This window comes from Streptomyces sp. SD15 (assembly GCF_054462255.1).
In genome coordinates this window covers 56,108-111,962 of record NZ_JBTLMO010000024.1, presented here as the reverse complement: position 1 = coordinate 111,962, position 55,855 = coordinate 56,108, and the positions used below count along the sequence as shown (strand labels likewise).

At 70.7% G+C, this 55,855-nt stretch carries 51 protein-coding genes and 2 pseudogenes (1 of these 53 only partly in view); 17 read left to right on the top strand and 36 right to left on the bottom strand.

What is annotated here, in order from left to right; genetic code table 11:
• From hpnE to ACX28W_RS23945, 11 genes are all read right to left on the bottom strand, one after another.
• A protein-coding gene (gene hpnE, locus ACX28W_RS23995; RefSeq protein ID WP_459001334.1) for a hydroxysqualene dehydroxylase HpnE crosses the window boundary here: on the bottom strand, nt 1-788 show its 5' portion. The gene continues 625 nt to the left of window position 1, outside the view; 788 of the gene's 1,413 nt are visible here — the first part of the coding sequence; its start codon is at nt 786-788; the stop codon falls past the left edge of the window.
• Nucleotides 785-916 (bottom strand): DUF6380 family protein, encoded by a 132-nt coding sequence (locus tag ACX28W_RS23990; protein WP_459001361.1) that lies wholly within the window; start codon nt 914-916, stop codon nt 785-787. Before ACX28W_RS23990 ends, hpnE begins: the two co-directional genes overlap by 4 nt.
• Before the next feature lie 8 nt (nt 917-924).
• On the bottom strand, nt 925-1,875 hold the full coding sequence (gene hpnD / locus ACX28W_RS23985) for a presqualene diphosphate synthase HpnD (RefSeq protein WP_362065962.1): 951 nt from the start codon (nt 1,873-1,875) through the stop codon (nt 925-927).
• Nucleotides 1,872-2,774, bottom strand: coding sequence for a squalene synthase HpnC (gene hpnC, locus ACX28W_RS23980; protein WP_459001333.1), 903 nt, complete (start codon nt 2,772-2,774; stop codon nt 1,872-1,874). Before hpnC ends, hpnD begins: the two co-directional genes overlap by 4 nt.
• 357 nt (nt 2,775-3,131) lie before the next feature.
• Nucleotides 3,132-3,923, bottom strand: a complete 792-nt coding sequence (locus ACX28W_RS23975) for an ABC transporter ATP-binding protein (protein WP_459001360.1) — start codon at nt 3,921-3,923, stop codon at nt 3,132-3,134.
• Nucleotides 3,898-4,827 (bottom strand): ABC transporter permease, encoded by a 930-nt coding sequence (locus ACX28W_RS23970; RefSeq protein ID WP_459001331.1) that lies wholly within the window; start codon nt 4,825-4,827, stop codon nt 3,898-3,900. Before ACX28W_RS23970 ends, ACX28W_RS23975 begins: the two co-directional genes overlap by 26 nt.
• Before the next feature lie 99 nt (nt 4,828-4,926).
• Nucleotides 4,927-5,811, bottom strand: a complete 885-nt coding sequence (locus ACX28W_RS23965) for a glycosyltransferase family 2 protein (RefSeq protein WP_459001329.1) — start codon at nt 5,809-5,811, stop codon at nt 4,927-4,929.
• Nucleotides 5,808-6,590, bottom strand: coding sequence for a CDP-alcohol phosphatidyltransferase family protein (locus ACX28W_RS23960; protein WP_362065952.1), 783 nt, complete (start codon nt 6,588-6,590; stop codon nt 5,808-5,810). The genes ACX28W_RS23965 and ACX28W_RS23960 overlap by 4 nt, the downstream gene beginning before the upstream one ends.
• Nucleotides 6,568-7,629 carry an iron-containing alcohol dehydrogenase family protein gene (locus tag ACX28W_RS23955; protein ID WP_459001328.1) on the bottom strand — a complete coding sequence of 354 codons (1,062 nt, stop codon included), beginning with the start codon at nt 7,627-7,629 and terminating at the stop codon, nt 6,568-6,570. Before ACX28W_RS23955 ends, ACX28W_RS23960 begins: the two co-directional genes overlap by 23 nt.
• A complete protein-coding gene (locus ACX28W_RS23950; RefSeq protein ID WP_459001326.1) occupies nt 7,617-8,369 on the bottom strand; it encodes a phosphocholine cytidylyltransferase family protein in 753 nt (250 codons plus the stop codon). The genes ACX28W_RS23955 and ACX28W_RS23950 overlap by 13 nt, the downstream gene beginning before the upstream one ends.
• On the bottom strand, nt 8,366-10,162 hold the full coding sequence (locus tag ACX28W_RS23945; RefSeq protein ID WP_459001358.1) for a DUF5941 domain-containing protein: 1,797 nt from the start codon (nt 10,160-10,162) through the stop codon (nt 8,366-8,368). The genes ACX28W_RS23950 and ACX28W_RS23945 overlap by 4 nt, the downstream gene beginning before the upstream one ends.
• A gap of 319 nt (nt 10,163-10,481) precedes the next feature.
• On the opposite strand from ACX28W_RS23945, the gene galE reads away from it, so the two are divergent.
• From galE to idi, 4 genes and pseudogenes are all read left to right on the top strand, one after another.
• Nucleotides 10,482-11,462 carry a UDP-glucose 4-epimerase GalE gene (gene galE / locus ACX28W_RS23940; protein WP_459001325.1) on the top strand — a complete coding sequence of 327 codons (981 nt, stop codon included), beginning with the start codon at nt 10,482-10,484 and terminating at the stop codon, nt 11,460-11,462.
• Nucleotides 11,463-11,604: 142 nt separating this feature from the next.
• Complete coding sequence (locus ACX28W_RS23935; RefSeq protein ID WP_459001324.1) at nt 11,605-12,543, top strand: cation diffusion facilitator family transporter; 939 nt, start codon at nt 11,605-11,607, stop codon at nt 12,541-12,543.
• 201 nt (nt 12,544-12,744) lie between these two features.
• A pseudogene (locus tag ACX28W_RS23930) lies at nt 12,745-13,774 on the top strand (class I SAM-dependent methyltransferase).
• A gap of 124 nt (nt 13,775-13,898) precedes the next feature.
• Nucleotides 13,899-14,492 (top strand): isopentenyl-diphosphate Delta-isomerase, encoded by a 594-nt coding sequence (gene idi, locus ACX28W_RS23925; protein ID WP_459001322.1) that lies wholly within the window; start codon nt 13,899-13,901, stop codon nt 14,490-14,492.
• 9 nt (nt 14,493-14,501) lie between these two features.
• On the opposite strand, the gene ACX28W_RS23920 is transcribed toward idi, so the two are convergent.
• Both ACX28W_RS23920 and ACX28W_RS23915 read right to left on the bottom strand, forming a co-directional pair.
• Entirely contained in the window at nt 14,502-15,008 is a 507-nt protein-coding gene (locus ACX28W_RS23920; RefSeq protein ID WP_459001356.1) for an ATP-binding protein, read from the bottom strand.
• Nucleotides 15,009-15,182: 174 nt separating this feature from the next.
• Nucleotides 15,183-15,719 carry an HdeD family acid-resistance protein gene (locus ACX28W_RS23915; RefSeq protein ID WP_459001320.1) on the bottom strand — a complete coding sequence of 179 codons (537 nt, stop codon included), beginning with the start codon at nt 15,717-15,719 and terminating at the stop codon, nt 15,183-15,185.
• 146 nt (nt 15,720-15,865) lie between these two features.
• On the opposite strand from ACX28W_RS23915, the gene ACX28W_RS23910 reads away from it, so the two are divergent.
• Nucleotides 15,866-16,609 (top strand): enoyl-CoA hydratase/isomerase family protein, encoded by a 744-nt coding sequence (locus ACX28W_RS23910; protein ID WP_459001319.1) that lies wholly within the window; start codon nt 15,866-15,868, stop codon nt 16,607-16,609.
• Between the two features lie 24 nt (nt 16,610-16,633).
• On the opposite strand, the pseudogene ACX28W_RS23905 reads toward ACX28W_RS23910, so the two are convergent.
• Nucleotides 16,634-16,780: pseudogene (locus ACX28W_RS23905) on the bottom strand (DJ-1/PfpI family protein); the annotation flags it as partial.
• Between the two features lie 62 nt (nt 16,781-16,842).
• Between ACX28W_RS23905 and ACX28W_RS23900 the strand changes: the two are divergent.
• From ACX28W_RS23900 to ACX28W_RS23890, 3 genes are all read left to right on the top strand, one after another.
• Nucleotides 16,843-17,709, top strand: a complete 867-nt coding sequence (locus ACX28W_RS23900; protein ID WP_459001317.1) for an SCO6745 family protein — start codon at nt 16,843-16,845, stop codon at nt 17,707-17,709.
• A gap of 88 nt (nt 17,710-17,797) precedes the next feature.
• Complete coding sequence (locus ACX28W_RS23895; protein ID WP_459001315.1) at nt 17,798-20,200, top strand: Tex family protein; 2,403 nt, start codon at nt 17,798-17,800, stop codon at nt 20,198-20,200.
• A gap of 90 nt (nt 20,201-20,290) precedes the next feature.
• Entirely contained in the window at nt 20,291-20,860 is a 570-nt protein-coding gene (locus ACX28W_RS23890; protein WP_459001313.1) for a putative glycolipid-binding domain-containing protein, read from the top strand.
• 1 nt (nt 20,861) lies between these two features.
• Here the strand turns inward: ACX28W_RS23890 and ACX28W_RS23885 are convergent, their stop codons facing one another.
• The 4 genes from ACX28W_RS23885 to ACX28W_RS23870 form a co-directional block, all read right to left on the bottom strand.
• A complete protein-coding gene (locus ACX28W_RS23885) occupies nt 20,862-22,502 on the bottom strand; it encodes an ABC-F family ATP-binding cassette domain-containing protein (protein ID WP_459001311.1) in 1,641 nt (546 codons plus the stop codon).
• Between the two features lie 41 nt (nt 22,503-22,543).
• The gene (locus ACX28W_RS23880; RefSeq protein WP_459001309.1) at nt 22,544-23,563 is read right to left on the bottom strand and encodes an oxidoreductase; all 1,020 of its coding nucleotides are present in this window, start codon (nt 23,561-23,563) and stop codon (nt 22,544-22,546) included.
• A 151-nt stretch (nt 23,564-23,714) separates the two neighbouring features.
• Nucleotides 23,715-24,989, bottom strand: coding sequence for a M14 family metallopeptidase (locus ACX28W_RS23875; RefSeq protein ID WP_459001308.1), 1,275 nt, complete (start codon nt 24,987-24,989; stop codon nt 23,715-23,717).
• Complete coding sequence (locus ACX28W_RS23870) at nt 24,989-26,950, bottom strand: Xaa-Pro dipeptidyl-peptidase (RefSeq protein WP_459001307.1); 1,962 nt, start codon at nt 26,948-26,950, stop codon at nt 24,989-24,991. The genes ACX28W_RS23875 and ACX28W_RS23870 overlap by 1 nt, the downstream gene beginning before the upstream one ends.
• Before the next feature lie 217 nt (nt 26,951-27,167).
• Between ACX28W_RS23870 and ACX28W_RS23865 the strand changes: the two genes are divergently transcribed.
• Entirely contained in the window at nt 27,168-28,670 is a 1,503-nt protein-coding gene (locus ACX28W_RS23865; protein ID WP_459001306.1) for a M1 family metallopeptidase, read from the top strand.
• A gap of 89 nt (nt 28,671-28,759) precedes the next feature.
• Here ACX28W_RS23865 and ACX28W_RS23860 read toward each other — a convergent pair whose 3' ends face one another.
• From ACX28W_RS23860 to ACX28W_RS23850, 3 genes are all read right to left on the bottom strand, one after another.
• Nucleotides 28,760-29,242: a F0F1 ATP synthase subunit B family protein gene (locus ACX28W_RS23860; RefSeq protein WP_459001304.1), complete on the bottom strand. Its 483-nt coding sequence runs from the start codon at nt 29,240-29,242 to the stop codon at nt 28,760-28,762.
• Nucleotides 29,243-29,457: 215 nt separating this feature from the next.
• The gene (locus ACX28W_RS23855) at nt 29,458-29,937 is read right to left on the bottom strand and encodes a macro domain-containing protein (RefSeq protein ID WP_459001303.1); all 480 of its coding nucleotides are present in this window, start codon (nt 29,935-29,937) and stop codon (nt 29,458-29,460) included.
• 145 nt (nt 29,938-30,082) lie between these two features.
• Nucleotides 30,083-31,603 (bottom strand): AMP-binding protein, encoded by a 1,521-nt coding sequence (locus ACX28W_RS23850; protein ID WP_459001301.1) that lies wholly within the window; start codon nt 31,601-31,603, stop codon nt 30,083-30,085.
• 226 nt (nt 31,604-31,829) lie between these two features.
• On the opposite strand from ACX28W_RS23850, the gene ACX28W_RS23845 reads away from it, so the two are divergent.
• Nucleotides 31,830-32,552, top strand: a complete 723-nt coding sequence (locus ACX28W_RS23845) for a MerR family transcriptional regulator (protein ID WP_459001300.1) — start codon at nt 31,830-31,832, stop codon at nt 32,550-32,552.
• A gap of 3 nt (nt 32,553-32,555) precedes the next feature.
• On the opposite strand, the gene ACX28W_RS23840 is transcribed toward ACX28W_RS23845, so the two are convergent.
• Complete coding sequence (locus ACX28W_RS23840; protein WP_459001297.1) at nt 32,556-33,281, bottom strand: SDR family NAD(P)-dependent oxidoreductase; 726 nt, start codon at nt 33,279-33,281, stop codon at nt 32,556-32,558.
• Between the two features lie 137 nt (nt 33,282-33,418).
• Here ACX28W_RS23840 and ACX28W_RS23835 point away from each other — a divergent pair, with 137 nt between their 5' ends.
• The 3 genes from ACX28W_RS23835 to ACX28W_RS23825 are packed head-to-tail and all read left to right on the top strand — an operon-like array spanning nt 33,419 to nt 37,088.
• A complete protein-coding gene (locus tag ACX28W_RS23835) occupies nt 33,419-34,447 on the top strand; it encodes an ABC transporter permease (protein ID WP_459001295.1) in 1,029 nt (342 codons plus the stop codon).
• A 48-nt stretch (nt 34,448-34,495) separates the two neighbouring features.
• A complete protein-coding gene (locus ACX28W_RS23830) occupies nt 34,496-35,563 on the top strand; it encodes a sugar ABC transporter substrate-binding protein (RefSeq protein ID WP_459001294.1) in 1,068 nt (355 codons plus the stop codon).
• Nucleotide 35,564: 1 nt separating this feature from the next.
• Nucleotides 35,565-37,088 (top strand): sugar ABC transporter ATP-binding protein, encoded by a 1,524-nt coding sequence (locus ACX28W_RS23825; protein ID WP_459001293.1) that lies wholly within the window; start codon nt 35,565-35,567, stop codon nt 37,086-37,088.
• Here ACX28W_RS23825 and ACX28W_RS23820 read toward each other — a convergent pair.
• The 7 genes from ACX28W_RS23820 to ACX28W_RS23790 form a co-directional block, all read right to left on the bottom strand.
• Entirely contained in the window at nt 37,080-37,820 is a 741-nt protein-coding gene (locus ACX28W_RS23820) for an IclR family transcriptional regulator (RefSeq protein WP_362065900.1), read from the bottom strand. The genes ACX28W_RS23825 and ACX28W_RS23820 overlap by 9 nt on opposite strands.
• A 65-nt stretch (nt 37,821-37,885) precedes the next feature.
• Nucleotides 37,886-39,511, bottom strand: coding sequence for a thiamine pyrophosphate-binding protein (locus tag ACX28W_RS23815; RefSeq protein WP_459001291.1), 1,626 nt, complete (start codon nt 39,509-39,511; stop codon nt 37,886-37,888).
• A 117-nt stretch (nt 39,512-39,628) separates the two neighbouring features.
• A complete protein-coding gene (locus ACX28W_RS23810) occupies nt 39,629-41,821 on the bottom strand; it encodes a 3-hydroxyacyl-CoA dehydrogenase NAD-binding domain-containing protein (protein WP_459001290.1) in 2,193 nt (730 codons plus the stop codon).
• Nucleotides 41,822-41,868: 47 nt separating this feature from the next.
• Nucleotides 41,869-43,083: an acetyl-CoA C-acetyltransferase gene (locus ACX28W_RS23805; protein ID WP_459001289.1), complete on the bottom strand. Its 1,215-nt coding sequence runs from the start codon at nt 43,081-43,083 to the stop codon at nt 41,869-41,871.
• 32 nt (nt 43,084-43,115) lie between these two features.
• The gene (locus tag ACX28W_RS23800) at nt 43,116-44,258 is read right to left on the bottom strand and encodes an acyl-CoA dehydrogenase family protein (RefSeq protein WP_459001287.1); all 1,143 of its coding nucleotides are present in this window, start codon (nt 44,256-44,258) and stop codon (nt 43,116-43,118) included.
• On the bottom strand, nt 44,255-45,406 hold the full coding sequence (locus ACX28W_RS23795) for a CaiB/BaiF CoA transferase family protein (protein ID WP_459001286.1): 1,152 nt from the start codon (nt 45,404-45,406) through the stop codon (nt 44,255-44,257). The genes ACX28W_RS23800 and ACX28W_RS23795 overlap by 4 nt, the downstream gene beginning before the upstream one ends.
• A gap of 120 nt (nt 45,407-45,526) precedes the next feature.
• Entirely contained in the window at nt 45,527-45,907 is a 381-nt protein-coding gene (locus ACX28W_RS23790) for an MmcQ/YjbR family DNA-binding protein (protein WP_459001284.1), read from the bottom strand.
• A 103-nt stretch (nt 45,908-46,010) separates the two neighbouring features.
• Here ACX28W_RS23790 and ACX28W_RS23785 point away from each other — a divergent pair, with 103 nt between their 5' ends.
• Entirely contained in the window at nt 46,011-47,207 is a 1,197-nt protein-coding gene (locus ACX28W_RS23785) for a saccharopine dehydrogenase family protein (protein WP_459001282.1), read from the top strand.
• On the opposite strand, the gene ACX28W_RS23780 is transcribed toward ACX28W_RS23785, so the two are convergent.
• The 5 genes from ACX28W_RS23780 to ACX28W_RS23760 form a co-directional block, all read right to left on the bottom strand.
• Nucleotides 47,179-47,958: a helix-turn-helix transcriptional regulator gene (locus ACX28W_RS23780; protein WP_459001281.1), complete on the bottom strand. Its 780-nt coding sequence runs from the start codon at nt 47,956-47,958 to the stop codon at nt 47,179-47,181. The two genes, ACX28W_RS23785 and ACX28W_RS23780, sit on opposite strands and share 29 nt — an antisense overlap.
• A 118-nt stretch (nt 47,959-48,076) precedes the next feature.
• The gene (mmpA, locus tag ACX28W_RS23775) at nt 48,077-48,223 is read right to left on the bottom strand and encodes a morphogenic membrane protein MmpA (RefSeq protein ID WP_459001280.1); all 147 of its coding nucleotides are present in this window, start codon (nt 48,221-48,223) and stop codon (nt 48,077-48,079) included.
• A 62-nt stretch (nt 48,224-48,285) separates the two neighbouring features.
• Nucleotides 48,286-49,044, bottom strand: coding sequence for an endonuclease V (locus ACX28W_RS23770; RefSeq protein WP_459001279.1), 759 nt, complete (start codon nt 49,042-49,044; stop codon nt 48,286-48,288).
• 23 nt (nt 49,045-49,067) lie between these two features.
• On the bottom strand, nt 49,068-49,394 hold the full coding sequence (locus ACX28W_RS23765; RefSeq protein WP_459001278.1) for a plasmid stabilization protein: 327 nt from the start codon (nt 49,392-49,394) through the stop codon (nt 49,068-49,070).
• A gap of 62 nt (nt 49,395-49,456) precedes the next feature.
• Entirely contained in the window at nt 49,457-50,545 is a 1,089-nt protein-coding gene (locus ACX28W_RS23760) for a WD40/YVTN/BNR-like repeat-containing protein (RefSeq protein ID WP_459001276.1), read from the bottom strand.
• Between the two features lie 248 nt (nt 50,546-50,793).
• On the opposite strand from ACX28W_RS23760, the gene ssgD reads away from it, so the two are divergent.
• A complete protein-coding gene (gene ssgD, locus ACX28W_RS23755; RefSeq protein WP_459001275.1) occupies nt 50,794-51,210 on the top strand; it encodes a spore wall synthesis regulator SsgD in 417 nt (138 codons plus the stop codon).
• Between the two features lie 7 nt (nt 51,211-51,217).
• Here ssgD and ACX28W_RS23750 read toward each other — a convergent pair whose 3' ends face one another.
• Both ACX28W_RS23750 and ACX28W_RS23745 read right to left on the bottom strand, forming a co-directional pair.
• Nucleotides 51,218-52,051 carry an isocitrate lyase/PEP mutase family protein gene (locus ACX28W_RS23750; protein ID WP_459001273.1) on the bottom strand — a complete coding sequence of 278 codons (834 nt, stop codon included), beginning with the start codon at nt 52,049-52,051 and terminating at the stop codon, nt 51,218-51,220.
• Nucleotides 52,052-52,148: 97 nt separating this feature from the next.
• A complete protein-coding gene (locus ACX28W_RS23745) occupies nt 52,149-52,826 on the bottom strand; it encodes a GOLPH3/VPS74 family protein (protein WP_459001272.1) in 678 nt (225 codons plus the stop codon).
• A 302-nt stretch (nt 52,827-53,128) separates the two neighbouring features.
• Between ACX28W_RS23745 and ACX28W_RS23740 the strand changes: the two genes are divergently transcribed.
• Together ACX28W_RS23740 and ddaH are read left to right on the top strand one after the other, a co-directional pair.
• On the top strand, nt 53,129-54,817 hold the full coding sequence (locus ACX28W_RS23740) for an ABC-F family ATP-binding cassette domain-containing protein (protein ID WP_459001270.1): 1,689 nt from the start codon (nt 53,129-53,131) through the stop codon (nt 54,815-54,817).
• Nucleotides 54,818-54,994: 177 nt separating this feature from the next.
• On the top strand, nt 54,995-55,771 hold the full coding sequence (gene ddaH, locus ACX28W_RS23735; RefSeq protein WP_459001268.1) for a dimethylargininase: 777 nt from the start codon (nt 54,995-54,997) through the stop codon (nt 55,769-55,771).
• Nucleotides 55,772-55,855: the final 84 nt, after the last annotated feature.

The window sequence follows — 55,855 nt, the reverse complement described above, 5'->3', positions numbered from 1 at the left end:
CGCCCGTTCTCGTTGAGGGAGATGGAGGTGACGCGTGTACGGACTTCGGTACGGACGCCCGCGGAGTCGAGCGCCTTGCGGGCCAGGGTGTCGTGCAGTTCGCCCAGCGGGACGCGTGCCCAGCCGATGTCGGCCGCGCCCGGGTCGGACAGCAGACCGGTCTTGAACACCATCGCGGCGAGCGCCAGCGACGAGTCGCCGGCCACCGCGTTGAGGGTGGCGACCCCCACCAGGTCCCACAGTGCCTCGACGGCGCGCTTCGACTGACCGTGCTCGGCGAGCCAATCGCCGAAGTTCTGTGCGTCGAGCGCCGGATCGGCGAGGTCCAGGCCTTTGAGCGCCAGTGCGGCACGCCCGACTTTGGCGCGCTCGGCGAGCGACAGATGCTGATACGTCGCGAGGCTGCGCGCCAGATGCAGCGGTACCGGCAGCGTGCCACGACCGATTCTGCCGAGCCGTCGTCCCGGCTTGCCCTCGGCGTCGAGAACGGGCACGTCGAGACGATCCTGCAGGGGCGCGAGCGAGGCCGCGTCGATACGGTCGAGGAACCACCGGTAGGCGGTGCAGCAGCGCAGATACACATGCTGGCCGTTGTCCACGGTCAGTTCGCCGCGCTGGAAGGAGAAGGCGAGCCCGCCGAGGCGCGGCCTGCCTTCGAGCAGCGTCACACGCACCCCGGCATCGGCCAGCGCGAGCGCGGCGGTGATCCCGGCGAGCCCGCCGCCGATCACCACCGCAGCCGCCCCACCAGGGCGGCCGGTGTGCGTGGACCGCATGGCGTCGCTCATCGTGCACCCTCCCCCGAGGCCCTGCCGCAGTGATCGAACGGCGCACGGCACGCCATCGCAGTCAGGGACGCCACCCGGCTCCGGAAGGTTGCCTGCCGTTTTTCGCCGATGGAATCACTTTGGCCCATATTGTCCATCAGGTGCGCCTCCTGACAGTACGGCGAGACACATGCCGGGCATCCAGGCCGGACAGCCCGCGCACGGCGACGTACGCCTTCTCGCGGCCCGGCAGCGAGACGCGACCGCGCAGCACGGCTTCCGGCTCGCGCTCGATGCGGTCGAGGAGCCGCCGGTAGATGCCGGCCATGGCCGCGACACAGGCGCCACTGCGCCGGTCCAGCATGGGCAGCAGTCGGTAGCCCTCCGCGAAAAGAGTGCGGGCCCGTCGCACTTCGAAGTGCACGAGACCCGCGAAGTCGGAGCCCTCCGGTGGCTTCGGCCCGTTGAACCCGGCCGAGCAGCCGAATTTCGCGAGGTCGTCGGCGGGCAGATAGGTGCGCCCGCCCACGGCGTCCTCACGGACGTCCCGCAGGATGTTGGTGAGTTGCAGCGCGAGCCCGAGCGTGTCGGCATACTCCGGCGCGCGCTCGGCGCCGCGAGCCCCCGGCTCCGTGCCGAACACACCGAGCGAGAGCCGCCCGATCGCCCCGGCCACACACCGGCAGTAGACCTTCAGGTCGTCCCAGGTCTCGTACGTCTCACCGCGTACGTCCATCAGCACGCCGTCGATGAGTTCGTCGAGACCTCCCAGCGGCACCGGGAAGTACTCGGCGGTATGGCTGAGGGCGACCGCGACCGGGTCGGTGTCGTCCTCGTCGACGGCGCCCGCGCGCACCCGGGCGAGCAGCGCCCGGGTGTCCTCGAGACGGGCCGCCTTCACGTCCGGTGCCAGCGCGCCGTCGCCGATGTCGTCGACACGCCGCGAGAACGCGTAGAGCGCCGACATCGCGCGACGCTTGGGCGTCGGCAGAAGTCTGATGCCGTACGCGAAATTTCGGGCCTGCTGACCGGTCACTGCCTCGCAGTAGCTGTAAGCGGCGAGTACCGGTGCGGACACGTGTTGTTCCGACTCCACGGTCCGGATCACCCCTCTCCTCGCAGAGTCACTCCCACCTCGCGCAGCAACTGGAGCTTGCCGGGCTTGGGCGGGCCGGGAAGTACGTCATATTCGGCGGCGGCAATCGCACGGATTGCCGCCCTTCCCCCCGCAACGAACCCCGCGAGCAGCAGCTTCAGCCTGCCGTGGACGCTACCCACGAGGGGGGTGCCTTCATTCAGGAGGTGCACAGCGCGTTCTGCTTCGTATGCAACCAGTGCGCGCACCGATGCGCCTGCCGTGGCCGTGGCGAGATCCGCCTCTTGGACATGAAAGCGCTTCATGTCCACGGCGGGCAGGTAGACGCGGTCGCGGCCGAGGTCCTCGGCGACGTCCTGGAGGTGCTCGACGATCTGCAGCGCGGTGCACACCGCGTCGGAGCGGCGCACCCGCTCGGGCGTCGAGGTTCCGGTGACGGAGAGCACGAGGCGGCCGACGGGGTTGGCCGACAGCTCGCAGTACGCCAGGAGGTCGTCGTAGGTCTCGTACCGCTTCACGAGCTGGTCCTGGCGGTTGGCCGCGATCAGGCCCAGGAAGGGTTCGGGGGTGAGGTCCGCGCGGCGAACCGTGGGCTGCAGTCGGCGCAGCAGCGGGTGGCGCGGCGTCGAGTCGAACACGCGGTGCAGGTCGGCCTCGAAGGCATCGAGCAGAACGAGGCGGTCCTCGGCCTCCTCGGGCGACAGGCCGAGCAGGCGGGCGTCCGCGCCACTCGGGGCGAGGTCCCCGTCACCGATGTCGTCGACGAGGCGGGCGAAGCCGTACACGGCCATCAGGTCGTCGCGCCAGGCCTTGGGCAGGAAGAACGGCGCCACGGGGAAGTTCTCGTCCGCAGCCTTGTCGAGGGTGTCGCGCTCAGGATCTCCGGTGCGCGCCGTCCCGGCATCGGTCACCGCTCGCCGCCCCGCGCGAGGACGGCACACGCATCGCGGAGCTGGAGAGATTCCGTAGCCATTGCCGTCACATCTCCCGTTCTACACTGCTGATCCAATACTGCCCATTTCGGACACGCCGCCCGGAGGTCCACGCAGCGCGCGGTGCCGGGTGTCGCGCATTATCGCCCTACTTGCCGCGAATCAGCACCGGTACAGCTTACGTTGTACAACCCGTCCCGCTCCGTCGGGGTGTCCTGCAGATCACAACAACACACCGATTGGTGTCAAGATTCCTAAGAGCGGCCGGAGTTGACGTTTCCTTTGCAGACGCAGGGCCCCGCCGAACCGTTCCGGCGGGGCCCTGGGCAATATGGGCTACTTGCCCGTGAACTTCTCGTACTCCTTGAGGACCTCTTCGGTCGGACCGTCCATGCGCAGCTCACCGCGCTCCAGCCAGAGCACGCGGTCGCAGGTGTCGCGGATCGACTTGTTGTTGTGGCTGACCAGAAACACCGTGCCCGCGTGCTTGCGCAGCTCACGGATGCGGGCCTCGGACCGCTTCTGGAAGGAGCGGTCGCCGGTCGCCAGGGCCTCGTCGATCAGCAGCACGTCATGGTCCTTGGCGGCGGCGATGGAGAACCGGAGCCGGGCCGCCATACCGGAGGAGTACGTGCGCATCGGGAGGGTGATGAAGTCGCCCTTCTCGTTGATGCCGGAGAAGTCGACGATCTCCTGGTAGCGCTCCTTGATCTGCTCGCGGGACATGCCCATCGCGAGCCCGCCCAATATGACGTTCCGCTCGCCCGTCAGGTCGTTCATCAGGGCCGCGTTCACGCCGAGGAGCGAGGGCTGGCCGTCGGTGTAGACCTTGCCCTTCTCCGCGGGCAGCAGTCCGGCGATGGCACGCAGCAGGGTGGACTTGCCGGAGCCGTTCGAACCGATCAGCCCGACGGCCTCGCCGCGGTAGGCGACGAAGGAGACGCCCTTGACCGCGTGCACCTTGCGGACGCCGCGCTCCTCGCCGCGCTTGACGATGCGGCTGAGGGCGGCGGTGGCACTGCCCTTGCCGGTCTTGGCGCCGTTGACGCGGTAGACGATGTGCAGCTCGTCCGCGATGACGGTGGGGACGTGAGACGCCTGCTCAGCCACGGCCGTACCTCTCTTCAGCCTTCCAGAAGTACACGAAACCACCGATGGCGACGGCCACGGCCCAGAAGAGAGCGATGGCCCACACATGGGGCGGCAGGTTCGAGGAGTCGTAGCCGTCGATGAGGGCGAAGCGCATCAGGTCCATGTAGACCGCGGCCGGGTTCAGCTGCAGGACGTTGGCGATCCACTCCGGGCGGTCGGCGAGCATGGTCTTGATGGAGAACATGACGCCGGACGCGTACATCCAGGTCCGCAGGAGGAACGGCATCAGCTGGGCCAGGTCCGGCGTCTTGGCGCCCATCCGGGCCACGATCAGCGCGAGGCCCATGTTGAAGAGGAACTGCAGCGCGAGCGTCGGGAGGATCAGCAGCCAGGACAGGCCCGGGTAGCTGCCGAAGGCCATCACCACGGCGAACATCACGATCATCGAGAACAACAGCTGCTGGAGCTGCTGGAGCGCGAACGAGATGGGCAGCGAGGCCCGCGGGAAGTGCAGCGCGCGCACCAGCCCCAGGTTTCCGGAGATCGCGCGGACGCCGGCCATCATCGAGCTCTGCGTGAAGGTGAAGACGAAGACGCCGGTCACCAGGAAGGGAATGTAGACCTCCTGCGACATGCCCCGGCTGGCCTTGAGGATCAGGCCGAAGATCAGGTAGTACACGGCCGCGTTCAGCAGCGGCGTCACCACCTGCCACAGCTGGCCCAGCTTGGCCTGGCTGTACTGGGCGGTGAGTCTCGCCTGCGAGAAGGCGAGGATGAAGTGCCGCCGCCCCCACAGCTGCCGAAGGTACTCGCCGAGTCCGGGCCGGGCACCGCTCACCGCGAGCCCGTACTTCGCGGCCAGCTCGGCCGCGGAGAGCCCTTCGTCGGACGACGGACGGTCGCTCACCGCGACTCCTCCGTCATGCGTTGTCTCACTCACAGATGGAAACTTTCGTCTTCGAAAAGCGCACGGCCTGGTCGGGCAGGGGCAGGAGACACGGACCGCGGGACGGCCCACGTGCTCACAGGAACGAGCTTGTCAGATGACGGGAGGTCGGCCCAGTCGGGTCAGCCGCCACACCGTACGCCACCTCATGGGGCGCCGGCGCCCGCACGAACTGGTCCAGCCCTCCTTGAAACCGCCGAACCAGGCTTTCAGAGCCGGCCGCGACGGGCGGCGGAGCAGCGTCAGGAGCATCCAGACGCCGAGGTAGACCGGGACCAGGGGCGCGGGCAGGTTTCGGCGCGCGAGCCAGACACGGTTGCGGGCCACCATGCGGTGGTAGACCGCGTGCCGCGAGGGCGCGGTGGTGGGGTGGTACAGCACCATGTCGGACCGGTAGTCGATCATCCAGCCCGCGTCGAGGGCCCGCCACGCCAGGTCGGTCTCCTCGTGGGCGTAGAAGAATTCGTCCGGGAGTCCGCCGACCTCGGCCAGGACCTTCGTACGCACCGCGTTGGCGCCGCCGAGGAAGGTGGTGACACGTGAGGAGCGCATCGGGTCGGCGGCGCGCAGCCGCGGTACGTGACGGCGCTGGGTCTCACCGGTCTCGGGGTCGGCTATGCGGAAGCTGATGATGCCGAGCTCGGGGGCGGCCTCGAAGGCCTTGCGGCACAGCTCGGCCGTGTCGAGAGTGGCCAGGAGGCCGTCGTCGTCCAGGAAGAGAAGGATGTCGACGTCGGTGCCGCCGGGGCCGAAGGCCTCGATGCCGACGTTGCGGCCGCCGGGTATGCCGAGGTTCTCGGGCAGCTCGACCGTGCGCACGCCCGCGGGGACGTCCGGAACGGGCGAGCCGTTGCCGACCACGACCACCTCGACCCGGTCGCCGTCCTGCTTGGCTATGGAGTCCAGCAGGGCCCGGAGTTCCGCGGGGCGGTTGCCCATCGTGATGATGACCGCGCCGACCTTCATCGGGGCGCTCACCGCAGCCTGCTCGAGGCGAGGATGGACACGAGGTGCAGCAGGGTCTGCAGGATGGCGATGCCGGCCAGGACCGCGATGCCGAGGCGGGTCCAGAAGAGGTCGCCGCCGATCATGTCGAGGATCGCCACGAAGAGGATGAAGAGGCTGGCCTCGACGCCGCCGACCAAACGGTGGAACTTCAGGGCCGCCGCCGCCTTGCGGGCCAGGGCGAGCCCGGAGGTGCGCGGCGTGGCCGCCTCGTCCTTGGCCGCGGGCAGGCCGCTGCGGGCCCGCGCCACATCGACCAGGTCCGTCTCGGCCTTGATCAGGATCGCGCCGAGCGCGGCCAGGGTGCCGAGGAAGGCCCACAGCCACTCCGGGCTCTCGGAGCCGTCGAACAGGTCGGCGCCGCGCAGACCGAAGCCCACGAGAAGGGCCGCCTCGGACAGGTAGTGGCCGATGCGGTCCAGATAGACGCCGGTGATCGAGGTCTGTCCGCGCCAGCGCGCGAGCTCGCCGTCGACGCAGTCGAGCAGCAGATAGAGCTGGATGAGTACGGCGCCCAGGAGCGCCCCGGCGAGCCCGGGCACGAGGAGTGCCGCGCCCGCCAGGATGCCCGCGACGACCATCAGGTACGTGAGCTGGTTGGGCGTGATCCTGGTGTTCACCAGGTAGCGGTCGCAGCGCAGCGAGATCTCTCGCATGTACAGGCGTCCCGCCCAGTGCTCACCGCTGCGCCGGTCCTTCACCCCTGCAGGGTGAACGACGGGGCGAAGTTCAGCTACTGATGGCCTTGGCATAGTCGGAGTAGATGTCCTTGATCTGGTGGGTTTTCAGGTCGAGGTGTTCGAGGATCGTGTAGCGGCCGGGCCGGGTCTGCGGAGCGAACTCCACCACCTGGATGAACTCGTCCACCGTGAAGCCGATCTCCTCCGGCAGCACCGGCAGTCCGTGGCGGTGCAGCACCTCGGCCATGTACGCCGACTCCTCGTGCGCCCCCCGCAGATACATCGCGAAGGCCGCGCCCAGCCCGCACTGCTCGCCGTGGCTCGCCGCGCGCTTGGGGAAGAGGAGGTCGAAGGCGTGGTTGATCTCGTGGCAGGCGCCCGACGAAGGCCGCGAGTCGCCCGACACCGACATGGCGATACCGCTGAGGACCAGTGCCTCGGCGAGCACCTGGAGGAAGTCGTTGTCCCCGATGCCGCCCGGGTGCCGCAGCACGGCCTCACCGGCCTGGCGTGCCATCGCGGCGGCGAGGCCGTCGATCTTCTCGCCGTTGACGCGGTTGGCCAGTTCCCAGTCCGCGATCGCGGAGATGTTCGACACGGCGTCACCGATACCGGCGCGCACGAACCGCACCGGAGCCTCACGGATCACATCGAGGTCGATGACGACCGCGATGGGATTCGGCACACCGTACGAGCCGCGGCCCGCGTCGTTGTCCAGGGTCGCGACGGGCGAGCACAGGCCGTCGTGGGCGAGGTTCGTGGGCACGGCGACCAGCGGAAGGCCGACGCGCGCCGCGGCGAACTTCGCACAGTCGATGATCTTGCCGCCGCCCAGACCCACGACCGCGTCGTAGTGCCCGGCCTTCATGGCACCGGCCAGCTCGATCGCGTCGTCGAGGGTGCCGCCGCCGACCTCGTACCAGGTGGCGCCCGGCAGGGCCGGGGCAATCCGCTCGCGCAGCCTGGCGCCGGAGCCGTTGCTCACCGCGACGGCCAGCTTCCCCGAGTGTGAGATCCGCTGGTCGGACAGCACACTCGCCAGATCGTCCAGAGCCCCCGGACGGATGTCGACGACCACCGGCGAGGGGATGAGCCTCGTCAGTACTGGCACGCGATCTCCCGTCCCTTGGCGAGATCGTCGTGGTTGTCGATCTCGACCCACTTGAGGTCGCCGATCGGCGCCACGTCGATCCGGAAGCCGCGGTTGACGAGCTCCTGGTAGCCGTGCTCGTAGAACTGCTGCGGGTCGGTCTCCCACACCGTCTTCAGGGCGTCGGCCAGGTCGGCGGCGGCGTCGCCCTCGATGAGGGTGACGCCGATGTACTCACCGGTGGCTTCGGACGGCTCCATGAGCTTGGTGATCTTCTGGACGCCCTTGTCGGGGTCCACGACGACCTTCATCTCCTCGTCGGCGAGCTTCTTCACCGTGTCGAGGGCAAGGATGATCTTCTTGCCGTCACCGCGGGCGGCCAGCAGCGTCTTCTCGACGGAGACCGGGTGCACGGTGTCGCCGTTGGCGAGGATCACACCGTCCTTGAGGGCGTCACGTCCGCACCACAGGGAGTAGGCGTTGTTCCACTCCTCGGCCTTGTCGTTGTCGATGAGGGTGATCTTGAGGCCGTACTTCGCCTCGAGGGCTGCCCGGCGCTCGTAGACGGCTTCCTTGCGGTAGCCGACGATGATGCCGACCTCGCTCAGACCGATCTCGGCGAAGTTGCCGAGCGTCAGGTCGAGAACCGTGATGCTGTCCTCTATGCCCGCGGGGCCAACCGGCACAAGAGCCTTGGGGAGGCTGTCGGTGTAGGGACGCAGACGCCGTCCGGCGCCGGCCGCCAGCACAAGGCCGATCATGCGGGTTCTCCTTCATCGTGTACGGCGGGCGCCCCGGAGGACACCCAGAAGCGGGTGCTCTCGACGAGCACCAGCAGCGCCACGGCCACGGCCAGCGCCGTGAGCCCGACCTTGAACTGTGCGCCGGTGAGCAGCGCGGCCAGGACGGTGACCAGCAGCGTCCTGCCCTCGTGCCCGCCGATCGCCCGCACCAGCCAGTGCGGGGGCGCGCCGGCGTTGCCGCGGATGCGGTACACCGTGTCGTAGTGATGGTAGGCGACGGCGGCCACCAGGCCGAAAGCTGCGGGAAGCGCTCCGTTCACCTCCGCGTTGGCGGCCAGTACCAGAACGGTGAGGTATTCGGCCGCCCGGAAGAACGGCGGGACCATCCAGTCGAGGGCTCCCTTGAGGGGCCGCGCGAGCGCCACGGGTGACAGGAGTACGTAGATCACGGCGCCCAGCACGGGCCACCAGCTGCCGTACGGGGCGAGCGCCGCGCCGAGCACCACGAGAGTTCCGGCCAGGAGGGCGACGTACGCCGGTCCGGGGCTCGCGACGCCGCGTGTGAAGCGGGTCAGCAGCTCGGCGAGCGGGCCGGAGTCGGTGAGGTCGGCCAGCGCCTGGGCGGCGCGGTCGGTGCGCCGCGCCTTGCGCGTCAGCGAGCGCAGGACACGCCCCGCCGTGGTGTACGTCGCGGCGAACGCGCAGCCGATGAGCAGCGCGTAGAAGGTGATGCGGGGGGTCGTCAGCGCCGTGAGCACGGCGATCATCGCCCAGCGCTCGCCGATGGGCAGGACTATCATCCGGCGCACCCAGACCGTCCAGCCGACGCTGTCGAGCTTGTCCGAGAGGGCGGCGGTGGGGCTGCTGTTGGCGGTGGCGTCGTGGTTCGACTCGTTGAAGGAGAAGTCGACGATGTGGCGGCAGGTCTGCAGGATCATCGCGCCGAGGGCGAGCGCCCATACGTCGTCGCCGCCGCGGGCCGCCCCGAGGGCGAGGCCCGCGTAGTAGGCGTACTCCTTGGCTCGGTCGAAGGTCGCGTCGAGCCAGGCGCCGAGGGTGGAGTACTGCAGGGAGTAGCGGGCGAGCTGTCCGTCCGTGCAGTCCAGGACGAAGGAGAACAGGAGCAGCAGACCGGCCGCGACGAACCCGGCGCGGGTGCCGGTGGCGGCGCAGCCCGCGGCGATCAGCGCGACGAGGAGCGAGGCGGTGGTGACCTGGTTCGGCGTCAGGCCGCGACGGGCACACCAGCGGGCGATGTAGCGCGAGTAAGGGCTGATGCAGTACGTGGTGAAGAAGCCGTCACGGGCCTTCACGGCGCTGCGCAGTCGGACGGCCTCGTCGTCCACGGCCGAGACGGCCTGCCGGGCCTCGTTGCGCTCCTGCGGGTCGGTGGGGACGGCGGCGACGAGCGTGCCGAGTTCGGGGCGGTGCACGGCTACGCCGTCCGCGTCGAGGTCCGCGATGATGCGCTCGGCAAGATTCTCGGTGGCGACGGCGAGGCCGCCGGAGGCGGAGCTCTCGCGAGCCACAGCGCGGGTCAGCGCCCGGCGGGCCTCGGGCTGCACCGATACGGCGCCGGGCAGCGCGGAGGCCGGGAACCGGGGGTCCGTGAGGCCGAGGCGCAGGGCGTGCTGGTGGCCCACGAAGCGGGCGTCGACGACGGCGACGCGCCGGCCGGCCGGTACGGCTGCCAGGAGCGACTCGACGTCACCGGCCTCGGCGGCGAGCCGCACGTCGAAGCCGAGCGACCGCAGATCGCTCTCGAGCGACGATCCGGGGACCGGCTGACCGGTGAGGATGGCGGTCGACAGCGAACTCACTCCCTGAGTGCCGACGCGGCCTCGCGCCGGGCATGTGCGTGGTGGGATGGCCCCGTGCCGAGGGTGGCCGGGCAGCATGTCGGCAGAGGCTATCGGATGATGAGAATCCGGCGTTCACCGCCCGTTCACGGCCCGATCAGCCAGGTCTGCGTAGCCGCCTCCGCCACGATCATCATCAGGGATCCGGGGCTCGTGCCACAAACCGCACTCCCAGACCGGCTCATTCACGGCATCGCGGACGTAACCCCGTGCTCCGGCTCGCAGCGGGACAGGGCGGGCGCGGCACAGAACCGACATAGGGTGGGCGTCCATGACATGGTTGATCACCGGCGGAGCCGGATACATCGGGGCACACGTGGCGCGGGCGATGGCCGAGGCCGGGGAGCGCGTCGTCGCCCTCGACGACCTGTCGGCCGGAGTGGCGAACCGGCTCCCGGAGACCATTCCACTGGTCCAGGGCTCGTCGCTGGACGGGGAACTGCTCAAGCGCGTCCTCGCGGAGCACGCGGTGACGGGCGTGGTGCATCTCGCCGCGCGCAAGCAGGTCGGCGAGTCCGTGGCCCAGCCGACGCGCTACTACCAGGAAAACGTGGGCGGTCTGGCGACGCTCCTGGAGGCGGCCGCCGGGGCGGGCGTCAAGCGGTTCCTGTTCTCCTCGTCCGCGGCCGTCTACGGCAATCCGGACGTCGACCTGATCACGGAGGACACCCCCTGCGCCCCGATGAGCCCGTACGGCGAGACGAAGCTCGCCGGCGAGTGGCTGGTGCGCGCCGCCGGCCGGGCGCACGGCATCGCGACGGTGTGTCTGCGCTACTTCAACGTGGCGGGCGCGGCCACACCGGAGCTGGCCGACACCGGTGTGTTCAACGTCATCCCGATGGTCTTCGACCGCCTCACCCGCGGCGAGGCCCCGCGGATCTTCGGGGACGACTATCCGACGGCGGACGGCACCTGCGTCCGTGACTACATCCACGTCGCCGACCTCGCCGAGGCGCACCTCGCGGCGGCCCGGCGGCTGGCCGGCGGCGCGACGGGCGACCTGACCGTGAACATCGGCCGCGGCGAGGGCGTTTCGGTACGGGAACTCCTCACGCTCATCGCGGAGGTCAGCGGCGACAGTCGCCGGCCGGTCGTCGAGCCGCCCCGCCCCGGTGACGCCCCGCGCGCGGTCGCCTCGGCCGCGCTGGCCGCCGAGGAGCTCGGCTGGGGTGCGCGGCGCGAGGTGCGCGAGATGGTCGAGTCGGCCTGGCAGGGGTGGCTGCTGCACCGGCCCCGGACTCAGGACCAGTGATCGCGTCCCGGCTCCGCCCCTCTGACCTGCGGATCGTTTCCGCAGGTCAGAGCATATGACAACGGTGTTCAGTGCCGCGTTGCCCGATACCCCCCACCCGTAGTTCACTGTGATCCCGGGCAGAGCACAGGAGGCGGCTTCCATGGGGGCTGGACACGATCACGGGCACGCGCACGGCGCGCCCACCACCGGCACGGCGACAGCCGCGTACCGCGGAAGACTGCGCGTCGCGCTGTCGATCACGCTCACCGTGATGGTGGTCGAGATCGTCGGCGGTGTCCTCGCCGATTCGCTCGCGCTCGTCGCGGACGCGGCGCACATGGCGACGGACGCGGTGGGCCTCGGCATGGCGCTGCTCGCGATCCACTTCGCGGGCCGCCCGCCCAGCGGAAGGCGCACGTTCGGCTACGCGCGGGCCGAGATCCTCGCCGCGCTCGCCAACTGTCTGCTCCTGCTCGGTGTCGGCGGCTACGTCCTGTACGAGGCGATCAACCGTTTCGTGACGCCCGCCGCCACCGAGGGAAGCCTGACCATCGTGTTCGGCATGATCGGCCTGGTCGCGAACACGATCTCGCTCACGCTGCTGATGCGCGGCCAGAAGGACAGCCTGAATGTGCGCGGCGCCTTCCTGGAGGTGGTGGCGGACGCACTGGGCTCGGTGGCGGTCATCATCTCCGCGGTGGTGATCATGAGCACCGGCTGGCAGGCCGCCGACCCGATCGCCTCGATCCTCATCAGTCTCATGATCGTCCCGCGCACCTGGAAGCTGCTCCACGAGACGCTCGACGTGTTGCTGGAGGCGGCTCCCAAGAACGTCGACATGGCGGAGGTGCGCGCCCACATCGTGGCGCTGCCCGGCGTCGAGGACGTCCACGATCTGCACGCCTGGACCATCACCTCCGGCATGCCGGTCCTCTCCGCCCACGTGGTCGTCAGCTCCGACGTCCTGAACGCCATAGGCCACGAGAAGATGCTCCACGAGCTCCAGGGCTGCCTGGGTGACCACTTCGACGTGGAGCACTGCACCTTCCAGCTGGAGCCGAGCGGGCACGCGGAGCACGAGGCGAAGCTCTGCCATTGATGCCCATTAATGCAATGCGGCCCCTTCACGTCCGGTGCTAGCGTGACCCCGATCCGAGGAAGAGGTGGGTTGATGACTGTCCCGCATGCCGCTGCCATGTGCGGCGACGACAGGTGCGTCCCCATCCTCCGGGTCCACGGCTGACCCACGCCGAGCGGCGTGCGCGGCGGCCCGGGCCCCCGCATCCGAAGGTTTCTCACGTTGTCCGACCATGACGCCTCCCACGAGGCTTTCTTCGCCCTGCACCATGGACTGCCACGGCAGGGCCCCGGTTCCGACGCCACGACGCGTCATCTGCTGTCCCTCGCGGGCCCGCTGCCCGCACGTCCGCGCGTGCTCGATCTGGGCTGCGGGCCCGGCCGGTCGGCGCTGCTGCTGGCCGCCGAGGCCGCGGCCGAGGTCACGGCCGTCGATCTGCACGAACCGTTCCTCGACGAACTGCGGACGGCCGCCGAGGCACAGGGCCTCACCGCGTCGATCCACACCGTCAACGGGGACATGGGCGAACTCCCCTGTCCGGACGGTTCGTTCGACCTGATCTGGGCCGAGAGCTCGGCCTACCTGATCGGCTTCGACACCGCGCTGCGCTCCTGGCGCCGCCTGCTTGCCCCCAGCGGCACGCTGGTGCTCACCGACTGCGTGTGGACCACCGACACGCCGTCCGCCCAGGCCATCGCCTTCTGGGAGGGGCTGCTGCGCACCACCGAGGAGAACACCCGGGCCGCACTCGACGCCGGGTACTGCGTACTCGGCGTGTATCCCCAGCCGGAGTCCGACTGGGACGAGTACTACGAGCCGCTCGCCGCCCACGCGGACGCGGCCGACGTCACGCGTCCCGGCATGGCCGAGGCCGTCGCGGGCACCCGGGCGGAGATCGCGATGCGCCGCGAGCACGGGAGGGAGTACGGCTACGCGGGCTACGTCCTGCGTCCGGTCCGCGCCGACGGCTGAGGCGTCCCGCGCGAAGGCCACTCCCGGCGCCGTACGTCCACGGCACGGGAGTGGTCGTCGTACGCGCGGTGCCGGAGGCGGCATGCGCGCGGGCGGCGCGCCTCGTCCTCGTACCCATGCGCCCGGGTACTACCCGAGGCTCGGTCTCCTGCCCGCTTCGGTGTACGGCATCCGGCCCGGATGCGGAGGGCCGGCCGAACACCTGACGCCCCCTGTCCTGGACGGTTCCTCGTCCGTGGCACCGGGCACGATCAGGTATCCGGCCGCCGACGGCAGCTGACGTACGTCGTCCGCGTGTCCCGCCCCGCGAGCCCGGGGCGGGACATGCGGGGAGCCGCGAAGTGCCGGGAGTGCCGGTTTCGTACGGCAGACTTGGGGCTCGAAGACCGATGCGAAGGATGGGTATGCCGATCACACCTGCCACCGCGACGCACAGTTCGTCGAACGGCACCGCTGAAGCGATCTTGCTCGAGCTGGTCGACGAGGACGGCAATACGATCGGCACGGCGGAGAAGCTCGCCGCCCATCAGGCGCCGGGGCAGCTGCACCGGGCGTTCTCCGTGTTCCTCTTCGACGAGCGCGGCCGGATGCTGCTCCAGCAGCGCGCCCTGGGCAAGTACCACTCCCCCGGTGTCTGGTCCAACACCTGCTGCGGTCACCCCTACCCCGGCGAGGCTCCCTTCGCGGCGGCCGCCCGGCGCACGCACGAGGAGCTCGGGGTCTCCCCGTCGCTGCTCGCCGAGGCGGGCACGGTCCGCTACAACCATCCGGACCCGGAGTCGGGCCTGGTGGAACAGGAGTACAACCACCTCTTCGTCGGGATGGTGCAGGCACCGCTGCGCCCCGACCCGGAGGAGGTCGGGGCGACAGCCTTCGTAACCGCGGCCGAGCTGGCGGAGCGGCACGCGAAGGACACCTTCTCGGCGTGGTTCATGACCGTCCTGGACGCGGCCCGTCCGGCGATCAGGGAGCTGACCGGCCCGTCCGCGGGCTGGTAGCCCGTCCCGCTACACGACGCTCGGAGTGAGCGGCAGGGCGGCCCAGATCACCTTGCCGCCGCTCGCCGTGTGCTCGACGTCGCACACCCCGCCCGACTCCCTGGTGACCTCCCGCACCAGGAGCAGACCGCGGCCTCCGGTCTGGCCGTGATCGGCCTCCAGAGCGGTCGGACGGTAGGGGTGGTTGTCCTCCACCGAGACCCGCACCCACTCGGCGCCGACGGCGACCTCCACGGCGAGCATCGGCGACAGGAGTGCCGCGTGCCGGACGGCGTTCGTGACCAGTTCGGAAACGATCAGCAGCAGCCCTTGGACAAGGTCGTCCGAGACCGGCACACCCTGGCGCCACAGCAGGTCACGAACGGCGTGTCGGGCCTGCGGAACCGAGGCGTCGACAGCGGGAGCGGTGAACCGCCACACCCCCTCATACGGCAGCGGACCCGGTGCTCTCCGGTCGGGAGGCCCGTCCCCGCCGCCTTCGGGACGGGAGTCGAACCCCCGCCCGTGGTTCTCCATCGTCCGGTCGCCACCCTTGCGCTCGATTGTCACCACACGTCGAGTGTTGGTAACGCGCTGGTTCGGACCGGATGCCTGACCAGAAGTAAGCGGGTATCGACGGCTTCTGATCGCCTGCGCCTGGCACGGTTGACTGTGCGACTGGTCCCGCCGCTGTTGTGTCCGCTTCGGGAACTATTCGGGTTGTACGGGTTTGCCCCCGGGCTCGCCCGATTCGTTCCCCGAGACCAGACTCACGATGCGCCGCCCGCCGAAGCCCGCGGCGATCAGGCCCAGTCCGTCGAAGAGCAGAGCGAGCGAGAAGAAGCAGCCGATGACGTACTTGCTGCTGCTGGGCCAGGAAGCCAGCACCAGGATGCCGAGGAGCAGGCCGAAGGCGCCTTGCAGGAGCGTCCAGCCGACCTGCGGGCCACGCACCACCAGGCTGCCGACCAGCCGGAACACCCCGCCGGTCAGGAACAGCAGGGCGGCGAACATCGTGAGCGCCTCAGCCGCGGCGTCCGGTCGCCGGATGACGACCACGCCGGCCGCGATGTTCAGGGCGGCGACCACCACACCGAGCCAGAAGAAGTTGGTGCCGCGCGCCTGGATCGCGTGCAGCAGTCCGACCGCGCCACCGATCAGGAGCAGCCAGCCGAACAGGATCATCGAGGTCAGCGTGGCGACCCCGGTATAGACGAGCCCGACGAGTCCCGCGATCACAAGGATCACGCCGAACGCTGCGAGCCAGCCGAAACTGCGGGTGAGCCGGGCGCTTTCGCCCTTCGGCCCGGCCGCCTTGGACTTGGCCGTGAGCGCCTCCTCGCGCCTTTCCCTCCTTGATCGTACGTTCGACGGATACGGATAGCATCCGGCGTATGGAGCCGCAGCTGCTGCACAGTGTGGGCGACGGGGTCGCCACCGTCGTCATCCACCACCCGACCAAACGCAACGCCATGACGGCCGACATGTGGCGGGCGCTGCCACCCCTGCTCGACGGCCTGGCCGCCGACCCCGCCGTGCGCGCGCTCGTGCTCACCGGCGAGGGCGGCACGTTCTGCGCGGGGGCCGACATCTCGACGCTGCGGGAATCCCCGGACGAGGCACAGGGTCTCGCCGTGCTCGCCGAGGAGGCGCTGGCCGCGTTCCCCAAGCCGACGCTGGCCGCGATCCGCGGGTACTGCGTGGGCGGCGGGTCCCAGCTCGCGGCGGCCTGCGATCTGCGGTTCGCGCAGGAGGGGTCGCTGTTCGGGGTGACTCCGGCGAAGCTGGGGATCGTCTATCCGGCCTCCTCCACCCGGCGGTTGGTGTCACTGGTGGGTCCGGGTGCGGCCAAGTATCTGCTGTTCTCGGGCGAGTTGATCGACGCGGAGCGGGCGTTGCGCACGGGTCTGGTGGACGAGGTGCTGCCCGAGGGTGAACTCGGCAAGCGGGTGGGGGAGTTCACGCGCGTGCTGGCCGCGCGGTCGCTGCTGACGCAGGCGGCCGCCAAGGAGTTCGCGAACGGGCGGACGGACCGGGACACGTACTGGGCTCAGCAGGCGCGGGGCAGCGGCGACACCGCGGAGGGCGTCGCCGCGTTCCTGGAGCGCAGGCAGCCGCGTTTTACCTGGACCACGTAAGGCGGAAGCGTCTGCCCACCTGGACTACGTGAGGCTGAAGCGGCTGCTCGTGCGGAACTCCTCGACGAGGTGCGCGGGCGCTTTTCCAGGGGATCCGGCGTCGTAGGGCGGCTGCGGGTCGTACTCGGTCAGCAGCTGGACGGCCTGGGCGTGCTCGTCGCCGGCGATCCTCTTTCCTGCCATGACGCGCCCTGCCATTCCTCCCGTACCGACTAGTCGGTAACGTGCGTGGCATGACCACTCCTCTGCCGGAGCGCGCCGCGCGGCGCTGCCACAACGTCCTCAACCCGCTGCACTCGACGCACTACTTCTCGCCTGACCTGGGGCGGGAGCTGGCCGCGGTCGGGATCGAGGACGAGCGGGGCGCGTACTTCGCCGTGCGGGCGGCGGCCATGGGGCCGGTGGGTCCGGGCACGGTGACGGCGACGTTCTACAACTTCCGCCACGAGCTGGTGGCGAAGCACCTGCCCGAGGTGTGGCGGGCGGCCTCGCCCCAGACCGTGCTCGCGGCACGCGCGCGTGCCGTCGACGCGACGCTGCGGCGGCTGCTCGGCGAGGACGTCCTCGCATCCAAGGAGGTGGCCGAGGCGGCGGAGCTCGCCCTGCGGGCCACCGAGGCCTGCGGCAGGACCGCGCGCCCGTTGTACGCCGCGCACGCGGACCTGCCCGTGCCCGACGCGCCGCATCTCGCGCTCTGGCACGCGGCCACGCTGCTGCGCGAGCACCGCGGCGACGGTCATCTCGCGGTGCTGCTCGACGCGGAACTCGACCCGGTCGAGGCCCTGGTCAGCCACGCCGCGACCGGCAAGGGCATGGCCCCGAAGTGGGCGCTGGGCACGCGCGGCTGGTCGCGCGCGGACTGGGACGCGGCGGTCGGGCGGCTGCGCGAGCGCGGACTGCTCGACGCCCAGGGCGAGTTGACTCAGGCGGGAGTGGCCCTGCGCAAGGAGATCGAGGCGCGGACGGACCGGCTCGACCGCGCCCCGTACGAGCATCTGGGCTCCGCGGGCGTGGCACGCCTCACCGAGCTGGCGCTGGGTCTGCTGACGGCGGCGCTCGCGGCCGGCGCGTTCCCCGAGGGCATGATCGGCAAAGGCTGACAGCGCCGATCGGCGCCCTGATCCCCCATTGTCGGTGCCACCTGCCACAATTGCCGCGCAACCTCAGTGGAGAAGGCGGTACGGGATCGTGACGACACCCCTCGTAGGGTCCATCGAAGGCAGGATCGCCGAGGAGCTCGGCGTACGGGAGCGGCAGGTCAAGGCCGCCGTCGACTTGCTCGACGGCGGTTCGACGGTGCCCTTCATCGCCCGCTACCGCAAGGAAGCGACCGAGATGCTCGACGATGCGCAGCTGCGCACGCTCGAGGAGCGGCTGCGCTATCTGCGGGAGCTGGAGGAGCGGCGCACGGCGATCCTCGAATCGGTGCGCGAGCAGGGCAAGCTCACCGAGGAGATCGAGGCGCAGATCCGGGGCGCCGAGACGAAGGCGCGCCTCGAGGACATCTATCTGCCGTTCAAGCCGAAGCGGCGCACGAAGGCGCAGATCGCGCGGGAGGCAGGCCTGGAGCCGCTGGCCGACGGGTTGCTCGGCGACGCGTCGGTCGACCCGCTCGCCGCGGCGGCGGCCTTCGTGGACGCCGACAAGGGCGTCGCCGATCCGCAGGCCGCGCTCGACGGCGCCCGGTCCATCCTCACCGAGCGGTTCTCGGAGGACGCCGACCTGATCGGCGAGCTGCGCGAGCGCATGTGGGTGCGCGGGCGGCTGGCCGCCAAGGTGCGGGACGGCAAGGAGGAGGCGGGCGCCAAGTTCGCCGACTACTTCGACTTCGCCGAGCCCTTCAAGGAGCTGCCCTCGCACCGCGTCCTCGCCCTGCTGCGCGGCGAGAAGGAGGAGGTCCTCGACCTCGTTCTGGAGCCCGAGGAGCCTTCCGAGCAGCCCGGCCCGTCCTCGTACGAGGGGATCGTCGCCCACCGCTTCCAGATCGCCGACCGTGGCCGTCCCGCCGACAAGTGGCTCACGGACACGGTCCGTTGGGCCTGGCGGACCCGCATCCTCGTGCACCTCGGCATCGACCTGCGGCTGCGGCTGCGGACGGCCGCCGAGGACGAGGCGGTCAACGTCTTCGCGGCGAACCTGCGGGACCTGCTGCTCGCCGCCCCGGCGGGCACACGCACGACGCTGGGCCTGGACCCCGGTTTCCGTACGGGCGTGAAGGTCGCCGTCGTCGACGCGACCGGCAAGGTCGTCGCGACGGACGTCATCTACCCGCACGTCCCGGCCAACAAGTGGGACGAGGCCATCGCCAAGCTCGCCCGGCTCGCCAAGGAGCACGCGGTCGAGCTGATCGCGATCGGCAACGGCACGGCCTCCCGCGAGACGGACAAGCTCGCCGGTGAGCTCATCACCAAGCACCCGGAGCTGACGCTCACCAAGGTGATGGTCTCCGAGGCGGGGGCGTCGGTGTACTCGGCGTCGGCGTTCGCCTCGCAGGAGCTCCCCGACATGGACGTGTCACTGCGCGGCGCCGTGTCCATCGCGCGCCGGCTCCAGGACCCCCTCGCCGAGCTGGTGAAGATCGACCCGAAGTCCATCGGCGTCGGGCAGTACCAGCACGACCTGTCCGAGGTGAAGCTCTCCCGGTCGCTGGACGCGGTGGTCGAGGACTGTGTGAACGGCGTGGGCGTGGACGTGAACACGGCCTCCGCGCCGCTGCTCTCCCGCGTCTCCGGGATCACCTCCGGCCTCGCCGAGAACATCGTGACCCACCGCGACGCGAACGGCCCCTTCCGGTCCCGTAAGGCGCTCAAGGACGTGGCCCGGCTCGGCCCGAAGGCGTACGAGCAGTGCGCGGGCTTCCTGCGGATCCGGGACGGGGAGGACCCGCTGGACGCGTCCAGCGTGCACCCGGAGGCATACCCCGTGGTGCGGCGGATGGTGAAGACGGCGGGCAGCGCGGTCGCTTCCCTGATCGGCAACACCGGTGTGCTGCGCTCGCTCAGGCCGACCGACTTCGTGGACGAGACGTTCGGTCTGCCGACCGTCACGGACATCCTGAAGGAGCTGGAGAAGCCGGGGCGCGACCCGCGGCCCGCCTTCAAGACGGCCACCTTCAAGGAGGGCGTCGAGAAGATCTCCGACCTGACCTCCGGGATGGTGCTCGAAGGGGTCGTCACGAATGTGGCCGCCTTCGGGGCCTTCGTGGACGTCGGCGTCCACCAGGACGGTCTGGTGCACGTCTCGGCGATGTCGAAGACGTTCGTGAAGGACCCGCGGGACGTGGTGAAGCCGGGCGACATCGTCAAGGTGAAGGTGCTCGACATCGACATTCCGCGCAAGCGGATCTCGCTGACGCTGCGGCTGGACGACGAGGCGGCCCCGGCGGATCAGCAGGCTGGGGGTGGACGCCCGCAGCGTGGCGGCCGTCCGCCGCAGCAGCGGCAGCAGCAGCCGCGGCAGGCGCGTGGTGGTGCGGGTGGGAGCGGTGGCGGCGGGGCTCGGCAGGCTGCCGCGCCGCCGCCGGCCAACAGTGCGATGGCCGACGCGCTGCGGCGGGCGGGGCTTGTCGACCCCAAGAAGGGGAGGCGTTGAGTTCTGGAGGTGCGTTGCTGCGCTGCGAGTAGTTCGTGGCTCGTCGCGCAGTTCTTCGCGCGTCTTCGGGGCGCTCCCTAAAGTGACACCATGGTCACTTCGCGTGTCATCACCTGGGTAGTCACGGAGAGCAAGGGGTACGAGACCTCTTGGATCACGTCCGGCGCCGGCGCACTGTCGGCGCGCGGACGTGCGGTCGGGACCACTCCGGAGCCGTACTGGATCTCGTACGAACTCGACACCGCCGACGGCTTCGTGACCCGTCGGCTGCGCGTGACGGCCGAGACGGCCGCGGGCACGCGCGCCCTCGATCTACGGCACGACGGGGAGGGCCACTGGACCGCCGACGGGGAATGGCTTCCCGACCTCGGCGGTGCCCTCGATTGCGACCTGGGCCTGTGCCCGCTCACGAACACCATGCCGGTGCTGCGCCATGGACTCCACCTCGGCCCGGGCGAGCGGGAGTTCCTGATGGCCTGGGTGTCGGTGCCGGAGCTGACGGTGCGGGCGTCGCAGCAGATGTACACGCATCTCGGGCGGCACGCAGACGGCGGGCGTGTCCGCTTCGCCTCCGGCGACTACCGCAGTGACCTGGAGCTCGACGCGGACGGGTATGTCGTCGACTACCCCACGATGGCGCGACGGCTGACCACCGCGTAGGTCAGCGTTCCGTGACCTTGCCCGCCGCCACCTCCAGGCGGCGGGTGGTGCGGACGGCGTCCAGCATGCGGCGGTCGTGGGTGACGAGCAGCAGCGTGCCCTCGTACGAGTCGAGCGCCGACTCCAGCTGTTCGATCGCCGGGAGGTCGAGGTGGTTGGTCGGCTCGTCGAGGACGAGGAGGTTGACACCACGGCCCTGGAGCAGTGCCAGCGCCGAGCGGGTGCGCTCCCCCGGCGAGAGCGTCGCCGCCGGGCGCAGGACGTGCTCCGACTTGAGGCCGAACTTGGCCAGCAGGGTGCGGACCTCGACCGGCTCGGTGTCGGGGACGGCCGCGCAGAACGCGTCGAGCAGGGCTTCGGAGCCGTGGAAGAGCTTGCGGGCCTGGTCGACCTCGCCGACGACCACGCCGGGGCCGAGGGCGGCGTGGCCGGCGTCCAGCGGGACGCGGCCGAGCAGGGCGCCCAGCAGGGTCGACTTGCCGGCGCCGTTGGCGCCCGTGACGGCGACCCGGTCCGCCCAGTCGATCTGGAGCGTCGCGGGACCGAAGGTGAAGTCGCCGCGCCGCACCTCGGCGTCCCGCAGGGTGGCGACGACCGCGCCGGAGCGCGGTGCCGCCGCGATCTCCATGCGCAGCTCCCACTCCTTGCGCGGCTCATCGACGACATCGAGCCGTTCGATCATGCGCTGGGTCTGCCGGGCCTTCGCGGCCTGCTTCTCGCTGGCCTCGCTACGGAACTTGCGGCCGATCTTGTCGTTGTCGTTGCTCGCCTTGCGCCGGGCGTTCTTCACGCCCTTGTCCATCCAGGAGCGCTGCATCTGGGCGCGGCCTTCGAGCGCGGACCTCTTGTCGGCGTACTCCTCGAAGTCCTCGCGGGCGTGCCGGCGCGCGGTGTCGCGCTCCTCCAGGTACGCCTCGTATCCGCCGCCGTACAGCGTGATCTGCTGCTGCGCGAGGTCAAGTTCGAGCACCTTGGTGACCGTGCGGGTCAGAAACTCGCGGTCGTGGCTGACGACGACGGTGCCCGCGCGCAGGCCGGACACAAAGCGTTCGAGTCGTTCCAGGCCGTCCAGGTCGAGGTCGTTGGTGGGTTCGTCGAGCAGGAAGACGTCGTAGCGGGAGAGGAGGAGGGAGGCGAGGCCCGCGCGGGCCGCCTGGCCACCTGAGAGGGAGGTCATCGGCTGGTCGAGGTCGACACCGAGCCCGAGGGAGTCGGCAACCTCCTCGGCGCGCTCGTCGAGGTCGGCGCCGCCGAGGTCGAGCCAGCGCTCCAGGCTCGTCGAGTACGCGTCATCCGCGCCCGGTGCTCCGTCGACCAGCGCCTGCGTCGCCTCGTCCATCACCCGCTGGGCCTCGGCCACGCCCGTACGCCGCGCCAGGAACTCCCGTACGCTCTCGCCCTCCCGCCGCTCCGGCTCCTGCGGCAGATGCCCGACGGTCGCGGACGGCGGGGAGAGGCGCAGCTCCCCCTGCTCCGGCGTGAGCAGCCCGGCGAGCAGCCGCAGCAGCGTGGATTTGCCGGCGCCGTTGGCACCGACGAGTCCGATCACGTCGCCGGGCGCGACGACGAGGTCGAGCCCGGCGAAGAGCGAGCGGTCGCCGTGTCCGGCGGCGAGATTCTTGGCGACGAGAGTGGCAGTCATCAGAAGGCCGATCCTAACGGCCCGGCCGCCCTCCTCGGATCTCAGTGGGCCATCGCCGCCACCAGCACGCTCCCCGACGTCCGCGCCACGAGGAAGGACTCCCCCTTCACGGCCTTGGCGTCCAGGGCGACGCGGTGCCGACCCGCCTCCAGGATCCCGTCGAAGACCTCCTGGGTGTGGGTGCGGTACAGGCGGTCGAGGCGGTACGCGGTCAGCTGGACCCGGCAGGTGGAGGTGACCTCGATGCCGGCCTCGCCGTCCGCGGCGACGAGGCGGGTGAGACGGCGCAGCTCGCTGGGGCTGCGGTCGAGCGCGTGTTCTATCTGGGCGACGAGGAGCGGAACGATCGGGGCCAGGCCGTCGACGTACGCGACCTCGACTCCGGCCCGCTCGAAGGACTGCCGTACGGCGGCGCGCTCCCGCTCGCCGACGGCGCGCCCGAAGGCCACCGCGCCGTAGGTGCGCAGCTCGTCGGCCGGGACATTTGTGGCGTCGTGGGTGATGTCGGCACCGATGCCGATGGTGCGCAGGGCGGCGGCGAGCTTGGCGAGCACGGCGACGCGGGCGCCGATGAGGAGGACCCGACGCCGTGCCCCGGAGTCGCCGCTGAGCAGCGAGTTCAGGGCGCTGCGGTACTCGGCGCCGCGGAAGCGGAACGGCCCTATGCCGTGGTAGCCGTTGAGGCCCAGATCGACCCGCTCGTCGGTCTGCCAGGCGAAGTCGCGCCACACATAGTCGTCGTCGGTTTTTTCGATCACGGCGGTGACGGCACCGCACTCGATGCCCTCGCATTCGGGGCAGCCGTAGATGACGTACCGGCCGCCGTCGAGCGGAGCCTCGGCCTCCAGAAGGAGGCTGCGGACCTGGGCGGTGAAGATAGCGGGCGGTACGTCGGAGGCGAGCGGGGACACCGCGTCGAGGTCGGAGAGCTGGTACAGCAGCGGGCGCCCCTCGACAATGAAGTCGACGAAATCCCGGTGCACTTGGTAGTCACCGTTGGCGAGGACTCCACCGGCACGCATCGCCGGTGCCAGGCCGAAGGTCGCGTACTCGGCAGACATGCTGTGAGTATCCCCAGAGTGGGAGCGATGTGAGCACGGCATGACATATTTCGCGCGTGGGCTCTGCCCGCGCGCCCCTGGGAGTGCGCGGGAGGCGGCCGGGCTCGCACCGGGCGAGGCCCGGCCGCCGTGGAGAGAGCGCTCCTGGCGCTCAGCAGTCGGGGGCGGGCTCCCCTGCCGTGAGGTGGTACGGCGCGCGCTCGTCGAGAAGCAGCGGGACAAGGGCGCGCAGGGACTGGCGCAGGGGTACGAGTACACCGTCGCCCTCAGGCCGTACCCGCACGCCGTGCAGGGCGAGTTCGTCGCCGAGGTCCGCGTACTGGTCGGCGGTGAGCCGGTAGCCGCAGGGCGGGTTCTGGATCACCTCGGAGGTTTCGGCCGGGTCGTTGTCCGCGCCGCCGACGTAGACCGGGCCGGTGTCGCGGTAGCCCGCGAGCCGGGCCGCGTCCGTCGCCGCCGCGACTCTTGTGCCCCGCTCTCCCGCGAAGCCGAACAGGCCGCCGAGTGCCGCCAGTTGGGAGTCGACGCGGCGCCGGTTGTTGGTCGGTTCGTCGACGCCGGCCGGGGCGTCGACGCGGCTCTCGATCAGCAGGCCGACGGAGTGTTTGACGCCCGACATGTTCCGCAGGATGCGCTCCTGCCCGTCCCCGGCGGTCTGTTTGATCGGATCGCCGGTCACGGGGTCGGTCCAGATGCCGTAGGTGCCCGTCGTGTACCCCGCTTGCTGTGCGGCGGGCCGCACGTACGCCTGCGACAGGGTCTGAGCCTCGTCGTGCACGACCGCGTCCGTGTTGAGGTTGCGCGGCCAGAGATCGAAGAGGTCCTTGTCGTAGTACTTGGGTGTGGCCCCGTACTCGTGCAGGTCGTAGACGACATCGGGCTCGCGGTCGCGCACCACCTTGGCCATCGCGCGTGCCTCGGCCGTCTGCAGCGCGAGGTGGTCGCGGTTGATGTCGACACCGTCGCTGTTGCCGCGGGTGTCGGCGGCACGGCCGTCGGGGTTGGCGGTGGGAACGACGAGCAGGGTGGTGGTGGCGAGGAACTTCCGGGTCCGCTGGTCCTTCGCGTACGCCAGGTCGCGGATCGTGGTGAGGCAGGCCTCGCGCCCGGACGGTTCGTCGCCGTGCTGGCTGCACACCAGGAGCACGGTGGTCGCCGTGCGGTGCGTGCCGACGCGGACGAGTTGGAGCGGGCGGTCCTGCTTGGTCGTACCGATCCGGGTCACGGACACCCGGTCGCTCGCCTTGTCGACGGCCGCCAGGAAGTCCTGCTCCTCGGGCTGGCCGGTCCAGCGGGCGCCATTGGACTGTTCGAATCCGGTGCGGGGCGGGGTCTTTGACGCGTACGCCGGTGTGATCGTCAGCATGGGGGCCGCCAGAGCCGTGGCGATGACCGCCACGGCAAGGGCGCGCGTTCGGAGTGTCATCAGGGGCTGTCTCCAGGGACGCGGAGGGCGGTGCGCGGGTCGCGTACACCGTCGAGAACCGATGTGCTCTCGGCCGCGGTGGAGCCCGCGGTCGCCTTCGAGAAGGCCTCGGCGCCGCCGACCAGCGGTACGCGGGCCGACGTACGGGACAGGTCGAGGGTCAGGGTCGGCGTGCTCGACGGGGGGTCGATGAGGTCCTTGTCGGTGCCCGCGACGATCAGCGCGAGCCGGTGGCCCGCAGGGACGACGTGGTCGGTTGCGGCCAGGTCGAGGGTGATCGTGTACGCCTTGCCCGGGGTGAGCGGGACGCCCTTCCCGGCGGTGGCGTAGGTGCCCAGGTCGGCCCAGCCACGGCTGAGGACCGTGTAGTCGACGTCGGTCGTCTTCGCCTGCGTGGCCTTGAAGCAGGAGCTGTCGCCGGTCGTGCTCGGGCCCCAGCAGGTGCGGTCGGTGAGCGTGGTGATGCCCTCGCCGGCGGCGGCGTAGTCGCGGATGGTGTCCGGACCGAGGTCGACGAGGACCGCGGAGAGGTGGGCGGTCGAGGTGGTCGGGGTGGCGGTGACGGTCACCTTGGACGAGCCGGACAGGCGCAGGTCCCGGGTCAACGGCTTGGTGACGAACCCGGCCTTCTCGGAGGTGGACCGGTCGATGTGCGCCGCCCAGTCGGTCTCGCTCAGCTGCGGGTCGTCGGTGAAGGTCTCGGTGCCCTCGCTCTTGCGGAGACCGAGGATGCCGACGCCCGCCTGGGTGCCCTCGCCCGGACGCAGGGTCGTCGCCTGGGTGGAGCGGGGCGGCCAGACGGCGGCGGTGACCCACTGGCCGGGGTGGCGCTCGATGTCGGCCATGGGCTCGTCGTCGATGCCGTTGTCGTAGCCGAGGAGCTCGTGGTCGAACCAGCGGTGCAGGGTGTCGACCCAGTCGGCGCGGCGGAAGTCGAAGGGGTCGACGTGACCGGTCTGGGAGAGCCAGATCTTGCGCTCGACGCCGTTCTTGGCGAGGGCGTCCCACCACGGACCGACGTGTTCCATACGGACGTTGAGGTCCTGCGAGCCGTGGATCAGGAAGACGCTCGCCTTGACCTTGCTCGCGTCCTTCACATAGTCGCGCTCGGTCCACAGCGAGGTCCAGTCGCCGGTGCGCGGCGCCTCGTCGACGAGCTTCTGCTGCACGGCGGCGCACTTGGTACGGGCGTCAGGGCTGTCGACGTAGTCGGAGAGCCAGTCCGGGCCCGAGTCGTAGAGCGGGGCGCCCTGGGAGAAGTAGTAGTCGTACCAGGAGGAGATGGCGCTGATCGGCACGATGGTCTTCAGGCCCTCGACACCGGTGGCGGCGACGCCGTTGGCGATGGTGCCGTCCCAGCTCTTGCCGATCATGCCGGTCTTGCCGTTGGTCCAGCCCGCCTTGGCCCGGTCGCTACCGGAGCGCGAGGTGTAGGCCTTGGCCCGGCCGTTGAGCCAGTCGACGACCGCCTTCGCGGACTGGATGTCGGAACGTCCGCCGACGTCCACACAGCCGTCGGAGCGGTTGGTTCCGGCCAGGTCGACTCCGACGAAGGCGTAGCCGCGCGGCACGAAGTAGTTGTCGTAGAACAGCGGCATCTGGACGACGTTGCCGTTCGCGTCGTACGTCTTGAGCTGGCTCTCGTTGCCGCGTCCGCAGCAGGAGTAGTACGGGCTGGCGTCCATGATCACGGGGACTTTGCGGCCCTGCTGGGCGAGTTCCCGGGGCCGGACGATGTCGACGGCGACGCGGTCGGTCTTCCCGTCGCTGTCGCCGTCGAGGCCGGTGTCCACCCAAACGGATTCGCGGATCGCGCTCTCGTAGGAGTAGATCGGGGCGCTCTCCCGCGGGGCGCCGTGTGCGGCGGCGGGGGTGAGGAAGGCGGCCATCAAGGCGGCCGTGGCCGCCATCGCGAGCGATCTCCAGGTCGTGAAGCGCATGCGGCGCGCTGGTGTCGGCATGCGCGGACGGTACCCCGGTCAACTCCTGTGTAAAAGGGGGCCCTTGGAGCACTCACGCGAAGGAATGGGCTTGTGCGGCGAAGTGGCCGGTGCGGCGGAGTGGCTCATGTCGGCCGAATGGCGATCGTGTGACAGGAGCGGCCGTGGACACCCCCGAGGCCACAGGGAGTGAATAGGCTCCGGACAGACTTCATGCCCCCACGACTTGGAGCTCGACGTGCACCGCAGACTCCTCGCCCCCGGCGCGCTCGCCGCCTCCCTGCTGCTGGCGATCCCGGCGACGGCGGCTGACCACTCCCCCGGAGCCCCGGGCATCGGCGACCCCTACTACCCGGCCTACGGCAACGGCGGATACGACGTCTCCCACTACGACCTGCGGCTCAAGTACCAACCCGGTACGGACGAACTGGAGGGCACGGCGACCCTGCTGGCCCGGACCACCCAGGACCTCTCGCGGTTCAACCTCGACTTCCTGCTGGACGTCAGCGAAGTGCGGGTCAACGGCGCGAAGGCGTCGTTCGCCGCCTCCGGCCAGCACGAGCTGGAGATCACCCCGAAGGCCCCGCTGCCCAAGGGCACGGCCATCACCGTCGTGGTGCGCTACAGCGGTGTGCCGTCGTCCGAACAGGCGTACGGGTTCACCAGCTGGCACCGCACGCCCGACGGGGGTGTCGGGGCGAACGAGCCCGAGGCGGCCTGGTGGTGGTTCCCGAGCAACGACCACCCGCTCGACAAGGCCACCTACGACGTATCGGTGCTGGTCCCCGACGGCACGCAGGCCATCTCCAACGGCACACTCCAGTCGACGAGTTCGCGGGCCGGCTGGACCCGCTACACCTGGCGGTCCAATAAACCGCAGGCCACGTATCTCGCCACGCTGGCGGTCGGGAAGTTCGACGTCACGACCGGGACGACCGAGAGCGGGATTCCGGTCATCAACGCGTACAGCAAGGACCTCGGCGACAACTACGGCGCGGCGCGGGCGAGCATCGAGCGGACCGGGGAGGTCGCCGACTGGCTGAGCGAGTACTTCGGGCCGTATCCGTACAACGCGCTCGGCGGGTACGTGCCGAACACCGACACCGGATACGCGCTCGAGACGCAGACCCGGCCCTTCTACAGCCCACGGCAGTTCGCGAACGGCTCGAACGTCTCCGTCGTCGTCCATGAGCTGGCCCACCAGTGGTACGGCAACAAGGTCTCCGTGGCCGGCTGGAAGGACATCTGGATCAACGAGGGCTTCGCCCGGTACGCGCAGTGGCTGTGGTCCGAGCACGAGGGCGAGGGGACGGCGCAGGAGCTCGCGGACTACGTGTACGCCTCGCATCCCGCCGACGACCCGTTCTGGACGGTCGAGCCCGGGGACCCGGGGCCGGAGAACCAGTTCCACCTGGCCGTGTACGACCGGGGTGCGCTGGCCCTCCAGGCGCTGCGCAACGAGATCGGGGACGAGGCGTTCTTCGCCCTCCTCAAGGGCTGGCCGCAGAAGTACGCGTACGGGAACGCGTCGGTCGGCGACTTCCGGAAGTACGCGGAGAACGTGTCCGGCAAGCCGCTTGCCTCGCTCTTCGACACATGGCTTTTCCAGCCGTCCAAGCCGGGGGCGCCCGCGGCGCGAGGTGCGTCGCCCTCGGTGGCCGGGGCGGACGCGAAGGGGACCCCTTCGCAGCCCAGGTCGTGGAAGAAGATCGCGGCGACCAACGACGTCCACTCCGGCTGAGCCGACGCCCCGGCTGTCGGCCGGAGTTCTCCCCCGGCCGACAGCCCTTTCAGAGGGCTGTCGGCCGGGGAGCGGTTCAGGATCGGGCGTCAGTTGCCCTGCTCCGCGGGGGCCGCGACCCGCTCGCCCACGATGCGGCTCGCCAGGTTAGAGGCCAACTCCGAGACAGATATGCGGAGTTCGGTCTCGGCGGCCACGCGTTCGGACTCGATGCGGGCGTGGCCCTCGGCCAGCGTCGCGTCGCGTTCGCGCTGCCCGTCCGCACGGGCCTCGGCGATCAGGGCGGTGCCCTGTTCGAGAGCTTGCTGACGGATGCGCGCGGCGGCGTGGCGGGCCTCGGCCAGGAGCGCCTCCGTCTTGGCGCGTTCCTGCTCGGCGCGGGCGTGCACGGCTTCGGCCCGGCCCTTGGCGCCCTCGATCGCGTCGTCCCGCTCCTTCAGCACCCGGTTGACGCGCGGCAGGACCCGGGCGAAGAGTACGTAGACGAGGGCGAACAGCGGCAGCGCGAGGAGCAGATCCTGAACCTTGGGGTTGAGTGGGCCTACGGGGTACGGGATGAGGTCCATGGCCATGCCTTACCCGCTCATCCGTGCGAACCAACGCGCGTCTGCGCCAGACTTGACCGAAAGTAACCCTTCGGAAGTAACTCCTCAGCCGAGCGCGAGCAGCCCTTCGGCCGAGCGCGGCGGCGTGTTCGGCCCACGCCGCCGGGCCGCGAGTCCTCACCCCGAGTCATCAGCCCGAGTCCTCAGCCCCGATTCCTCAGCCCCGAGCCTCGGACCCTCGCTCAATCCCCGTGGTCGTACACCGTCACCGCTGTTCCCCGCCGCACCAGCCGCTGCGTGATGAGTGGCTCCACGCGTGACCACTTGCCACCGGCCAGGCCGCACCCGATGCGCGGCATAGGGACGGACGCGTCGAGTTCGGCGGCCTTGTCCGCCAGCTGTGCGAGCGCCGCGTCGATCGCCTCGTAGCGGACGGGGACGCCCTTGCTGCCGGTCCGTATCCCCCGCTGGCCTATCAGGTTCGCCACCCAGACATACCGCTCGACCTGGACGAACTGGGCCGCGCCCAGCCCGAAGTCGTTGCGGGCGCGGTCACGGTGCCAGGCGCGGTAGGCCGCCTCCGGCTCCGGCCAGCGGCGGGAGACGGCCAGGACGAAGCCCTTCCCCCATCCCCCGATGTCGTTGCAGACATGGGCGATCAGCTTGACGCCCTTGACCGACAGAACGGTGGCGTCACCCCGGACATACCTGATCTCCGACATGACGCCACCAGTGCCTCGGCCCGCACCACCCCTGACGCGGTACGGACCAAGGTGCCACCTTCCCCGAGGGGTCACTCCGGATGCGGTGGCACACCTGACATCGCGGCACATCTCACATGCTGATCAGAGGGTGCACTGGCGCAGGTCAGGAGGTGTATGGATGCCCGATCCCGCGATCGGTCAGCCAGAGATAGCCGTCCGCGTCGATACGCCCGACGGCCCCCGTGGCGAACCATCCGTCCGCGTCTCGCGCGTCCTCGACCGTGCCGTCCGCACGCAGATAGCCCTCGCACACCGTCGCGCCGCGCACCAGGATCTCGCCGTCCTCGGCGGTGCGCAGCTCCAGGCCGTCCAGGGGTTTGCCGACCGAGCCGAGGCGGAAGGCTGTGGGGCTGTTGGCCGTGGCGACGCCGATCGTCTCGATCGGCCCCCAGGCGTCCATGATCGTGAGGCCGAAGCCCGTCCAGAAGTCCCTCACGTCCGACGGCACGGGAGCCGACGCGCTCGCCGCCCACACGAGGCGGTCGAATCCGGCGTGGGCGAGGATCGGGTCGAGCACCTGCTCCTTCGCCTCCCGGTGGGCCGCTTCCCGCTCGGCGGACGGCTCCTCGCCCCGTTCGCGCCGGCGCGCACGCGCGCGTGCCGACTCCATCGCCGCGTCCACGAGCGCGCGCCGGTCCTCCGGAAGCTCCGCCAGCTCGGCCCGTACGGCGGCGGAGAGCCTCTCCCACACACGCGGGACCCCGAAGAACTGCGCCGGGTGGAGCTCCCGCGCGATCGCGCCGACCTCTGTGGGGTCGGGGCACAGGTACACGTGCGAGGCGCGGAGCACCGGTAGGTAGATCCCGAGCATGCGTGCGGTGATATGCGCGAAAGGGAGGTAAGAGAGGTGCGCGACGTGGTCCGGGAGGTCGGCGAGACGGTCCAGAGCAAGCGCGTTCAGGACGACATTGCGGTGGGTGATGCGGACGCCCTTGGGTGCGCCGGTGGTGCCTGAGGTCTCCGAGGTGTAGACGATGGTCAGGGGGTCGGTGGAGCGGGTCTCGCGCCAGGCCTTCTCGAAGAGGCTTGTCTTCTGGAGGACGCCCGCCGCCAGGAGGCCCCTCTTCTCCAGGACACCTCCGTTCTTCTCCAGGACGCCCACATGCGCGAAGTGTTCGAAGGTGTCCGGGCCCTTCAGCGAGTCGTACGTCCGATGGGGGCCCGCCTCCGCGGCATCGGCGACGACGAGGCGCTCCAGGCGCGTGCCGGGGTCCTCCAACAGCGGTTCCCAGCACGCCCGTTCGCGGGCGCCCCCGACGATCGCGAGATGAGCGCGGCTGCGCCGGGCGATGTGCGCGACGTGGTCGGGGGTCGCGGAGCCGTGGATCGTGACCGGGACGGCGCCCAGGTGGGTGAGGGCGAGGTCGCTCAACCAGTGCTCGGGGCGGTTGCTCATCATCATCAGGACGTGGTCGCCGCGCTCGACACCCAACGCCGCGTATCCGGCGGCGAGGGCGGCTGCCTCGCGGCGCACCTCGCTCCAGGTGAGCGTGGCCCAGCGGGCCTCGGCCGGGGTGCGCCAGGACAGGGCCGGGAGATGTCCGTGGTCCTCGGCGTTGCGCAGCAACAGGGCGGGGAGCGTGAGTTCGGCGGGGTCCCCGGGGAGTCGCAGGGTCGTGGTCATGACCGCCTCCTGGCGCCATCGGCTCGGCGTGCGCCGCCGACCGTCCGATCGGCGTGAGCAGTGAACGTACGGAGCGTGCCGCCGGTTCCACGGAGCGTGTCTCCCGCAGCCTGCTCGGTCCACCGAGCCTGGCACCACAGCCCGCTCAGAACGCTTTCACCACACCGGTGAGACAGCAATACTGTTGCACCTGGCCGCTGCACCACCCGGAGAGGCGAGGCCTGTCATGACGACGGACACCGAGGAACCCACGCTCACGGTCGACGAGTTGGCCGCGCGCGCGGGCGTCACGGTCCGTACGGTCCGCTTCTACAGCACCAAGGGGCTGCTGCCGCCGCCCGTGATCGGTCCCCGCCGCGTGGGTCACTACAGCCAGGAGCATCTGGCCCGGCTCGCGCTCATCGAGGAGTTGCAGCACCAGGGCATGACCCTGGCGGCGATCGAGCGCCATCTGCTGCGACTGCCGCCCGATCTGAGCGCCCACGATCTCGCCATCCACCGTGCGGTGGTGGCCTCTTGGGCGCCGGACGGAGCGGAGGACGTGACGCTCGCGGAGTTGGAGCGGCGGGTCGGTCGGTCCCTGGGCGAGGAGGATCTCGAGCGGCTCGTCGCGATGAACGTGGTCGCGCGGACCGGGGAGTCGTTCCGCATCGACCCGGGGCTGTTGCGGCTCGGCGTCCAGATCCTCGACGTACCCCTCGCGCAGGAGACGATCCTCGCGGCGCGGACCGTCCTGCTGGAGCACTCGCGCGCGGCGGCGCACGAGTTGTCCGCGCTGCTGCGGGACGCGGTCGGTGGGCACGAGTCCGTGGCGGCGGTGAAGTCCCTGTCGGCGCACATGCAGCCGCTGGTGGTGCAGGCGCTGCTGACGACGTTCCAGCGCTCCCTGAAGGAGGAGTTGCGGGAGTGGCTCACGGGGCCCGAATCCCAGAATTACGGGGAGTCCTGAGCCTCACAAGTACGCCGAGCCGCCCGCCACGTTGAGAGTCTGCCCCGTCAGGAAGCCGCTGCGCCGGTCGACCACGTACAGCAGGGTGGAGACGAGGTCGGACGGCTTCTGGGTCCTCGGGACCGCCTGCTGGGCGCGGACGTGCTCGAAGCCGCCGTCCGCGCCGACGGTCCGCTCGGCCGTCGCGGTGCGGACCATGCTCGGGGCGATCGCGTTGACGGTGATGTCGTACGGGCCGAGCGCGGACGCCAACGCGCGCGTGAAGCCGATCAGGCCCGCCTTCGAGGCGACGTACGCGACCATCGTGGGCGGCGCGGTGAGGACGGCCGCCGACGCGATGTTCACGATCCGGCCCCAGCCGGCCGCCTTCAGGTACGGCAGTACGGCGCGGGTCACCAGGAACGGCGCCTCCAGGTTGACGCGCATGACCCGCCGCCATTCCTCGGGCATCGTGTCGTCGAAGTCCGACTCCGGATAGACGCCCGCGTTGTTGACGAGCACGTGCAGGGTCCCGAACCGGTCGATGATGCGCTCCAGCGCCGTCCCGATCTGCTCCTCGTCGGTGACGTCGGCGATCAACTCCAGGTAGTCCAGTATCCGTTTGGCCGTCTCCGGCTGCGGAACCAGATCGATCCCCGCGACCCGGTAGCCGCGCCCGGCGAGCGCGACGGCGAACTCCTGCCCGAGTCCCTGTGCCGCTCCGGTCACCAGTGCGGTACGCGTCTCCATGCGCCGAGTGTGCTGACCTGTCAGTGGCTCGGCAAGAGCGCATTCCACTCGCTGGAACGGCCCTGTTGCCGGGTGCGTTCGTGAGGCCCACGCTGCGGGGCGACCGCCCAGCGTCAGCCGTACGGGAGCCGTGCCCGATGACCGAGACCGAGCGTGCCGTGGACGACGCCGAGCGCGCCCGTGAACAGGGCCGTGGCCGGAGGCGGTTCGGGACGCTGCCCGGTCGGCTGGTGGGGGACGAGTTGGGTGTGCTCCTCGTCCTCGGGCTGCTGATCGCCTGCATCGGCATTCCGTACCCGGACTTCCTGGCCACCGACAACCTGCTCTCCACCGCCCACAACTCCGTCTACATCTCGCTGATGGCGTGCGGGATGGTCTTCGCGCTCGCCATGCGCGAGGTCGATCTCTCCGTGGGCGGGACCTATGCGATGTGTCTGGTCGTCGGGGCCCTGCTGGTGCGGGAGGGCACGGCGCCCTGGCTGGCGGTCCCGGTGGTGCTGATCACCGGAGCCGTTCTGGGTGTCTTCAACGCGCTGGTCACGACGCTGCTCGCGCTGCCCTCGTTCATCGTGACACTGGGCACGCTGATGCTCTTCCGCGGCATCGGGCTCGCGCTCGCCGACGGCAAACAGATCACCGATCTGCCGCTCGACGACTCGTTCTTCACGCTCGCGGGCGGCGACGCGGCGGGGGTGCCGTTCGCCCTGTGGGTGCTGCTCGCGGTGGTCGTCGTCCTCGCGGTCGTGCTGACCCGGACGCGTTTCGGGGCCCGGGTGCGGGCGATCGGGTCCAACCCCGACGCCGCCGCGTTCAGCGGCATCCCCGTCGTCCGCACCCGTATCCAGGCGCTCGCGCTGTCCGGCCTGACCACGGCCTGCGCGGCGGCGCTCGCGCTCGCCTTCTACGGGGCCGGTGACCCGACACTGGGCCAGGGCTACGAGTTGCAGGCCATCGCCGCCTGCATCATCGGTGGCACCCCGCTGGCGGGCGGGCGCGGTTCGGTGGTGGGCGCCGTGGCCGGGGCGATGATCCTGTCCGTCGTCGCCGCCGGGCTGGTGTTCTTCGAAGTACCCATCAACTGGACGTCGTTCGCGACCGGCGGGGTGATCCTCGTCGCGGTCGCGGCGGACAGCGCGCTGCGCCGTACGGGACGCCGACGCCGCTGACCTCCCCCTTGTTGACTCACCCTTGTCCGGAGCCGCTTGGAGGCCGTGATGCCCTTCCGATTGCGTACGTTGCTCGCCGTGCCCGCGGCGCTGGCCCTCCTCGCCGCGGCGGGCTGCGGCAGCTCAAGCGGCTCCGGCGGCAAGAACGGCGAGCTCAATATGGGCATCGCCGTGGCCAACATCAGTCTGAACTTCGCCCATGAGATGGTCCTCGGCGCCGAGAGCGCCGCGAGCCACGCGGGGAAGGTGAACTTCAAGGCGGTCGGGCCGCCCAACACCGACGGGCCCGCCGAGGTACAGCTCTTCCAGAACCTGACCGCCCGCGCCAAGGACGGCATCGTCCTGGAGAACCTCGACCCGCCGATCTTCACCCGGCCCGCCGCACGCGCCGTCGACCAGGGCATCCCGATCGTCGCGCTGGACACCTCGCCGACCGACGGCAGCAAGGTGAACTTCTATGTGGGCAACGACAATTACGCGCTCGGTGAGCTGATGGCGCAGGAGGCCCTGAAGCGGCTCGGCGACGACCCGCAGGGGCAGATCGTCATCGGCGTGCCCAACCCCGGGACGCCAGTGCTCGACAACCGGGCCAAGGGCATCGCCGACACCTTCGAGAAGCAGGCCCCGAACGTCGAAATCCTGGGCCCCTTCCAGACGTACAGCGATCCCGGGCAGAACTACAGCTCCTGGTCGGCGCAGGTGAACGCGCACCCCGAGGCACTCGCCTTCCTCGGTGTCGGTGACGCCGACAGCTACAACCTCGCGAAGATCAAGAAGGCCGAGCGGGGCAGCTGGCTCACGGCGGGCTTCGACGTCGATCCGAAGACACTTGACGCGGTCAAGGACGGCTCGAACTTCGTCACCATCGACCCGCAGCACTTCCTCAAAGGCTATCTGTCCACCGCGATGCTGATCGAGGCGGTGCGTGACAACGGCGGCAAGCTGCTCCAGGGCTGGTTCCTGTCCCCCGGCGGGGTCGTCGACCAGTCCAACATCGACGAGATCATCACGCGGCAGAAATCCGCGCAGGCGGCGTACGACTGGTACAAGCCGACGATCGACAAGCTCCTCGGCGACCAGGAGGCCCAGCTCAAGCCCTTGAAGGACGCGCGCTGAGATGACGTACGGCGACCTGCTGGTGGCGCGGGACCTGGTGAAGTCGTACGGCGGGGTCCGGGCCCTGGACGGGGCGGGCATCCGGCTGCGCGGCGGCGAAGTGCACGCGCTGGTGGGTGAGAACGGCGCCGGCAAGTCGACGCTGGTGCGGATCGTGTCGGGGGCGGTGGCGGCGGACGCGGGAACGGTGCGGCTGACCGAGCGTGTCCGGTCTGCCGAGGGCGCCTGGCCTGCCGAGAGGGCCCGGTCTGCCGACGAGGCCGGGATCGCCGTCGTCTCCCAGGAGTTGAGCCTCTTCCCGGACCTCACCGTCCGCGAGAACCTCTACCCCCACCGGCCGCCGCGCCGCTGGGGCCTGCTCGACCGGGGCGCCATGGACCGCGCGGCCCGCCCGGTCCTCGCCGAGCTCGGACTCGACGTCGACCCCGCCGCGAATCTCGGTGAACTCCCCTTGGCTGACCAACAGTTGACGGAGATCGCGCGGGCGCTGCTGCGGCGCCCGAAGGTGCTGGTCCTCGACGAGCCGACCTCCGCGCTGCCGGCCGCCGCCGTGGACCGCCTCGAACAGGTGCTGCGCACGCTCACCGGGCAGGGCATCGCGGTCCTGTACGTCACCCACTTCCTCGCGGAGGTGATGCGCTTCGCGCAACGCGTGACGGTGCTGCGGGACGGGAAGGTCGCGCTGGACGGGGCGCGCCGGGAGGACGTCGGCGTGCCGGAGCTGGTGAAGGCGATGCTCGGCGGTCGGCCTCCGATGGCCCTACGTCGTACGCGGGCCGTCGCCGACGGCCCGTCGCCGGTGGTGCTGTCCGGGGTGAGTGTGCCGGGGCGGCTCGCCGACGTCACGTTCACCGTGCGTGCGGGCGAGGTGGTGGGCGTGGCCGGGCTCCAAGGCGCGGGCCATCTCGACGCGTTGGCGGTGGTGTGCGGGCGTACGGAGATCTCGGCGGGGCGGGTCGACGTCGGCGGCCGGGGTCTGCCGCGTACGCTGCGCGCGGCGGTCCGGGCGGGCGTCGCCTTCGTGCCCAGCGACCGTAAACGGTACGGGCTGATGGCCGAGCGGACGGTGTGGGAGAACGCGACGGCAGTGAGCTGGCTGGCCCTGGGGCGAGGAGGTGTGCTGCCCACGCGGGGTGAACTGGTAGGCCATGCAAGCAACTTGACCGAGCGGCTCCGGCTGCGCGGCGGTCCGTACGACATCGTCGCCCGCCTGTCCGGCGGCAACCAGCAGAAGGTCGTCTTCGCCAAATGGTTGGCAACCGAGCCCCGCATCGTCGTCCTGGACGATCCGACCCGGGGCGTCGACGTGGGCGTACGCGCCGAAATGCACCGCATCGTGGGCGAGTTGGCGGCGGGCGGTGCGGCGATTCTGGTCGCCTCCACCGATCTGGCGGAGCTGACGGAGGTGTGCGACCGGGTGCTGGTGTTCGCGCGGGGGCGGATCGTGGGCGAGGTGCGCGGGGAGCGGCTCACCGAGCACGCGCTGGCGGTGGCGATGCAGCCGGGGAGTACACGGTCAGATTGAGAGCGTGCGGGTGAGGGCCCGCGCCGCCGCGCACAGCCGTGCGCCGATGCGGTCCACGTCGAGCCTGCGGGTGCCGCCGGTGACCGAGATCGCGGCGACCGGACCGGGTCCGCGCTCGTGCCCGTAGACCGGGGCCGCGACCGCCGAGATACCGATCTCGGCCTCCTCCAGGTTCACGCCGTAGCCGCGGGCCCGCGTCGCGGCCAGGTCGCGGGCGAGCTGGCCCGGCAGGACGAGGGTGCGCGGGGTGAGGCGGGGCAGGGTACGGCGCGGCGGCCCGGGGTCGTGGGCGAGGAACACCTTGCCGGTGGCCGTGCAGTGCGCGGGCAGCCGCCCCCCGGTGCGCGAGACGATCGGGGTGGCGCGGCGCCCGGTGATCTTCGCCAGGAAGAGCGTGTCGGGCCCGTCGGGGACGGCGAGGTGCACATTCTCCTGCGTCTCCTGGTGCAGGTCACCGAGGTAGGGCAGCGCGGCGTCCCGCAACTCCCGTACGGACGGCGCGGATTGGCCAAGGACGAAGAGTGCGAGGCCGATCCGGTAGCAGCCCTCCGGCGTGCGCTCGACGAGCCCGAGCCGGACCAGCTCGCCGATCAGGCGGTGTGCGGTCGGCTTGGGCAGCCCGGTGCGCAGCGCCAGCTCGGCGAGGCTCAGCGCGCCCTCGCAGTCGCCGCAGGCACGCAGCAGCGAAGCCCCGCGTGCGAGCACGGACTTGGGCACCGGACCGTCCGTCATGGACCGATCGTCGGGCGTGAGAGGAAGGTTGACAAGGTGCGCGTCGCTGTGAGGCCGCCACGCTGCTAACGAAGCGGTACGTCGATCAGCATCGGGCGCCTCAACTCCCCCGCTGCGGAGACGAGGTCACGTAGGTGGTCGGCGCTCTCCGCCCGCGCCGCGTCGATCCCGAAGAACCGTGCCGCCCGAGTGAAGTCGTGCGCGCCCAACTCGGTGCCGGGACACTGGCCTTGGCCACCCATCGCCTGGTACGTGTTCTGAAGGGTGCGGTAGGCGCCGTTGTTCATCACCACGAACAGCGCCGGCGCGGCGCAGTGTTGCGCGCTCCACAGCCCCTGCAGGCCGAACAGTGCGCTGCCGTCGCCGAGGACGGCGACCACCGGCCGCCCCGGTTCGGCGAGCGCGCGGCCGACGGCGGCGCCGATGCCCCAGCCGAGGCCTCCACCCACGGTGTGCGTGTAACTGCCGGGCCGGTCGAGACGGATCAGCCTGCGCAGCAACAGGCCCACGGTGATGGCTTCTTCGACCACCACGGCCTCCGCGGGCAGTCCGCGAGCCACGGCATGGGCGGCGGCCCAGGGCGCGAGCGGCGCCGGGGAGTAGGCGGCGTGGGCATCGGCCTCCGTGCGGCTGCGCTCCGCCGTGTGCCGCTCGCCCGCGCGCAGCGTCCTGGCCTTCGCGGTGTGTCCCGGCACCTGGCCCGGCAGCAGCTCGGCGAGCCGGTCGAGGGAGGGGGCGAGGGCGCCGACGAGCCCGGCGTCGGCGGGGAAATTGCGGCCGATCTCGCCCGGGTCGGAGTCGAGCTGCACGACAGTGATACCGGACGGCAGCGCGGGTCCCGGGCTGTAGTGGTGCGGGGTGAAGGCGTGGGCCCCGGCGATGAGCACGGCGTCATACGGCCTGAGGGCGTCGCGGATCGCGTCGTGGCGTGGGGGCAGCATGCCCGCGTACAGGGGGTGGGTGGTCGGGAAGTTCAGGCAGTCGGCCATCGGCTGGTGGTGGACGGGCGCGCCGCAGGCCTCGGCGGTGCGGACGAGCGCGGCGACGGCGTTCTCGCGGCCCACCCCGTCCCCGGCGATGATCACCGGGCGGGCGGCGGCGCCGAGCAGGACGGCGGCGCGGTCCAGGCCGACGGCCTTCGCGGCGGCGGGTGTCGGTGTGCGGGCGGGGACATCGACCTCGGTGTGCTCGGCGAGCAGGTCCATGGGGACGGAGAGGAACACCGGCCCGGCGGGCGGCCGTACGGCGAGCGCGAAGGCGCGGCGCACCGCGAGCGGCAGGTCGCGGGCGTGCTGGATGTCGAAGGTGGCCTTCACGGCGGGGGCGGCGAGTGCGACGAGGTCGCCCGACAGCATGGGCTCCTGCTGGAGGTGGCGGCGGTCCTGCTGGCCCGCCATCACCACCAACGGGGTTCGCGAGCGGCGGGCGTTGAGCAGTCCGATGAGCCCGTTGGCGAGCCCCGCGGCGATGTGCAGGCTGACGAAGGCGGGGCGGCCGGTGGCGCGGGCGTATCCGTCGGCCATGGAGACGACGGCGCACTCGTGGATGCCGAGGATGTATTCGGGGGCTGCCTCGGCGTCCATGAGGGCGGCCAGGAAGGGTAGTTCGGTGGTTCCCGGGTTGCCGAAGACGCGGTCCACGCCCTCGCCGCGCAGGATCTCCAGCAGGGCGAGGGCGGGGCGGCGGCCCATGGGGACTCCTCGTGGGGGCGGGGACCGGTTCGCGGGCCAGCGTCCGGTCCCCGCCCCTGAGGAGCAAGCCCCGCATACCACTCAGCGACACGTCGCTTGTCGCTGAACTTCTGGGCCCTACTTGTCGCTGAACTTCTCCCCGTTCTCCGCCTTCTCGACGAGCAGCGCGGGCGGCGTGAACCGCTCCCCGTAGCGCTCGGCGAGTTCACGCGCGCGGGCCACGAATCCGGGCAGTCCGGCACCTGCCCCGGCGCCGCCGTCGTACCCGTTGATGTACTGCAGGACGCCACCGGTCCAACCGGGGAAGCCGATACCGAAGATGGACCCGATGTTGGCGTCGGCGACGGAGGTCAGCACGCCCTCCTCGACAAGCCGGACGGTGTCCAGCGCCTCGGAGAAGAGCATGCGCTCCTGCATGTCGCGGAAGGGGATCTCGTAGCCCGGCTTGGTGTAGTGCTCGCGCAGACCCGGCCACAGCTTGCCGCGCTTGCCGTCCGCGCCGTACTCGTAGAAGCCCGCGCCGCCGCTGCGTCCGGTGCGGCCGAACTCGTCGACCATGCGGTCGATGACCGCCTCCGCCGGGTGGGTCGCCCAGGTGCCGCCCGCTTCCTCGACGGCCTGCTTCGACTCCTTGCGGATCTTGCGCGGCAGGGTGAGGGTCAGCTCGTCCATCAGCGAAAGGACCTTGGCCGGGTAGCCGGCCTGCGCGGCGGCCTGTTCGACGGACGCGGGCTCGATGCCCTCACCGACCATCGCGACGCCCTCGTTGATGAAGTGGCCGATGACCCGTGAGGTGAAGAAGCCGCGCGAGTCGTTGACGACGATCGGGGTCTTCTTGATCTGCCGTACCAGGTCGAAGGCGCGCGCGAGTGCCTCGTCCCCGGTCCGCTCGCCCTTGATGATCTCGACGAGCGGCATCTTGTCGACGGGCGAGAAGAAGTGCAGTCCGATGAAGTCGTCCTGCCGCTCCACGCCCTCGGCGAGGACGGTGATCGGCAGGGTGGAGGTGTTGGAGCACAGCAGCGCGTCGGGCTCGACGACGTTCTGGATCTCCTGGAACACCTTGTGCTTGAGCGCCGTGTCCTCGAAGACGGCCTCGATCACGGCGTCGCAGCCGGCCAGGTCGTTCGGGTCGGCGGTGGGTGTGATGCGGGCGAGGAGCTCGTCCGCCTTCTCCTGTGTCGTACGTCCCCTGGAGACGGCCTTCGCGCAGAGCTTCTCGGAGTAGGCCTTGCCCTTGGCGGCCGCTTCGGCCGACACGTCCTTGAGGACGACGTCGATGCCCGCGCGGGCGCACGAGTACGCGATGCCCGCGCCCATCATCCCGGCGCCGAGCACGGCGACCTTGCGGACCTGGCGCGACTCGATGCCCTTGGGTCGGTTGGCGCCGGAGTTGACCGCCTGGAGGTCGAAGAAGAACGCCTGGATCATGTTCTTCGAGGTCTGACCGGTGACCAGCTCCGTGAAGTACCGCGCCTCGATGACCAGCGCGGTCTCGAAGTCGACCTGGGAGCCCTCGACCGCCGCCGCGAGGATGTTGCGCGGGGCCGGGTAGGGGGCGCCGTTCAGCTGCTTCTTGAGGTTGGCCGGGAAGGCGGGCAGGTTGGCGGCGAACTTCGGGTTCGACGGCGTACCGCCCGGGATCTTGTAGCCCGGCTTGTCCCAGGGCTGCCGCGACTCGGGGTTGGCGTCGATGAAGGCGCGTGCCTTGGCGAGCATCTCCTCGAAGGTCGCGGCCACTTCGTGGACGAGGCCGTTGTCCAGGGCCCGCTGCGGGGAGTACTGGGTGCCCTGGAGCAGCACCTTCAGGAGGGCGTCGGCGATGCCCATGAGGCGGACGGTGCGGGTGACGCCGCCGCCCGCGGGGAGCAGGCCGAGGGTGACCTCGGGCAGGCCGATCTTGGAGCCGGGGGCGTCGAGGGCGACGCGGTGGTGGGAGGCGAGGGCGATCTCGTAACCGCCGCCGAGCGCCGCGCCGTTGATGGCGGCGACGACCGGCTTGCCGAGGGTCTCGATGCGGCGCAGGGAGGACTTGATGGCCGTACCGGTGTCGAAGGCCTGCTGGGCGTTCTCCGGGCCTGCCTGGATCATGTCCTTGAGGTCGCCGCCCGCGAAGAAGGTCTTCTTCGCGGAGGTGTAGATGATGCCGCGGATGGAGTCCTTCTCGGCCTCGGCGCGTTCGGCGATCGCCGCGATCGAGTCCTTGAAGGCCTGGTTCATGGTGTTGGCGGACTGGTTGGGGTCGTCGAGGACGAGGGTGACGACGCCGGTCTCGTCCTGTTCCCAGCGGATGGTGGTGCTCTCGGTCATGGGGAGGGTCTCCGGTCTCCGTTGAAGTCTGGTGGTCCGCTGGGGAGTTACAGGCGTTCGATGATGGTCGCGATGCCCATGCCGCCGCCCACGCAGAGCGTGGCGAGGCCGTAGCGCTTGTCCTGGCGCTCCAGTTCGTCGAGGAGGGAGCCGAGGATCATCGCGCCGGTGGCGCCGAGCGGGTGGCCCAGCGCGATCGCGCCGCCGTTGACATTGACCTTGTCGAGGGACAGGCCCATGTCCTTGACGAAGCGCAGGACGACCGCCGCGAAGGCCTCGTTGATCTCCACGAGGTCGATGTCGTCGATGGTCAGCCCGGCCTTGGCGAGCGCCTTGCGGGTGGCGGGCGCGGGCCCGGTGAGCATGATGGTGGGCTCGGAGCCGGAGACGGCCGCGGAGACGATCCGCGCGCGGGGGGTGAGGCCGTGGCGCTCGCCGACCTCCTTCGAGCCGATGGCGACCAGCGACGCGCCGTCCACGATGCCGGACGAGTTGCCCGCGTGGTGGACGTGGTCGATCGCCTCGACCCAGTGGTACTTCTGCAGCGCCACGGCGTCGAAGCCGCCCAGCTCGCCGATGTCCGCGAACGACGGCTTCAGCTTGGCGAGCGAGTCGGCGGTGGTGCCGGGCCGCAGGTGCTCGTCGTGGTCGAGGACGACGAGCCCGCTGCGGTCCTTCACGGGGACGACGGACTTGTCGAAGCGTCCGTCCTTCCAGGCCGCGGCCGCACGCTCCTGGGACAGCGCCGCGTACTCGTCCACGTCACGCCGGGAGAAGCCCTCGATCGTGGCGATGAGGTCGGCTCCGATGCCCTGCGGCACGAAGTTGGTGGCCAGGTTGGTCATGGGGTCGGCAAACCAGGCGCCGCCGTCCGAGGCCATCGGTACCCGCGACATCGACTCGACGCCGCCCGCGAGCACCAGGTCCTCCCACCCCGAGCGGATCTTCATCGCGGCCAGGTTGACGGCTTCGAGGCCCGAGGCACAGAAGCGGTTCTCCTGGACGCCGGCGACCGTGTCGGGCAGTCCGGCGGCGATCGCGGCGATACGGGCGATGTCGGAGCCCTGGTCGCCGACCGGTCCCACGACTCCGAGCACGATGTCGTCGATGGCGGCCGGGTCGAGCCCGGGGAAGCGGCGCTGGACCTCGTGGATGAGCCCGACGACCAGGTCGATGGGCTTGGTGCCGTGCAGGGCGCCGTTCGCCTTGCCGCGACCGCGCGGCGTGCGGATCGCGTCGTACACGTACGCTTCGGTGCTCACTGTTAAGCCTTTCAGGGGGGCTGGAGGGAGGGTTAGCCGAGCAGGGAACGGCCGATGATCTCCTTCATGATCTCGGTGGTCCCGCCGTAGATGGTCTGGATGCGTCCGTCGGTGAAGGCCCTGGCTATGCGGTACTCCGCCATGTAGCCGTATCCGCCGTGCAGTTGCAGACAGCGGTCCGCGACCCGCTTCTGCAGTTCGGTGGCCCACCACTTGGCCATCGAGGCGTGCACGGCGTCGAGTTCCCCGTTCGAGTGATCGACGATGCAGCGGTCGAGGAACGTACGGGTGACGGCGCACTCGGTGGCCATCTCGGCTATCTCGAAACGGATGTGCTGGAGCTTGGACAGCGGCCGTCCGAAGGCCTCGCGCTCCTTGACGTACTCGGTGGTGATCTCGAGCAGGAATTCGGCGGCGGCGATCCCGGCGACGGCGATGCCCATGCGCTCCTGCGCGAGGTTCGTCATGAGGTGGACGAAGGCGCCGTCGAGCGCGCCGAGGAGGTTCTCCTTGGGCACGCGGACGTCGTGGAAGAACAACTCGGCGGTGTCCTGGGCCTTCTGACCGATCTTGTCGAGGTTGCGGCCACGCTCGAAGCCTGCCATGCCGCGCTCGACGACGAGCAGGGAGAGGCCGTGCGCGCCGCCTTCGGGAGTCGTCTTCGCCACGACGATCACGAGGTCGGCGAGGATCCCGTTCGAGATGAAGGTCTTGGAGCCGTTGAGGAGCCAGTGGTCGCCCCGGTCCTCGGCATGCGTCCTGATGCCCTGGAGGTCGGATCCGGCCCCGGGCTCGGTCATCGCGATCGCCGTGATCAGCGAGCCGTCGCAGAAGCCGGGCAGCCAGCGCCGCTTCTGTTCCTCGGTGGCCAGGCCGGTCAGGTACGGCCCGATGATGTCGTTGTGCAGCCCGAGCGCGAGCCCGGCGGCTCCCGCGCGCGTGAACTCCTCGGCGAGTACGGCGCTGTAGCGGAAGTCCGCGTTGCCACCGCCCCCGTACTCCTCCGGTACGGCGAGTCCGAGCAGCCCCTGCTTCCCGGCCGCGCGCCAGGCGTCTCGCGAGACGATGCCGTTCCTCTCCCACTGCTCGTAGTGGGGCAGCACCTCCTTGGCGAGGAACGTGCGCACCGTCTCCCGGAACGCGTCGTGTTCGGGGCCGAAGATCTGACGTTTCATGGTTTTCCGTCCATCGGGCCGTCCTTCATCAGTCGGGGTACGTCCCAGTCGTGCGCCACGGCCGCGGTGTCGGCGCCCGGCTGTGCCGGGCCGCTGCGGACGGAGGTACGGGTGAGGGAGAAGCGGGGTGCGGGGGCGGGCTGGGTGATGCCACCGTGGTCGGTGAAGGTGCCGCGGGCGGCGAGATGGGGGTGGGAGGGGGCCTCGCGCAGAGACAGGACGGGGGCCACACACGCGTCGGATCCCGCGAAGACCGCGGTCCACTCGTCCCTCGTACGGGTCTTGAAGCGGGCGGCGACGGCCTCCCTGAGCTCGCCCCAGCGGGACAGGTCCTTGCGCGCCGAGGCGTACTCCTCGATACCGAGGAGCTCGACGAACTCGTCGTAGAACTGCTGTTCAAGGGCGCCCACCGCCATGTACTGCCCGTCGGCCGTCTCGTACGTCCCGTAGTACGGGCAGCCGCCGTCCAGGAGGTTGGCTCCGCGCCGGTCCTGCCAGCCGCCTGCGGCGACCATGCCGTGGATCATCGCGGCGAGGTGCGAGGCACCGTCGACGATGGCCGCGTCCACGACCTGTCCGGCGCCGGTCGCGCGCGCGTGGTGGAGCGCGGCGAGGACGCCGACGACGAGATAGAGCGAGCCGCCCGCGTAGTCGCCGACGAGGTTCGCGGGGACCGTGGGTGGCTCCCCCGGTCGACCGATCATGCCGAGGGTGCCGGTCGGGGCGATGTACGCGATGTCGTGCCCTGCGCGCTGGGCGAGCGGGCCCTCCTGGCCCCAGCCGGTCATGCGCCCGTAGACGAGCCGGGGATTGCGGGCGTGGCAGATCGCGGGGCCCACGCCGAGGCGCTCGGCGACACCGGGCCGGTAGCCCTCGACGAGGACGTCCGCGCGGTCGACCAGGTCCAGGACGCGAGCCGGGCCGTCCTCGGCCTTGAGGTCGATCAGCACCGACCGCTTGTTGCGGTTGGTGACGTCGTACTCCGGATTGATTCCGAGCCCGGTGCCGCCGGGCCGGTCCACGCGGACGACGTCCGCGCCGAGGTCGGCGAGGAGCATGGTGGCGAACGGGCCGGGCCCGATGCCGGCCAGCTCGACCACGCGCACCCCGAAGAGCGGGCCGTGCCCCGGCGTCGTTGCCTCTGTCATCAAGCCCCCAGCACTGTGACACTGCTGATGTGACATCAGCGATGTTAAGAACGTGTTCCACTTCGGGCAAGCCCTGAACGAGCAAGCGCTTAGTTAAATTCCAGGGCCACGCCGGGCATGTCAGCGCCCGTCCAGCTCCGCGATCAGCTTCTTCGGTGCGACGGTGCGGTAACTCTCCTCGACCCAGTCGCACAGCAGCTCCGCGGCCGGAGCGCCCCGCTCCGCCAGGGGTATGCGGACCCAGCCGGACTTACCGAGGCCATATCCGGCGGGCTCGGCTCCAGGAGAGGTCAGGGCGTGGGCGTGCGCGGCGTCGTCCTTGAGCTTCAGCGTGACGCCCAGCGGATAGCTGCCGTCGTCGACGCCGAGGAAGACGAACACCTTCTTGTTGACCTTCGCGACGGTCTCGCCCCAGGGGAACTCCTCGGCGGCGCCCGGCAGGCCGAGGGCGAATTCGCGCACCTTCTCCCACTTTTTCAGGGCGTTCCTCGGCACGGCCACGGCTACCTCCGACCTCTTCGTACGACCTCATCGTTCGGCTGCTCGTACCTCACGCTAGCCTCAGCCACCGACAACGGCGCTTCGCGCACGGCAGAGGGGTGTCATGAGCAGGCTGAACGGGACGGATCGCGCGTACGACATCGTGCTCTTCGGAGCCACGGGATTCGTCGGAACCCTCACCGCGGAGTATCTCGCCGCGCACGCGCCCGAGGGACTGCGCTGGGCGATCGCCGGGCGCAGCGAGGACAAGCTGGAGCGGCTGCGGGAGCGGCTGGCCGGGGCACCCGGCGTACTCCGGGCAGACGCCCCCGGCGTACTCCGGGCGGATGTCTCCGATCCGGCGTCGCTGCGCGCACTCGCCCGCCGCGCGCGCGTGGTGGCCACGACCGTCGGGCCGTACATCACCTACGGCGAGGAACTGGTCGCCGCCTGCGCCGACGCCGGCACCGACTATCTGGACCTCACCGGTGAACCCGAGTTCGTGGACCTGATGTACGTCCGGCACGACGCACGCGCGCGGGAGACCGGGGCGCGGCTGGTGCACGCCTGCGGTTTCGACTCGGTCCCGCACGACCTGGGCGCGTACTTCACGGTGCGGCAGCTTCCCGAGGGCGTGCCCCTGCGGGTCGACGGATTCGTGCGCGCCCAGGGAATGGTCTCGGGCGGCACGTTCGCCTCCGCGCTCAACCAGTTCGCACGCGGGCGGCACATCCTGGCCGCGGCGCGGGATCGCGGGCGGCACGAGCCGCGGCTCGTGGGGCGGCGGGCGTCCGCGCCGACGAGTGCGCCACGGTTCGCCAAGGAGGTCGGGGCGTGGGCGGTGCCGCTGCCCACCATCGACCCGCAGGTGGTGCTGCGTTCGGCGCGGGCCCTGGAGCGGTACGGGCCCGACTTCCGCTACCGCCACTACGCGGCCGTCGAGCGGCTGCCGATCGCCCTGGGCGGGGTCGCCGCCGTCGGCACGGTGTTCGCGGCCGCCCAACTGCCGCCCGCGCGGCGCTGGCTGTCCGACCGGATCAAGCCCGGCGAGGGGCCGAGTGCCGCGCTGCGGAGGAAGAGCTGGTTCTCGGTGCGGTTCGTGGGCGAGGGCGGTGGACGCCGGGTGTTCACGGAGGTCGCGGGCGGTGATCCGGGCTACGGCGAGACGGCCAAGATGTTCGCCGAGTCCGCGCTGTCCCTCGCCTTCGACGACCTGCCGAAGACGGCCGGGCAGGTCACGACGGCGGTGGCGATGGGCGACGCGCTCATGGAACGACTTCGCGGGGCGGGGATCACGTTCCGGGTGGCTGCCTCCCGGTAGGGACCGCGCGCCCGGCCGCCTCATGGACCGATGCGGCCCCTCCCGCATCGGCCAGGAGATCAGCGGCATCAAGGAGGCGTTGCCCCAGCAAGTGCGCGGCCTCCCGCAGCTCAGGGGGATCGACGATGCGGAAGGGCGCCTGAAGGGCGGTGAGTTGTCGGGCGTACCACTCGGGCTCGTCGGTGGTCGCGAGGAGGCGGCTGCGCTCGGGGCCGAGCGCTTCGAGGTGGCCGAGGCTGCGCGGCAGCCACCGGGCGGCCATGGCCACCGGTGCCTCGATGACGACCTCCACCCGGTACTTCCAGCCCTCGGACAGGTGCTCTTCAAGGGTGCGTACGGGGTCCAGGTCGGCCGGCGGGATGAACGTGTCCGCGAGGACGTCGACCGCGACCACCCTGTCGACGCGAAGGACTCGTCGGGCGTTCCGCGTGTGCGACCAGCACAGGAGGAACCAGCGGCCGTCGCGTACGACGACGGCCCATGGATCGACCTCCATGACCCGATCCCGTCCGGACCCCATGCGATAGCCGACGCGACGAGGCGCAGGGTCCCCGCCCCGCCCGGGTCCACACCGGAGCGGAAAGCGTCCGGCGGGGCGGATACCGCAGCCTCCGAATCGCCGCAGCCGGCAGCGCCACAGGCGGCAGGTACCGCACACGATGAGCACCCGCACCGCACCCGGCGGCGACGGCCCACGGTCCACCGGCAGGCGCCCACACCCCGCCCAGCACGACGGACCGCTTCCCCGCATCCAGGAAAACCCAGGATCGCCCAGGGAACCTCAGCTCATCAGCGACGCTTCTCGTGGGCTCTCGTGGGGCTCTTCGTGGGGCTTCCCGCCGCAGAGGTGCCTACAGCCGCAGAGGTGCCTACAAAGGCCAGCCCAGCACCGTGTAGATCATCCCGCCGATCCAGGCGAGTCCGGCGATCACGGAGAGGACCAGTGCGGCCATCACGACACGCTCGACCGGCTGGGAGGCGGTGGCGGCGGGCTTCGGGGAACGGTGGGTCGTCATGGGGTACAGCCTGCCGATCATGGCGACGGCACCACATCCGTACAGGTACTCAGAGAACGTACTCAGTCAACGGGTGGGGTCCCTGAGGCAGTTGCTTCCTGCAAGGCCTGCCTGCAGAGAGAGTCCGCGCGGCGGGTGGACTCCGGCAGGCGGTACTTCGGGGCGAGCGCGAGGGTGTGCGCGCACGCGTTGTCGAGGCTCATCCGGTGGCCGACCGAGACGAACACCGGCTTGATGCCGTCCTGGGTGCGCAGCGCGCGGCCGACCTCCTCGACACCGCCGCCTTCGCCCGCGAGAAGCGGGGACGTGCTGCCGCGCCGAGCGCCCGGCTCCTCGTACGAGAAGGTGAACGGGTTCTTGGCCACCCCGATGGTGGGAAGCCCGGTGAGCACGCCGAGGTGGCTGGCGAGGCCGAAGCGGCGCGGGTGGGCCAGGCCGTAGCCGTCGCAGACGACGAGCCCCGGCGCGCAGGGGAGCGCTTCGAGCGCGGCCAGCACGGTCGGGATCTCGCGGAAGGCGAGCAGTCCGGGAACGTACGGGAAGGAGACCTGTCCGACGGCGGTGGCCTCGGCGACTACGTCGAGGGTCGCCGCGTCGAGCACGACGGCCGCGGCGACGACGACGTCGCGCTCGTCGTCGTACGCCACGTCGACCCCCGTCACCCTGCCGGTGCCGGGCCGCGGTCCCGGTTCGTCGAGCACCACTCGCCCCCGCAACTCGTCCTGCACAGCGAGGGCCTGCTCCTCGGTCGCGGGCCAGCCCGCGGGAATCCGTATGGTGTGAGAAGCGGTGTTCATCGCGGTATTCGTGACGGTCTTCATGGTGGTGACGAGCGTACGGGGTGTCACTTGTCGCCGAGTGCGCGCCGCAGCTGCTCCTTGTTCATGTCCGAGCGGCCGTGGATGTTGCGGCGCTTGGCCTCCTCGTACAACTGGTCGTAGGTGGGTCCCTGGGCGCCCTGGTGGGAGCGCAGGCCACCGCGCCTGCCGGACGACATGTCCTCGGTGGACGTGCGGCTCGCCGTCTTCGACTCGCCGGACCGCGCGCGCTCCTTGTTGACGGTGCGCGCGGCGATCTCCTCGGCGCGTTCGCTGCTCTCTCCCCTGTCGAGCGCGCTCTCCTTGATGTGTTCGTACTGGCGTTCCCGCTTGGGGCTCGATCCACGGGGCATGGCTGATCACTACTCCCTTCGCCACACGAGTACCCGTCGCCTCAGGACCGACACCGCACGGGTCAGCGTTCCAGGCGTGCCACCCGGCCCTTCTCGCCGGAGGCCCAGCAGCCCAGGTCGGAGGTGCAGTCGACGGTGTCGTACGAGCCGGTGTCCAGGGTGTGCCAGGTGCGGCCGGCGTCGGTCGTGAGGTCGGTGCCGGTCGGGCCGACCGCGAGTGCGGCGGTGTGGCTGTGCGGGAGCCAGCTGACACCGGAGCGGTACGCGGGCGGCGGCTGGGCGGCGGAGGTCCAGGTGCGGCCGCCGTCGGAGGTGCGCGCCGCCGCCCGGGGTGACGCCTGGTCGGCTCGGTAGTCGCCGCCGACCGCGAGGCCGTGGACGCGGTCACGGAAGGCCAGGGCGAAGACACCGCGCGCCGGGTCGCCCGCCGGGATCGGCGTGTCGGTCGCCTTCCAGGTCAGTCCGCGGTCGGAGGAGTGCAGCACGCGCGCGCGTGCAGCCCCACCGGTGGCCAGCCACACATCACGTGGCCCCGCGCTCACCAGGCACTGCCCACTCGCCGCGAAGCCCGCCTCGCCGTCCTGCGCCGCGGGCATTCCGTCGCTGGGCAGCACCTTCCAGGAACGTCCGCCGTCGCTGGTGGACAGGATGCGGAACTTCCCGTCCACGGGGTCGCTCATCGCCAGCCCGTGGCGCCGGTCGAAGAAGGTCAGACAGTCGTAGAAGGCCTTCGCGTCGGTGTTGCGGAAGGACTCCGTCCAGGTCGCGCCGCCGTCGTCGGTCCTGAAGACCCGGGAGGCCTCACCCTCGCCGATGGCCAGGACCACGGCGCGCCGCGCGTCGAACGCCTCGATGTCCCGGAACTCCAGCTCGGCGACGCCGGGCGGCGAGACGTTTCGCCAGCTCGCGCCGCCGTCGGTGGTGCGCAGCACGGTGCCCTTGGAGCCCGCCACCCAGGCGGTGTCCCGGGTGACGGCCGACAGGCCGCGAAACCGTACGTCCGTGCCGCTGTCCTTGAGCTCCCAGTGGGCCGCCTTCCCCGCCTCGTGCGCCTGCGCGGGCGGCGCCGTGAGCGCGGCGGCGAACGCTGCCGCGCACAGTCCCACGGTGACCGCCCGACTCGTACGTCTCGACTTCCCCAAGCCCCTCATGGCGGGCGAAGGTAGCCCACTCCCTGGGCGCCGTCCAGATGCCCTCCGCGGGAACCCGGAGACCTCCGTGGGTGTCCTCTTCGGTATCCCCGGCATGACGGGACCGGAAAGGGATCATCGCAGTGAATGAACTCGGTGACAGAGGTCACTCGGGTTGCAGGTGCACTTGATGGCCCATTCTTTCGTCTCTTCAATTGCCTGGCCTCATCCGCCCGGAGTACGTCCAGCCGTCACAAGGGAGCAAGGCGTTGTCCACCGTCATCGAGCAGCCCGTAGAGGCCCGACTCGTCGCCGCTGCGCCGCGGATGCCGAGCATTCCCGCAACGCTCCAGTACGACCGACGCGACCCCTTCGCCATCCGTATGACCTTCCCCGCCCCGGCCACGCTGGAGGGCGTGGAGGTCTGCTGGACGTTCGCACGCGAGCTGCTCGCGTCCGGCATGGAGGAGGCGGTGGGGTACGGCGACGTACGGGTGCGGCCGTACGGCTACGACCGCACCGTTTTGGAGTTCCACGCCGTCGAGGGCACTGCCGTGGTGCATGTGCGCTCGGGCGAATTGCAGCACTTCCTGCGGCGCACCACCGAACTGGTGCCCGTCGGGCTCGAGCATCTGCAAGTGGATCTGGACCACGACCTGGCGGAGCTGATGCGGGGCACCTGCTGAGCTCCCGTCAGCGACTGCCGCCCACCAGAGAGTTGAGCTCGGTGTAGTCGAGCCCACCGCGCAGCGAGTCACAGGTCCCCGCGCTCAGCAGCTCCCGCGCGGCGCGGCGGACCACGGCGTGCGCGGCCAGAGCGATGCTCGAACCCGCGCTGATCCGGGCGACGCCGAGCGCGGCCAGCTCGGCGACGGGCGGCGCGTCGGGGCCCACCAGCACATTGAGCGGGCCCTCGACGCCCGCTACGAGTGACGTGACCGTCGCCGGGTCGACGGTCCCGGGGACGAAGATCCCGTCCGCTCCGGCGGCGAGGAAGGCCGCGGCCCGCTCCAAGGTCTCCTCGACCCCTCCCGCGCGCCGCAGATACGTGTCGATGCGGGCGTTGATGAACACCGGCACGCCTGCCGCCTCAGCCGCGGCGCGTGCCGCGGCGATGCGCTCCGCCTGCTCGGCGACCGGGCGCAGCGGGCCACGCCCGTCATACAGCGCGTCCTCGATGTTCACTCCCACGGCACCGGCCGCGACCACCGCCCGGATCGTGTCCCCTACACCCGCGGCGTCGTCCGCGTAGCCGCTCTCGATGTCCGCGCTCACGGGGACCCGGACCGCGGCGGCGATCCGCTCCACGGCGCGGACGGCCCCGTCCCTGTCCAGCCGGTCCCCGTCCGCCGTACCCAGATCCCAGGCGAGCCCCGCGCTGGTGGTCGCCACGGCGGCGGCCCCGGCCTCCTCGACCAGGAGCGCGCTCACCGTGTCCCAGGCGTTGGGCAGGACGAGCGGGCGCCCGGGCACGTGCAGGGCGCGGAAGGCGAGGGCGGCTTCGTGGCGGGGGTTCGGGTTCGTCATGGGGCGATTCCATCACCGGGTGCGCGCTCGGGGCTGGCAGGAATGCGACCTGTACGTGGGGGGGCGCCCGGAGGTTGCTCCCCTCCCGTCGTACCGCTCAGCCGCTGGTCGCCGCCGTCGTCGACGCCGTCGTGGCCGCCGCGATCACCGCCGTGCGCACCTCCTGGATGACCTGCTTCAGCGCTGGGGCCGCCGCTCCGCTGCGGTCGGTCAGCTCCTCGATGCGCTGCTTGTGCACTCTGCGCTCCTTGCCCGGGGCGAGGGTGCGGAGTTCGGCCGCGGCGGCGAGGGCGACGAGTGCCGCATCCCGGTCGGTGATCTCGGCGACGGGCACCGGGCCGTGCAGCACCTCCCGTGCCTCCTCCTGAAGCGCGTCCACCGCGGTCACCCGATCCAGCTGGTAGTCCACGGACGGGAAGAGCCCGAGCACCCGCTTCTTCTCGGCCCGCAGGTATCCCTCGGCCGCGAGCTGTGCGCGCACGGCGTCCAGGGTGACGTGCGCCCGCAGCGTCACCCACGCCTTCCACTTCCGCGGCCGGGACTCCTCGACGAGTTCCAGGAGTCCGTCGAGCACGACGTCTCCCGTGCGGGCATCGAGGTCGACCGGCGTGGCGATGCCGTCCACATCGGTGAGCAGTCCGCGCTGGGCCAGTTCGGTGAGGGCGCCCGCGCGCACCAGGTGGTGGAGGTGAGTCGCACCGGTGACCTTGAGCCTCGTGGTGTCCCAGGCCAGCAGATAGAGCCGAACAGGGAGCGAGAGCGAGCCGTTCGGCACGGAATCTCCTTCGCGTCGTCGGGGCCACGTTAATCCTTTGACAGCCTCCAGGGCCGCTCCTACGGTGTAGAGCGGTCCTGTTGTCGTCGATCGGAGAAGGACGTTGCTCGTCTGAGGTCTGAGACACCGCGTCACACACAGCCGGCTCTCTCCGGTCCTGTGTGCGCAGCGTGCGACCTCGGCGTACGAGCCGTCCTCCGGTACAGGGCCTTCCTCCTTCCCTCCGGCCTGGATCGTCGTCAGCCACCTCGCGGTGTCCCGAACGCGTGCCCCTGACCGCACCCAGCATCCGCGAGGCCTTTATGTCTACCTTCCCCACCTCCATCACCTGTACCTCCCTCTCCTTCGTCTGGCCGGACGGCAGGACCGTCTTCGAGGACCTCCAGATCGCCTTCGGCCCCGGCAGGACCGGTCTCATCGGCTCCAACGGATCAGGAAAATCAACCCTGTTGAAGCTGATCGCCGGCGAACTCGCCCCGGTCGACGGCACGATCCGCGTCGCGGGTGAGATCGGCTATCTGCCGCAGAACGTCACGCTCGACACCGGTCTGCGGGTCGACGAGGCGCTCGACATCGCAGCGACCCGGGCCGCGCTGCACGCCATCGAGGCGGGCGACGTGGCCGAGGAGCACTTCGAGGTCGTCGGCGACGACTGGGACGTCGAGGAGCGGGCACTCGCCATGCTCGGCGAACTCGGGCTCGGGCACATCGAGTTGGACCGCACCATCGGCGAACTGTCGGGCGGCGAGTCGGTGCTGCTGCGGCTGGCCGCGCTGCTGCTGCGCCGACCGGACGTACTGCTGCTGGACGAACCCACCAACAACCTCGACCTGTACGCCCGGCGGAGGCTGTACGCAGCCGTCGAGGCCTGGTCCGGGGTCATGGTCGTGGTCAGCCACGACCGCGAACTCCTGGACCTGGTCGACCAGATCGCGGATCTGCACCGAGGAAGGGGGGCGGCGCGAAGCGCCTCGGTTGAGGGTGGCGGTGGGAGACGGGTGGGCGAGGTCACCTGGTACGGAGGCAACTTCTCCGCGTACGAGGAGGCGCTCGCCGGCGAGCAGGAGGCGGCGGAGCGCATGGTGCGCGTCGCCGAGGCCGACCTGAAGAAGCAGAAACGCGAACTGGTCGATGCCCAGGTCAAGTTGGCCCGACGTAAGCGGTACGGGCAGAAGATGTTCGAGCAGAAGCGGGAACCGAAGATCGTCATGGGTGCGCGCAAACGGGCGGCTCAGGAGTCCGCCGGCAAGCACCGCATCATGCACGAGGAGCGGCTCGCCGAGGCGAAGGAGCGTCTCGACGACGCGGTGGAGGCCGTACGGGACGACGACGAGATCCGCGTCGACCTGCCGTACACGGCCGTGCCGCCGGGCCGCACCGTCCTCACGCTGGAGAACCTGGAGCTGAGGTACGGCGCACGCGTGAACGGCGTGTTCGACCTGCGCGGGCCCGAGCGGATCGCGCTGATCGGGCGCAACGGCGCGGGGAAGACCACGCTGCTGCGGACGATCGCCGGGGAGCTGGACGCGGTGTCCGGCGGGGCGCGGGCCCATGTGCCCCTGCGGTTCCTGCCGCAGCGGCTCGATGTCCTCGACGACGAGCTGACCGTCGCCGAGAACGTGACCCGCTTCGCGCCGGCCGCCACCAACAACCGGATCCGGGCGCGCCTCGCCCGCTTCCTGTTCAAGGGGGCGCGGGCCGACCAGCGGGCGGCGACGCTGTCAGGCGGCGAACGCTTCCGGGCGGCGCTCGCGGCACTGCTGCTGGCCGAGCCCGCGCCGCAGCTCCTGATGCTCGACGAGCCGACGAACAACCTCGACATGGCGAGCGTCCGGCAGCTGACCACGGCACTGGAGTCCTACGAGGGCGCGCTGATCGTCGCCGGGCACGACGTGCCGTTCCTGGAGTCGATCGGAATCACACGCTGGCTGCTGCTGGAAGGAGGAGAACTGAAAGAAACCACGCCGGAAGCTGTCGGGTATCCGACATAGCGCCGGGCCCGGGGGCTGTCTAACCTCGGTCCCAGGGGCGACCACGCGTCTGATTCGGGCGTTGCCCCATCTCCGTCCGGGGGCGCCGTACGCCCGGCAGAGGTAGGGGCTTTTGCGCGCGCGGGCGGCGCTGCATGATGTTGCGCCGACGCCCCCTGCCGATTCGGAGATTCCCTCGTGCCCAGCCAGAAAGCACTCATCCGCCGGCCCAGCCCCCGTCTCGCCGAGGGGCTGGTCACGCACATCGAGCGCGAGAAGGTGGACGTCGACTTGGCGGTCGAGCAGTGGGAGGCGTACGCGGAGGCGCTGCGCACGCACGACTGGGAGACCGTCGAGGTGGATCCGGCCGACGACTGCCCCGACTCGGTGTTCGTCGAGGACACCGTGGTCGTCTTCCGCAACGTCGCGCTGATCTCCCGCCCGGGCGCCGAGTCCCGGCGCGGCGAGACCGCCGGGGTCGAGGAGGCCGTCGCCCGGCTGGGCTGCTCGGTGAACTGGATCTGGGAGCCGGGCACCCTGGAGGGCGGCGATGTCCTGAAGGTCGGCGACACGGTGTACGTGGGCCGCGGCGGGCGCACCAACGCGGCCGGGGTCCAGCAGCTGCGGGCGGCCCTCGAACCGCTCGGGGCGCGGGTCGTCGCCGTACCCGTGAGCAAGGTGCTGCATCTGAAGTCGGCGGTCACCGCGCTGCCCGACGGCACGGTGATCGGGCATGAGCCGCTGGTGGACACGCCGTCGCTGTTCCCGCGCTTCCTGCCGGTGCCGGAGGAGTCCGGGGCGCACGTCGTGCTGCTCGGCGGCGGAAAGCTGCTGATGGCGGCGAGTGCCCCGAAGTCCGCGGAACTGCTCGCGGACCTCGGCCACGAACCGGTTCTGGTGGACATCAGCGAGTTCGAGAAGCTCGAAGGGTGTGTGACATGCCTCTCAGTACGACTTCGCGGGCTGTACGCCTGAACGAGTGACCGCGACGGCCGTCCGGCCTCGGAATCCGCGGGCGCGGGGCGGGTCCATGGCGGTCCCGGCCGGGCCCAAAGGTGC

Coding starts and splice junctions, on each gene's coding strand:
- ACX28W_RS23880 (WP_459001309.1), bottom strand. CDS start 23,563: ATGTCTGCCGAGTACGCGACCTTCGGCCTGGCACCGGCGATGCGTGCC.
- ACX28W_RS23990 (WP_459001361.1), bottom strand. CDS start 916: ATGGGCCAAAGTGATTCCATCGGCGAAAAACGGCAGGCAACCTTCCGG.
- ACX28W_RS23885 (WP_459001311.1), bottom strand. CDS start 22,502: ATGACTGCCACTCTCGTCGCCAAGAATCTCGCCGCCGGACACGGCGAC.
- mmpA (WP_459001280.1), bottom strand. CDS start 48,223: ATGACGACCCACCGTTCCCCGAAGCCCGCCGCCACCGCCTCCCAGCCG.
- ACX28W_RS23760 (WP_459001276.1), bottom strand. CDS start 50,545: ATGAGGGGCTTGGGGAAGTCGAGACGTACGAGTCGGGCGGTCACCGTG.
- ACX28W_RS23870 (WP_459001307.1), bottom strand. CDS start 26,950: ATGCCGACACCAGCGCGCCGCATGCGCTTCACGACCTGGAGATCGCTC.
- ACX28W_RS23785 (WP_459001282.1), top strand. CDS start 46,011: ATGAGCAGGCTGAACGGGACGGATCGCGCGTACGACATCGTGCTCTTC.
- galE (WP_459001325.1), top strand. CDS start 10,482: ATGACATGGTTGATCACCGGCGGAGCCGGATACATCGGGGCACACGTG.
- ACX28W_RS23855 (WP_459001303.1), bottom strand. CDS start 29,937: ATGTCGGAGATCAGGTATGTCCGGGGTGACGCCACCGTTCTGTCGGTC.
- idi (WP_459001322.1), top strand. CDS start 13,899: ATGCCGATCACACCTGCCACCGCGACGCACAGTTCGTCGAACGGCACC.
- ACX28W_RS23900 (WP_459001317.1), top strand. CDS start 16,843: ATGACCACTCCTCTGCCGGAGCGCGCCGCGCGGCGCTGCCACAACGTC.
- ACX28W_RS23800 (WP_459001287.1), bottom strand. CDS start 44,258: ATGAAACGTCAGATCTTCGGCCCCGAACACGACGCGTTCCGGGAGACG.
- ACX28W_RS23935 (WP_459001324.1), top strand. CDS start 11,605: ATGGGGGCTGGACACGATCACGGGCACGCGCACGGCGCGCCCACCACC.
- ACX28W_RS23820 (WP_362065900.1), bottom strand. CDS start 37,820: ATGACGGACGGTCCGGTGCCCAAGTCCGTGCTCGCACGCGGGGCTTCG.
- ACX28W_RS23875 (WP_459001308.1), bottom strand. CDS start 24,989: ATGACACTCCGAACGCGCGCCCTTGCCGTGGCGGTCATCGCCACGGCT.
- ACX28W_RS23765 (WP_459001278.1), bottom strand. CDS start 49,394: ATGCCCCGTGGATCGAGCCCCAAGCGGGAACGCCAGTACGAACACATC.
- ACX28W_RS23825 (WP_459001293.1), top strand. CDS start 35,565: ATGACGTACGGCGACCTGCTGGTGGCGCGGGACCTGGTGAAGTCGTAC.
- ACX28W_RS23810 (WP_459001290.1), bottom strand. CDS start 41,821: ATGACCGAGAGCACCACCATCCGCTGGGAACAGGACGAGACCGGCGTC.
- ACX28W_RS23890 (WP_459001313.1), top strand. CDS start 20,291: ATGGTCACTTCGCGTGTCATCACCTGGGTAGTCACGGAGAGCAAGGGG.
- ACX28W_RS23960 (WP_362065952.1), bottom strand. CDS start 6,590: ATGCCAAGGCCATCAGTAGCTGAACTTCGCCCCGTCGTTCACCCTGCA.
- ACX28W_RS23830 (WP_459001294.1), top strand. CDS start 34,496: ATGCCCTTCCGATTGCGTACGTTGCTCGCCGTGCCCGCGGCGCTGGCC.
- ACX28W_RS23860 (WP_459001304.1), bottom strand. CDS start 29,242: ATGGCCATGGACCTCATCCCGTACCCCGTAGGCCCACTCAACCCCAAG.
- ACX28W_RS23920 (WP_459001356.1), bottom strand. CDS start 15,008: ATGGAGAACCACGGGCGGGGGTTCGACTCCCGTCCCGAAGGCGGCGGG.
- ACX28W_RS23750 (WP_459001273.1), bottom strand. CDS start 52,051: ATGACGAACCCGAACCCCCGCCACGAAGCCGCCCTCGCCTTCCGCGCC.
- ACX28W_RS23815 (WP_459001291.1), bottom strand. CDS start 39,511: ATGGGCCGCCGCCCCGCCCTCGCCCTGCTGGAGATCCTGCGCGGCGAG.
- ACX28W_RS23770 (WP_459001279.1), bottom strand. CDS start 49,044: ATGAAGACCGTCACGAATACCGCGATGAACACCGCTTCTCACACCATA.
- ACX28W_RS23845 (WP_459001300.1), top strand. CDS start 31,830: ATGACGACGGACACCGAGGAACCCACGCTCACGGTCGACGAGTTGGCC.
- ACX28W_RS23850 (WP_459001301.1), bottom strand. CDS start 31,603: ATGACCACGACCCTGCGACTCCCCGGGGACCCCGCCGAACTCACGCTC.
- ACX28W_RS23740 (WP_459001270.1), top strand. CDS start 53,129: ATGTCTACCTTCCCCACCTCCATCACCTGTACCTCCCTCTCCTTCGTC.
- ACX28W_RS23780 (WP_459001281.1), bottom strand. CDS start 47,958: ATGCGGGGAAGCGGTCCGTCGTGCTGGGCGGGGTGTGGGCGCCTGCCG.
- ACX28W_RS23950 (WP_459001326.1), bottom strand. CDS start 8,369: ATGATCGGCCTTGTGCTGGCGGCCGGCGCCGGACGGCGTCTGCGTCCC.
- ACX28W_RS23910 (WP_459001319.1), top strand. CDS start 15,866: ATGGAGCCGCAGCTGCTGCACAGTGTGGGCGACGGGGTCGCCACCGTC.
- ACX28W_RS23835 (WP_459001295.1), top strand. CDS start 33,419: ATGACCGAGACCGAGCGTGCCGTGGACGACGCCGAGCGCGCCCGTGAA.
- ACX28W_RS23840 (WP_459001297.1), bottom strand. CDS start 33,281: ATGGAGACGCGTACCGCACTGGTGACCGGAGCGGCACAGGGACTCGGG.
- ACX28W_RS23795 (WP_459001286.1), bottom strand. CDS start 45,406: ATGACAGAGGCAACGACGCCGGGGCACGGCCCGCTCTTCGGGGTGCGC.